Raw genomic sequence first — 54,129 nt, forward strand, 5'->3', positions numbered from 1 at the left:
GTGGTGGACACCATCCGCCCGACCGGCCGGGTCAACGAGGACGAGCACCCGGCCGGCAGCACCGTCCGGGTCGAAGCCCACGGCATGTTCGTCCTTGAGCGCCCCAGCGGCCAACTCAACCGGTAGCTGACCTCCGGGGGTGCCGGCCGGCAAGGGGCGAATCGGCGTCTGTCGGGAGGCATAACGAGACTGCGATCTCGTCTTCCGGCAGTCCCGGCGCTGTTTTTTCAACGCCGGGACCTCAAGCGACAGGATTTCGCGAAACCAGTAACTCGTACACACACCATAGACCTGCGTCGGTGGTGGGCATGTTCGCCGGATAGCACCGAGTCCGATCAAGGCGACAGGGCTCGACACCCCATCGAGGTCCTTCGATAGCGGCATAGTCAGGGATCCGTCGTGCGACCGCGACGATCCTGTGCTCTCCGACCGCGCTCATCCGACGAACCAGCGCGCTGCCCACGTTGCCGCTGGCTCCGGTGACGACGACTCGCAGAGGTGCTCCCAGTGCTCTGTTTGTCGGATGGGCCGGGCCGCCCTGCCAGATGCCGGCGGGGCGGCCCGAACGGCTATTCCCCGGAAGCGGTCTTTGCAGCGCCCTTCACTGCACCCTTGACGGTTCCTTTCAGGTCCTGCAAGGCGGAGTACGTGCCGTACAGCGCGGGATCGGGGGCGGGCGCCGTACCAGGTCCGCCCAGCGGCTGGGGGTCGTCCAAGTACTCCAGTGCGTCGTCGCCCTTCGACCAGCCGCCCTTCTTGCCATCGGTGCCGTCCGAGAGCCGCCAGATGGTGTTGTTGTGGTCCTGGTTCTCCTCATCGAACAGCGCATCGGGCACGATCGGGCCCGCCAGTCCATCGGCTTCCAGTTCCTCGATCGCTTTGAGCCACTGCTTCTGGTGGACCGTGTCCCGGGCGAGGTTGAACTGCAGCATCGCCTTCACGCCCGGGTCGTCGGTCATGTTGTACAGTCGCGCGGTTTGCAGTCGTCCCTGCGCCTCGGCCGCGGCATTGGCGCGGAAGTCGGCAAGTAAGTTGCCACTAGCAACGATATAGCGGCCGTTCCAGGGGTATCCCTGACTGTCGGCCAGCAGCGCGCCACCGCCGGCGACGATCGCCTGCTGTGGGTCCATGCCGCCGATCATGGCTGCCATCACCGGATCCTTGACCGACTCCGCAGTCGCGGTGGCCGGTGCGCCCTCGAGGAGACGAGCGACCATCGTGGCCAGCATCTCCACGTGACCGATCTCCTCGGTCGCGGTGTCCATGATCAGGTCCTTGTACTTGCCCTCGACCCGGCAGTTCCAGCCCTGGAACAGGTACTGCATGGTCACCGACATCTCGCCGTAGGCGCCGCCGATCAACTCCTGCAGCTTCCGTGCGTACACCGGGTCCGGCTTCTCCGGCTTGGCCTCGAACTGCAAACGCTTCGTGTGACGAAACATGGCAACTTCCTTTCGTGGAGAGGGCTCTTGGCGGGGTCGAACTGGGAAGCCCAAACTCATCAGCGGCTGCCTTCTGGCTCGCTGATCAGGGGCTCTGAGATCCGTACTCCGCGGGTGGGACGGGGACCTCGGCCGAGCGAAGTCGTTTCCAGGCGCCGTCCGTGACCTGGTGAGCGTGGCGTCGATCTCTTCGGCAGAGACAGACTTCGGCGTCCGTCGCGATGAGCCAGGCCACCATGGGAGGCGTCAATGCTTGGTGCGGATATCGGGGGTCACCTCCGGCGCAGTCTCTGATGAACTGGCTGCCGGGGGCTCGGGCAATGGTGGAGCGATGTCGCTGTGTGCGTTGACCGCTTCCCCCCGCCGGTACCCCGGTCGATCGCCGGGAAACGAGATTTCGGTGACGACACGCGACGTAGGTCGGCCGAGCACGTCGTACTGCTGAGGGTTACAGAGGGAGCTTTCCCGTGGGGTTGACTAGTTGTGCGATGTCGCGCAGGCGCTGGTTGCGGTGCTGCGAGTAGCGCTGCAGGGTACTGAACGCCTGAACGGCGTCCATCTTGTACCGCTCCATCAGGCGCCCGACGGCCTGGCCGACCTCTTTGCGTGAGTCGACGGCTTGATTCAAAGAAGCCTCGGCGCGAGCTGTGGCGACCGCGATCGAGGCATGGAGCGCGAGCAGTTCGGCGGCTGCGAGGTCATCCTCGCCGAAGAGGTGAGGCTTCGACGAGATCAGGTTCAGGACTCCGCTGACAGAATGCGCGGTGGACAACCGGATCGCGAGCGCACTGCGGATTCCGTTCGCGGCGGCGGTCGGTGCCCACTTCGGCCAGCGGCCGTCGGCAGTGGTGTCCCGCACGAGCACGGTGTCGCTGTCGCCCTCGACGGCGAAGATCAACGCGGTCTCCACTGTGGCAAGGACCCGGTCTGGTTGTGCAAATCCATCGCCATCTCGCCGAAACTGCCGGCTTGATTCGTCATCCGTCTCTGCCTCCCGGGTCTGCCAAATCGTCTCGGCGCGGGGGCTGGGCGCTCACAGAGCCATCAAGTTTATGCCACCTTGGTCCACGGTGCGCAACGTTGGAGCCATTTCGCGCGGATACGTACTCGTGAACGGTGTTTATAGCTGCCCAAGACCCCGGCGGCGCTCCAGCGAAGTACTCAGCAAGGGGTTCGCGATGTCTTCTACTGCTTCGCCCAGCCTCGTCAGGCCGACACGAGCTGCATCAGGTTGAAGTCCGCGGCAGCGGGCACTGTGATTGGGCGACGTCAGGACCGTGTCACGGTCCGCCGTACGAGGCGCGTGGTTACCGGCCAGGGCGGTTGTGAGGTAGTGGCATCGTTACGCGTACGGCAGATTCTTCTCGAGGTGCTGGCTATGGATCAGCCCGATCCTCCCGGTCTCGACGGCGACACCGTCTGGCGCAGGCTATGTGCGTCGGTGACGAAGTCGATACCGGTCAGCGGGGCAGGGGTGGCTTTGGTGACACCCATCGGCCATGGCGGCACGCTCGCGTCCACCGATGGGCCGGCCGAGATCATGGAAAATCTGCAGCAGACTCTCGGTGAGGGCCCGTGTTTGACCGCGTTCCACGACCGGCGGCCGGTTCTGGAGCACGACCTCTCCCGGGCTGCAGGGCGATGGCCGGGTTTCGCTCCCGCCGCGGCCGACTCCGGCATCGCGGCTGTCTTCGCGTTTCCGCTTCAGATCGGCGCTGTTCGGCTTGGAGTACTCGATCTCTATCGCGACACTCCCGGTCCGCTGGACAGCCTGCAGTTGGCCGAGGCGCTCGACTACGCCATCGCTGCGACCACGATGCTGCTGGACCTGCAGCGAGAGAATTCGGTGGGCGGGCTGCATGCCCAACTGTCCGATGCGGTCGACAGCCACCGGGAGATCCACCAAGCCACTGGCATCGTCTCTGTCCAGGCGTCGGTAAGCATGGACGAGGCGCTCCTGCTGATGCGGACCCGCGCGTACGCCGAAGAACTTCCGCTACTTGAACTTGCCCAGGAAGTAGTCGCCGGGAGGATGATCTTCCACTCCGAGGGCGGCCATCATGAATAGAACCTTCACCCCGTGCACGCGGCGTGTTATGACCTGGAAAGGCGGCAGCAAATGAACAGGGAGCTACGCCTCGCGGAGGTGTTCGTCGAACTAGCGGACACCCTCGTTGATGACTATGACGTCATTGACCTCCTTCATACCTTGTGTGAGCGCAGTATCGAACTGTTACACGCTGACGCGGCCGGCCTGATATTGGCCGATCAGCGTGGTGTGCTTCACGTGATGGCCTCCACCAGCCACGAGGCCAAACTTCTGGAGTTGTTCGTACTGCAAGCTGACGAGGGCCCCTGCCTGGACTGCTATACGACCGGCGAACAGATGGCGAACCTCGACCTGGACGAAGTTGAGGAGCGTTGGCCCAAATTCCGCGCCGCGACCATCGCTGCGGGCTACAGGTCCACCCATGCCATCCCGTTGCGACTGCGCGGTCAGGTGATCGGCGTACTGAACTTGTTTTGCGCCGAACGCGCCACTCTCAGCGAGACCGATGTCTCTCTGGGCCAGGCGCTGTGCGATATCGCTACCGTCGGTCTCCTGCAGGAGCGCATCGTACGCCAAGGCGAAGTTCTGGCCGAGCAACTCCAATCCGCCCTCAACAGCCGCGTCCTGCTCGAACAAGCCAAAGGCATAATCTCCGAACGCGCCGGAATCGCGGTCGACGACGCCTTCGTTCTGATGCGGACTCACGCTCGCCGTAACCGCTTGCAGCTCGGCGCAGTGGCCAGCGCCGTGATCGACGGCACGATCAATCCATCCGAGTTCACCACGAAACAGACCTGATCGCTTGTCTTGGACTTGAAGGCGGCACTCGACCTGAGCCAGAAGTCGCCGGCCGACATCCTGCACCTGGTGAAGGACTTCGTGGCGATGGGCAACTTGCCGTCGGGCGGGCACATCGTGGTCCGCGTCGATGATGCCGGTGCGTCCACTCACCAGCAGGTGCTGCTCTACAGGCCCTGAACTTCAATGGCCCGCCTGCGCCGTTTTCAGCCGCCGACCAGTACCAGGACGGCAACAAGATGCCGATCGCTTTTGTCTGCGGTCGATGAGCAGCAGTATCACGGTCATGTCGGTCAAGGAACCCCGATGTCCAGGTGGCTGGCACTCCGAACTGCCGACAGTCAGGTCGATCGCGCGCGACGGCGACGGCGACGGCGACGGGTGCTGACTATCTGAATGCGCGAGGATCGGTAGTGCGGTCAGCCGTGCAGCGCGCGGGCGAAGACCTGGCAAGCGACCTCGACGAACGAGCGGATGAGGGGACTGGCTTCGGTCTCGCGCCAGGCGAGTACCAGGTCGTTGGGCTTCCGATCCTCGGCCGGTACGACGATCAGTCCCGCCGGAAGCAGTTGGTCGACCGGGGCAAGGGCCGATTGGCCGTTCCAGAGAACCGCGTGCAGACACTCCTGGATCGTGCGCATCACTTGATCGACGTCGGCGGGCCTTGCGCCGAGCCCGGTCCAGTAGGCGACCCAGGCGACATCGGTGTCGGGCGGCAGGCAGATCCAGGAACGTTCGCTCAGTTGGTCGATCCGCACGGACGTGGCGTGGGCAAGCGGGTCGTCGTCGCGTACCACCAGACCAATCGATTGGCGGGCCAACCTGGGTTCGTAGTCCGCTGGTGTTGAAGGGCATCGGGTCAGTGCCACGTCGCACGCACCGGTGCGCAAGCCGGCGGTGGGGTCGCCTAGGTCGAATTCGTCATCCAGGGGGAGGCAAGGACGTCGGCTAGCACGACGGTGACGACGAGAATCGTGGCGACACGCTCACTCGGCCGTACGAGATCTGGGCCGTCCGCCGCGATGAGATCTCGGCGTACGCCGAGGTGCGTGAAGCCGCCAAGAAGTGTGCGCCCGCTCTTCGGCAAGGCGCCGCTGGAGATCGCGACCAAGGACTACGAATCGCGACTGGCCACCTGGAACGAATGGCAGCGAGCGTGCATGGTTTCCAAACTCCGGGGTACTGCGCGCTTGCCACTGACCGTGGTCCGGAAGTGGGCCACGCCGTGACGTCAGGTCGCGAGGTCGAGAAAATGAGTTCTCTTGTCGGTTCAGTGCCTCCGCAGTGCCACTGCGCCGATGATCGCGCGGCGCGCGAATCGGCGACGAAGGAGTTGTTCGAGTGTCGCGAGCGGAGTACGGACGAGGCCGAGCGCCAGCAGTTGCTGGAGGCAATCGTCGAGCTCAATCTCGAGATCGCCCGTGGGATCGCGCAGCGGTTCCGCAATCGTGGGCCGGACCCGGAGGATCTCGAGCAGGTTGCCTGTCTGGGGCTGGTCAAGGCCGAGATCGCCGTACGCGTGGGGGCGGAGGTGGAGGAGGTCGAGCAGGCGTTGGCGGCGTACGGGTGCTTCGCGGCGCTGTCGCTGGATCGCCCCGAGACGGATGCCGGGCTCTCGCTGGCTGAACTGGTGGTCGAGGAGCACGATCCGGCGCTCGAACGGTTGGAGGCAGTCGACTTGTTGCAGTCGGTGCTGGAGGATCTGTGCGACCGCGATCGACGCATTCTGCAGCTGCGATTCGTCGAGGGATGGTCGCAGACGGACATCGGTACGGACGTCGGGATCAGTCAGATGCAGGTCTCACGACTGCTGCGCAGGATCCTTGACGACCTGCGTCGCCGGCTTCGGCCATCGTCGGCGGTTGGCTAGAAGCCGCCTCAACTGGAGTTCTTGTTGTCCTCGAGGCGGTCGCGACGGTCCTGCTCGCGTTTGGAGTAGGCGGCGGCCCGGATCGCCTCGTCCGATTCAAGGCCGGAGCCGAGGCCGCCGCCGAGGGTCGCGGCGGACGCGACGAACCAGGCCAGGACGAACAGGTCTCCGTGGCCGATCGGGGTCTGCAGATAACCGCCCATCACATCGGGGTCGAGGACGAAGTACGCCCAGGCCAGGTTCACGACGTAGAGGGCGGCGTAGCAGATCAGAACGCCGATCGTCAGAGTCAGCAGGGTCGAGCCGTTGTAGAGGCGCGATCTCTCGCGCGCCTGCGGGGAGTCGTCGTCGGGGCGGTCCCACAGTTCGCCGTCGATCACGAGCCAGCCGACGACCAGTGCGATCGAGGCGATCGTCGCGACGACCAGGCGCCACCACGACAACGAGCCGGCCAGCAGCCAGACCGTCGAGTTGACCGTCGCCACGGCTCCGGTCGCCAGCGCGGCCACCAAGGCGGACTTCAGGCCCGGCACCAACAGCCACGGACGGTTGGCGAGCACCATGCCCAGGAGCAGGCGCCAGCGGCCGCGCAGGCGGGGGAGGGCCACGCGGTGCTCGTCCGGCGAGTCATGGTCTGACATATGGCTGACCAGGGAGCGCACTGCCCGACGGGTTCGGGCACGCATCCGGAGCCCGCCCAGGGCAGGCAGCGACAGTACTGCGGTCCGTTGCTCGGGATCGATCTCCACCAGCAAGTGCCGGCCCTCGTGATTGTGGAGCGGGAGTTCGGTCAGACCGATGACGAGATCCCAGTCCTTTTCGCGGGCCCGTTCCTGCAGCCGGCCCACTGCGGCGCTGACGTCCTCGGAGCCGGTGGTGAACGGTTCGCTCACGACGGTGATGTCCCAGCGGCCATTGCCGTCGTGTGGGGTCAGGTCGGTCAGGTGGCGCGCAATCTCGGTCGGCGCGGCTGGGTCAGCCACCAAGCCGATGCGGAGGGGTTCCATCCCGAGCTGGTACCCACTGGCCGGCGGGACACGCCGAGCCGTCCGGCTGGAAGACGCCGAAACTACCTGATCTGGGGATGCCACGGTGATGGACCGACTGCGACGCTCGGAACTCCAGCCTTCGACCAGCAGGAGACAGTCATGTTGACGCAACGAATCTTCAGCGACTGACCATGACCGTCAAACTCAAGGCCTGGGAGGTCCCGCTGCGCCTCAGTACCGGTGTCTTCATCCTCGACTCGGGCCTGGGCAAGCTGTCCAAGGACGCCGCCACCGCCGCGCAGACCCACGGGTTCGCGGCCGGTGCTTATCCAGTACTCGGCAACGTGGACCCGCGGGTGTTCGTGCGGGTGCTGGCGGCCGGCGAGGTCACGCTTGGTGCGGCGCTGCTGATTCCGGCCGTACCGACCGCCTTGGTGGGGTTGGGACTGGCCGGCTTCTCCGCCGGTCTTCTCGGGCTCTACCTGCGTACTCCGGGCCTGCGGCGGGAGGGGAGTCTGCGTCCGACCGAGCAGGGGGTCGGCATCGCGAAAGACGTCTGGCTGCTTGCCATCGGCGCGGCTTTCGTGGTCGAGGAACTGACCGAGCGGCACAGAGGCAATGGATGACCGTGAGCAGGGCGCGGCCGGAGCGGCAACCCTGGTGCTGATGCTGGCCGTCGCCGTGGTGGCGGTCATGGTCGGCTTCGCGGTGGACAACCGGGATGCCGATGACGACGTCTCGCCCGTCGCGCTCGGCCAAGGGCCTGCCCCGCTCGGCCCGGCGGCAGCCTCCACCCAACTGAGCCTGTCGGACTTCTGGGAGGACGAATTCCCCGCTGTCTACGGCAAACGGTTCGAGCAGTTGCGCGGCGGGTTCCAGGCGAAGACGCCGCAGAGTCCACCTTTCAGCTGTGCCGGCAAACGCCAGACCTACGAGGACCTGAAGGGGAACGCCTTCTACTGCGGCGGGCCCGGCGACGACTACATCGCCTACGACGCGGCGCAGCTGTTTCCCCAACTGAACAACGAGTTCGGCGGAATCGCTCCGGCCGTCGTACTGGCGCACGAAATGGGGCACGCGATCCAGTGGCGGGCAGGTGTGGACGTCGCTCCGGTCGTGACGGAGCTCCAGGCGGACTGCTTCGCAGGTTCCTGGGTCCGGTACGCCGAGATGACCGCGGACGATCCGGTCGACCTGAGCAGTGGCGCGCTCGACAGGTCGATCAGCGCGATCCTCGTACTTCGTGACCAGCCGGGCACACCGGCCACGAATCCTCAGGCTCACGGGCTCGGCTTCGACCGCGTGAACGCCTTCCAGACAGGTTACGAAGGCGGAGCCCGCGAGTGCGAGGCCTTGCCGGACGGCCGCGCGGTGACGACCGAACTCCCGTTCCGGACGTTGTCCGAAGCACAGTCAGGCGGGAACCTGCCCTTCAGCGAAGCAGTTCGGGTGCTGGCCGGATCTCTGGACGCCTACTGGACCGCGGTGATGCCCCGGGTCGCTCCCGGTAGAACCTTCGAGCAGCCGGGACGCAGGCCGGTCGACCGTCGGCCGGAGGCGAACTGCCTGGTCGAGATCAGCTCCGGCTACTGCGCCGACGACCACGCGGTGGTCTGGGTGGTACCCGAGCTTCTCCAAGCACATCGGCGGATCGGCGATCTTGCCACCGGTACTGCGCTCAGCGAGGCGTGGGGACTTGCCGCACAGTCCCAGGCCGGGTGGAAGACGGACGGCCGGGAGCCTGGTCTGCAACGGGACTGCTTCACCGGTGCGTGGGTCTCCGCCCTGGCCGGTCAGGGTCTGGAGCAGTCTCCGCTGTCGCCGGGCGACATCGACGAGGTACTGGCCGCCATTGTCGCCGGCAGCTCAGCCGGGCCGCACAGCGATCGTGGCGGAGCCTTCGAGCGGACGGCCGCGATGCGACGAGGTCTGTTCGAGGGAGCCGGCGGCTGCGGATGACTCCACGATCCAGGGATGCGGCAGGCAGACCTCGGCGTCAGCGTGGTGGCACCAACGAGAGAGGAGCATCATGACGACGCCACAGGAGCAGCCGGCCGCACTCGTCAGCGGGGTGTCCGTCGGCGCTTTCAGCAGTTACGCCGACGCGCAGCGGGCGGTGGATCATCTGTCGGACAACGGGTTTCCGGTGGAGCACCTGACCATCATCGGCTCGGACCTGAAGCAGGTCGAGCAGGTGGTCGGCAGGATGACCAAGTGGAGGGCTGCCTTGGCCGGGGCCGGCACCGGTGCCTGGTTCGGCGGCCTGGTCGGCCTGCTGCTGTCGCTGTTCGCCGCTTCCGGCACGGAGATCCTGGTCGTCATCGCCTGGGCTCTGTTGTACGGGGCAGTGTTCGGCGCCGTGTGGGGATTCGTCGCCCAGCTCCTCACCTTCGGGCAGCGTGACTTCGTCACCGTGGGGGCCACCGTGGCGAGCCGCTTCGACGTGTACTCCGCGCCCGAGTACGCGGAGCGGGCCACCGAGATGCTCAGCCGGATGTCGCCTCGCCATTCGGCCTGATCCCTCGTCGCCGCACACCGGCCGGTTACCACGTGTTCTGGGGATGTGGACCAGGTGGCGGTGGACCAGGTTGGGACTGCGCGACCTTCCGGACACAACAGGACCGACACAGAGCAGGAGGCAGCCATGGCCAAGGCCGTCGGCATCGACCTGGGTACGACCAACTCGGTAATCGCGACGATGGAGGGCGGGCGGCCGGTGGTCGTTCCGAACGCGGAGGGATCCCGGACCACGCCGTCCGTGGTGGCGTTCACCGACAACGGTGAACGGCTCGTCGGGCAGCTGGCCCGGCGGCAGTCGGTACTGAACCCGAAGGGCACCATCTCCTCGGCCAAGCGTTTCGTCGGCCGGAGGTTCGACGAGGTCGGGTCCGAGCTGTCCACCGTCTCGTACGACGTGGTGTCCGGGCCGGACGGCGCCGTCCGGTTCAAGATCCGGGAGAAGCTGCACGCGCCCGAGGAGATCTCGGCGCTGGTCCTGCGCAAGCTGGCCGAGGACGCCGGCCGGTTCCTCGGTGAGAAGGTCACCGAGGCGGTCATCACCGTACCGGCGTACTTCAACGACGCCCAGCGCCAGGCCACCAAGGACGCGGGCAGGATCGCCGGCCTGGAGGTGCTGCGGATCGTCAACGAGCCGACCGCGGCGGCCCTGGCCTACGGCATGGACAAGCTGGAGAACGAGACCATCCTGGTGTTCGACCTCGGCGGCGGCACCTTCGACGTCAGCATCCTCACCGTCGGCGACGGCGTGGTGGAGGTCCGCTCCACCGCGGGGGACACCCACCTGGGTGGCGACGACTTCGACCGCCGGATCGTCGACCACCTGGCCGACGAGTTCAGGCAGGAGACCGGCGTCGACCTGCGCCAGGACCCACAGGCGCTGCAGCGGCTGTTCGAGGCCGCGGAGAAGGCGAAGGTCGAGCTGTCCTCGGTCACCACGACGACGGTCAGCCTGCCGTTCATCACAGCCACCGCGAACGGGCCGCAGCATCTGAACACGACGCTGATGCGGTCCACCTTCGAGCAGCTGACGGCCGAGTTGGTCGAGCGCACCATGGGGCCGGTCCAGCAGGCGATCGCCGACGCCAAGGTGACCGCGAACGACATCGACGAGGTCATCCTGGTCGGCGGATCGACCCGGATCCCGGCCGTGCAGCAACTGGTCCGCCGGATGACGGGTGGCAAGGATCCGAACATGACCGTCAACCCCGACGAGGTGGTCGCGATCGGGGCAGCTGTCCAAGCCGGCATCATCAAGGGCGAGGTCAAGGACGTGCTGCTGCTCGACGTCACCCCGCTGTCGCTGGGGCTGGAGACGATGGGCGGCGTGATGACCAAGGTGATCGAGCGCAACACCACGATCCCGGCCCGCCGCACCGAGACCTTCAGCACGGCCGAGGACAACCAGACGGCGGTCGACGTGGTGGTCCTGCAGGGAGAGCGCGAGCTGGCCACGGACAACCGCCAGCTGGCCCGCTTCCGGCTCGAGAACATCCGGCCGGCACCGCGCGGCGAACCGCAGATCGAGGTCACCTTCGACATCGACGCCAACGGCATCCTGCACGTGTCGGCCCGGGACAAGGACACCGGCGCGGAGCAGGCGGTCACCATCAGCGAGACCTCCAACCTCGACCAGTCCGAGATCGAGCGGATGGTGCAGGACGCCGAGGCGCACCGCGGTGAGGACGCCCGCCATCGCGAGCTGGTGGACGCCCGCAACGCGCTCGACGCCGCGGCGTACCAGGTGGAGCGACTGCTGGCCGAGCGCGGCGACGGCGTACCGGAACACGACCGAGCGCGCGCGGAGGTACTGGTCGGAGACGCCCGGCAGGCTCTCGAGGACCAGGCCTCTGCGACCGAGCGGTTGCGTGAGCTCACCGGCGAGTTGCAGTCGCTGGCGCAGGCCCTCAGTGTCGGCGGTGGTCAGCCGTCCGGTCAGGCAGGTCAGGCCGCTCAGGCGGGCAGCTCGCCGGGCGGCGGCGAGGACGACGAAGACGTGATCGACGCCGAGTTCTCGACGAGCTGATCGCGATGGGTCAACAGAATAACGATGCCGAGGGCAACGATGCGAGCCACGACGGTGCGCCGGATCCGTTGACCGAGGCGCGGGCTCAGGTGGCCGAGCTGGACGACAGATGGCGCCGAGCCGCCGCCGAGCTGGACAACGTCCGCAAACGGGCGGCACGCGACGGCGCCCGGGAACGGACGGACGAACGGATCCGGGTGCTGAGCGGCTGGTTGCCGGTACTCGACAACCTCGAGCGCGCCCTCGAACACTCCGCCCCGGCGGCGGACGGGTTCGCCGAGGGGATCCGATCGATTCGCGACCAGGCACTCGCGCTGGTCGCCGATCTCGGCTATCCGCGGGTCGACGATCTCGGCGAGCAGTTCGATCCGAATCTGCACGAGGCGGTCGGTACGACGCAGAGTGCGGACCACAAGCCCGGCACGGTGGCGCACGTGGCCCGGCCGCGGTACGGCCACGAGGGTCGTGTACTCCGGCCCGCGGCCGTGATCGTGGCGGCGGAGCAGCGCTGATGGCATCGGGCTTCTACTCGGCGCTGGGGGTCTCGCGCGATGCGAGCCAGGACGAGATCCAGCGCGCGTACCGGAAACTGGCGCGGACGTACCACCCGGACGTGAACAAGGACCCCGGCGCCGAGGAGCGGTTCAAGGAGATCTCCGAGGCGTACGACGTGCTGTCCGACCCGAAGACGCGGCAGCGGTACGACACGTTCGGCGAGGATTTCCGCCGGGTGCCGGAGGACGTCGATCCGGCCACCTGGAACCGGGCCCGGGCGGGGGCCGGCGCGCGCCGCCGATCGCCGGGAGCCGGCCCGGAAGGCTTTCCTGACGGTGTCCAGTTCAGCACCGGGGCCGAGGGGATCGACCTCGACGACCTGCTCGGCGGGATCTTCGGCGGCGGTGGCCGGGGTCGGCGCGGATGGGGACCGATTCCGGGCTCGGACCACGAACTCGAGGTCGAGATCACCGTCGAGGAGGCCTACCGGGGCACGAGCCGTGCCCTCGGTCTGACCGGGCCGGACGGCGAACGCTCCGTCAATGTCAAGGTCCCCGCCGGGGTGGTGGACGGCCAGCGGATCCGCCTCGGCGGCCAAGGCGGACAGGGCAGTGCCGGCGCACCGCCCGGTGACCTCTACCTGATCGTCCGGATCGCCGATCATCCGCGGTACCGGCTGGACGGCCGGGACATCCAGGTCGATCTGCCGTTGGCGGTGTGGGAGGGCGCGCTCGGCGCGTCCGTCGTGATCGCGACCCCCGGCGGTGAGGCGACCGTGAAGGTGCCCAAGGGGACGTCGTCCGGCCGCCGGCTGCGGCTGAGGGGCCGCGGCCTGCCGAACCCACGCGGCAAGGCCGGCGACCTGTATGCCGAGGCGAAGTTGATGGTGCCCCGGCGACTCACACCCGAAGAAGTACGCCTGTTCGAGGAACTGGCGGGCACCTCGAAGTTCGACCCGAGGAGACGCAGATGAGTTACCAGCTGTCCAGGCCGGCCCGGCTCGGACTCGAGGACTTCGCTCGCCTGAGCGATGTCCACCCCGAGCTCCTGCAGCGCTTCGTCGCCCTGGGCCTCGTGGACGCCACGACCGACAGCAGTGGCGCTGTCTGGTTCCGGCCCGGTCAGCTCGCGCGGCTGGCGCGGATCCGGCGGCTCCGGGCGGGCCTGGCGCTGAACTACGCGTCGCTCGGACTCGTGCTCGACCTGCTCGATCGGATCGCCGTACTGGAGGCGGAGCGCAGGCGCTTCGCCGGAAGAGGAGCCCGGACATGGAGATGAACCGGTTGACGCAGAAGTCGCAGGAGGCTCTGCACGACGCTCAGACGAAGGCCCTGCGATTCGGGCACAGCCAGATCGACGGCGAGCACCTGTTGCTCGCGCTGCTGGATCAACCGGACGGTCTGGCGTCTCCGCTGCTGGTGCAGGCAGGCGCGGACCCGGACGGGCTCCGGGACCAGCTGGAGCGGGAGCTGTCCAGGCGCCCCAAGGTCAGCGGTCCAGGGGCCGAGCCGGGCCAGGTGATGATCACCCAGCGGTTGTCGCGGCTGCTGGACGCCGCGGAGCGAGAGAGCAAACGGCTGAAGGACGACTACGTCTCGATCGAGCACCTGGTGATCGCCCTGCTCGACGAGAGCCGGCAGAGCACCTCCGGCCGGTTGCTCGCCGACCAGGGACTGACCCGGGACAGGTTCCTGACCGCGCTCAGCTCGGTCCGCGGCAATCAGCGGGTCACCTCGGCCATGCCGGAGGCGTCCTACGAGGCGCTGGAGAAGTACGGCCGCGATCTGGTCAAGGACGCGGCGGAAGGCCGGCTGGAGCCGGTGATCGGGCGCGACCAGGAGATTCGCCGGGTGATCCAGATCCTGTCCCGCAAGACGAAGAACAATCCGGTACTGATCGGTGACCCCGGTGTCGGCAAGACCGCGATCGTGGAGGGGCTCGCGCAACGGATCGCGAACGGCGACGTGCCGGAGGGACTGCGGAACCGGACCGTGTTCGCGCTGGACCTGGCCGCGCTGATCGCCGGCGCGAAGTACCGGGGTGAGTTCGAGGAACGGTTCAAGGCGGTGCTGAACGAGGTGAAGGCCGCGGCAGGACAGATCCTGCTGTTCGTCGACGAGTTGCACACCGTGGTCGGCGCGGGCGCCACCGAGGGCGCGATGGACGCCGGCAACATGCTCAAGCCGATGCTGGCCCGGGGCGAGCTGCACATGATCGGTGCCACGACGCTGGACGAGTACCGCACCCACGTCGAGAAGGACGCCGCGCTGGAACGCCGCTTCCAGCCGGTGGTGGTGGACGAGCCGTCGGCCGAGGACGCCGTCTCGATCCTGCGCGGGCTGCGGGAACGGCTGGAGGTCTTCCACGGCGTGAAGATCGCGGACGCCGCGGTGGTCGCCGCTGTGACGCTCAGCCATCGCTACATCTCCGGCCGGTTCCTGCCGGACAAGGCGATCGACCTGGTCGACGAGGCGTGCGCGATGCTGCGCACGGAGATCGACTCGATGCCTGCCGAGCTGGACGAACTCACCAGGCGGGTGCGCCGGCTGGAGATCGAGGACGCCGCGCTCGCACATGAGGAGGATGCGGCGAGCCGGGCCAGGTTGGAGGAGTTGCGTCGGGAACTGGCAGATCTCCGGGCCGAGGCCGACGCGATGCAGGCACAGTGGGAAGCCGAGCGGAACGCGCTGCGCAAGGTCCAGACGTTGCGCCAGGAGATCGAGCAGGTCAAACAGGAGGCCGAGCAGGCCGAGCGCGAGTACGACCTGAACCGGGCGGCCGAGCTGCGGCACGGCCGGCTGCCGGAGCTGGAACGCCGGCTGGGGTCGGCAGAGGAACGGCTGGCCGGCAAGCAGGGTGGTCAGAGGCTGCTCCGCGAGGTGGTCACGGAGGAGGAGATCGCGGCGATCGTCTCGCGCTGGACCGGTGTCCCGGTCAGTCGCCTGCAGGAGGGTGAACGCGACAAGCTGCTGCGCCTGGACGAGGTCCTGCACGAACGGCTGGTCGGCCAGGACGAGGCGGTCCGGCTGGTCTCCGACGCGATCATCCGGGCGCGCTCCGGGATCAAGGACCCGCGCCGTCCGATCGGCTCGTTCATCTTCCTCGGCCCGACCGGCGTCGGGAAGACGGAGCTGGCCAAGACGCTCGCGGCCTCGCTCTTCGACGCCGAGGAGAACCTGATCCGGATCGACATGAGCGAGTACCAGGAACGCCATACGGTGAGCCGGCTCCTCGGCGCTCCGCCGGGCTACGTCGGTTACGAGGAAGGCGGCCAGCTGACGGAAGCGGTCCGCCGCAAGCCGTACTCGGTGCTGCTGTTCGACGAGATCGAGAAGGCGCACCCGGACGTCTTCAACACGTTGCTGCAGATCCTCGACGACGGCCGGCTGACCGACGCCCAGGGCCGCACGGTCGACTTCCGCAACAGCGTGATCATCATGACCTCGAACATCGGATCCGCCTACCTGCTGGACGGCGTCACCTCCGACGGCCAGATCAAGGAGGATGCGCGCGACGCCGTGATGAGCGAACTGCGGAGCGGTTTCCGGCCCGAGTTCCTCAACCGGGTGGACGAGATCGTGCTGTTCAAACCGCTCACCCAGGGCGAGATCGAGCGCATCGTCGACCTGATGTTCGACGACCTGCGAACCCGCCTCGCCGACGGCCGGATGACGCTCGACGTCGACCCCGCGGCGGCCCGGTTCATCGCGGAGCAGGGCTTCGACCCGGTGTACGGCGCGCGGCCGCTGCGACGGTTCATCGCTCGCGAGGTGGAGACCAGGATCGGCCGGCTGCTGCTCGGCGGCGCGGTTCCCGACGGCGCGACCCTGCGGGTGTCGGTCGGCCACGGTGAGATCGAGATCGCGTACCACGACCCGAGCGAGGTGGCGGCATGAGCGTGGTCACCTGCCCCAACTGTCAGCACCGCAACCGGGTGCCGGCCGCGGCCGACGGCGTACCCCGGTGCGGTAAGTGCAGGCAGCCGTTGCCCTGGATCGTCGACGCGGGGGACCAGGACTTCGCCGAGGTGGTCGAACAAGGCACGATGCCGGTTCTGGTCGATCTGTGGGCACCGTGGTGCGGCCCGTGCCGCCTGGTCAGCCCGGTGCTGGACGAGCTCGCCACCGAGCGGGCCGGAGAGGTCAAACTCGTGCGGGTGAACGCCGACGAGGCGCCGGCGATCTCCCAGCGGTTCAACGTCGCGTCGATCCCCACTCTGCTGGTCCTGCGCGACGGGCAGGTGGTCGCCGAGCGGATCGGCGCCGCTCCGGCGACCGCTCTGCGGCCCTGGCTCCGGGACGCGCTGACGAAGGAGGTCGCCGGATGACGAGCGCTGTGGATCCCCATCTGTCCCTGGTCAGGCCGGTCCGGCCACGGACGCCGCAAGGGTGCGAGGAGTGCCTCAGGCTGAACTCGCCCTGGGTGCACCTGCGCCTTTGCCTGAGCTGCGGTCATGTCGGTTGCTGCGACGCGTCGCCGTTGAAGCATGCCCGAGCCCACGCGGCGTACCAGCGGCACCCGATCGTGCGGTCGTTCGAACCGGGTGAGGACTGGCGCTGGTGCTACTTCGACGAGGCCTTCGTATGACGAAGCGAACTCCCGGAGCCGCGACCCCGGAGACCCCCGGCTGGGTGACCGAGGAGACACCCGACATCCACGGCGCCTATCCCCGGCTGGAGGAGTACCAGATCTCGGAACTGGCGGCTGTCGGCGAGCAGCGTGCGGTCGGCAAGGGGGAGACGCTGCAGCGTGCCGGTGAACCGTCGGACGAGTTCCTGGTGGTGCTCGAGGGCAGGGTGATGGTGATCCAGGACGTCGGCTCGGAGCAGCGGGTGATCGCGGTCCACGGTCCGCGCCGTTTCCTCGGCGATCTCGGCCTGCTCACCGGGCAGCCGTCGTTCCTCACCTGGGTGACCGAGGAGGCGGGGCGGGTGCTGGCCGTCCCGATCGAGGCGCTGCGCGAGATCGTTCCGCGGGACTCGTTGCTGGCCGATCTGATCCTGCGGGGTTTCCTGGTCCGCCGCTCCCTCCAGCTGACCATCGGTGCGGGCTTCACCATCGTCGGCTCGCGGTTCTCGGCCGACACCCGCCGGCTGCGGGACTTCGCTGCCCGCAACCGGTTGCCGCATCACTGGATCGATCTGGAGAACGACGATGACGCCGAGCGGCTGCTGCGGGATCTGGGCATCGACCGGGCCAGCACGCCAGTGGTGCTCTGGCGCGGCAGAGTACTGCGCAACCCGGGCAACGAGCAGCTGGCCGAGTTGGCCGGACTGCGCCCGGCGACACCGCCTCGGTCGGTCTGCGACCTGATCGTCGTCGGAGCCGGTCCGGCCGGCCTGGCGGCTGCTGTCTACGGCGCCTCCGAAGGCCTGGCAACGATGGTCGTGGACAGCGTCGCCACCGGTGGACAGGCCGGCACCTCGTCCAGGATCGAGAACTACCTGGGCTTCCCGGCCGGCATCAGTGGGAGCGAGCTCGCCGATCGTGCGGTGGTGCAGTGCAGACGGTTCGGCGCGGACCTCGTCGTACCGGCCGGCGCCGAAGGCCTCGGCATGGAGGAGGGCCATCATGTTGTCCGGCTGGACGGCGGAGAGCGGGTCACCGGCCGCGCGGTGGTGATCGCCTCCGGCGTGCACTACCGCCGCCTGGAGATACCCGGTCTCGATTCCCTGGAGCCGACGAGCGTGTACTACGCCGCGACGGAGGTCGAGGCGAGCATGTGCCACGGCGACCCGGTGGTCGTCGTCGGCGGCGGCAACTCGGCCGGCCAGGCCGCCGTCTTCTTGTCCCAGTCCGCCCGTCAGGTGACTCTGGTTGTCCGCAGCAACGATCTCGGCCGGGACATGTCCCGTTACCTGGCCGACCGGATCGAGGAGATCGACCAGATCCGGGTGCTGCTGCACAGTGAGCCGCGCGGGGTCCGTGGCCGCCGCCTACTGGAAGAGGTGGTGGTCGAGGACCTTGGGAGCGCGAAACGGCAGTCCGTACCGGCGAGGGCTCTGTTCGTCTTCATCGGAAGCGTTCCGCAGGTCCAATGGCTCGACGACCAGATCGAGCTCGACGAACACGGGTATCTGCGTACCGGTAGCCAACTGGGCCCAGGGCACCGATTGCTGGAGACCAGCCGGCCCGGCGTGTTCGCGGCCGGTGACATCCGGAGCGGCTCGGTCAAACGGGTCGCGGCGGCGGTCGGTGACGGCGCGCTGGTGGTGCGCCTCGTCCACGAGTACCTGGCCGGAAACTGACTGCACGAACCGGGGATGTGCCCGGCGGCGGGCCGCGGACAACCCGTGGCAGTTGCGTTCGGCAACGCCGGAGGAACCTCGCCACCGACTTCAGGCCACTGCCGATGCCGAGCGCTACCGTAGGCTGCAGCTCGCGCATCTCCGGACCGGAGCCGTCCGGTAGCCGGGCAATTCCGCTTCTCAGGATTTTGCCGCGCCCGGATGGGTACCCCATCGCCCGATTCGCTGGTGTTCTTGCTGGGGCGTGCCGCGCCCCGAGCAGCCTGCGAGTAGTCGACGGGTCTCGCAGGGGAGCAGGAATGAGTGCCATGGTGGGTTCGGCCGCCCCGGCTCCGCAGTTGCGGGGTCGAGAGCGGGAATGGACGGCGGTCCGAGGTGTCCTGGACGCCGCGGCGCGGGGCCGTGGGCGGCTCGTCGTCGTCGACGGCGCCGCCGGGTCGGGAAAGAGCATGCTGTTGACCGCCGCGGCGAATCTGGCCGCGAGTCGCGGGTTCGCTGTGGCGCGGGCCGACGTCACTCCGGCTGGGACGGAGGGCGAGCACGACCGCGGCCGGCCGCGGCTGGTGGCGGTGGACGACCAGCAAAGCTTGGACAGGACCGTGGATACGGCGTTGTCCGAGCGGATCCTCGATCGACGCGTCGTCTGGATCGTGGTCCGCCGGGCCGGTGCGGTCGCCGAGTGGCTGCCGCCGGCTGTCGTCCTCCTCGAGCTCGGGTCGCTGCCGGACAAGGCTGTTGCCGAGTTGGCGAGCGACATTCTGTACGGCCGGCCCGATGCCGAGCTGTTGTCGATGGCAGCGGGAGCCGGAGGCAACCCGTTGCTGCTGGTGTCGCTGTTCGAGGGGCTGCGGGACGAGAACCTGGCGACAGTGGCGCAGGGGCAGGTGCGGTTGGCGCGCAGGCAGGTGCCGCGACGCACGGCGGAGATCGTCGACGCGTGGGTGCAGGCACTCAGTCCCGCCGCGTGCAACCTGCTGGAGGTGGCTGCCTGCCTCGAGCCGGTCTTCACGCTCGACACGCTTGCCGCGATGTTCGGGCGATCGCCTGCGCGGCTGCTGGCGCCACTGGACGAACTGGTCGGGCGTGACCTCCTGCTGATCGGCTTGCAAGGTGTCCTGACCTTCCGGCATGAGTTGGTCCGCCAATCGGTGCTGCACCAGGTCCCGTGCGCGATCCGTGACGCCTTGCGGGCCGAGTCGCCGTCCCCGGCCGCCACAAGCAGGAGGCAGGGCTGCGGTCCGGACAGCGACGGCTGGGAGCAGTTGTCGCAATCCGAGCGGAGTATCGCCGAGTTGGTGGCGGCGGGGATGACGAACCGGGAGGCAGCGGAGCGGCTGCTGCTGTCGCCGCACACGATCTCGTTCCACCTGCGCAAGATCTATCGCAAGCTCGGCATCGTCTCCCGGATCGAGCTGACCCGGATCGCCCTCGCAGGCGACCGGACCGGCGGCGAGTCCGGCTCGGGCTACTCCGGCTAGCGGGAAGGACATGGGCGCCATGTGGAACGAGACCCTGGATCAAGTACCTGTCCGTCGTCTGGCGGCTGCCCGCCGACAGACTCGGCAACTTGTCGAGACTGCCTCGGTCCTGGGGCATTTCGACGTACGGTACGCCGCCGTGATGATGCGCCTGACCGTCGCCGAACTACTGCCTGCGGTCCACGAGGCACTGGCCATCGGCGCCTTGGTGGAGGACGGGCGACAACTGGCCTTGACCGACCACGGCCGCCACCCCGCGAGGCTGACTGGTCGGCCCACTTTCGGGTGGGACAGTCTGACACGGGCAGAGCTGAGGATCGCGCGGCTGGCTGCCGAGGGACTGACGAACCAGCAGATGGCCGACCGGTTGGCGTTGTCCCGTCATACGGTCGAATCGCATGTTCGGCATGTCTTCCGCAAGCTCGACATCCGCTCCCGGGTCGAGCTGACCCGCCTGGTCATGACCCATGAGCCCGCGGTGAAAGGCCTCGGGGGTTGACCTTTGGATCGTTGGAAGGCTAGACCAGAGATGTTGCGTGACGATCGGGGATCCTGCTCCGGCCCGAAGACTACCGCCGGACCGGCACCTTCTTGATTGTGAACAGGTCGGTGACCGAACTCGGTGGGCGGTGAGCTGGATGGTTGCGGCAGACAAGGGAACGTCCGGATCCAACAACATGATCACCGGTTCCGAACAGGTCGGAACCTTCCGCTATCTGGTGGCGGACGAGAGGTGGTGGTTCTCGCCGGAGGTCTTTGCCATGCACGGCCTGGCGCCGGACACCGTGCTGACCAGCGATCTCGTCCTGGCCTTCAAGCATCCGGACGACCGGCTGCCCTCGCTCGAGCTCATTACGAAGGTACTTTTCGTCGGAAAGCCGTTCTGTTTCCCGCACCGGATCATCGACACCGCGGGGCAGACCCACAACGTAGTGGTCCTCGGCCACGCCACCACTGACGCTGCGGGCCTCACCACCAGCATCGACGGGTACGCGGTCGATCTGACCGACAGTCAACGGCGGTATGCGGACGAGGCGGGAACCGAGGCCATTCGAGCCGCCACGGAGCATCGCGCCGCGATCGAGCAGGCCAAGGGAGCGATGATGGTGGTCTACGGCCTGAGCCCGGTCGCCGCGATCGAACTTCTCCGCTGGCACTCCACCCAGAGCAATGTCAAGTTGCAGGTTGTCGCCGAGCGACTGGTGGAGTTGCTGACCGGTAAGACACTGTCGTCGCCTGTGACGCGCCGAAGCGTGGACCAGATGCTGTACGACATAACCCACCGACTGGACTAGGAGCGGGCGCGTACGCCCCATTCTGTTGCCGGCAGCAACGTCTGGGGGAAGGCCTGATCGACAGCCGGTGCCGCGTCGGCCAGTGCGACGATGCACACCAACGGCAGCACCCACAATCTCGGCTCCAGAAATCTCGAGACCCGAAGACGTACTATCTTCCGGTCCTTGACGAGGTCCCGGTCGTGGTCCGGGGACCGGCCAGGTCGGACAGCAGGGTGTCGGTCTGCAGGTGGGTCAGAGAACTCACCTGCTGGCGTCTGGCGGCCTCGACGAAGCGCACGGCCAGGTCACGGACGGCGACTCTGCCGTTGCGTGAGTGCCATACCAGCAGGGCGAACGCTGCATCGTCGTCCAGGTCGTAGATCACCATCAGAATGCCCTTGGCCTGATCGATGGCCGCGCGCGTCAGCAGGGCTCGCCGAAGGTTGCGCAGATCGGCCAGCAGGAGGTCCGAGGCGGGAAGCGACGCGGCTGGTTCGGCCATGATTCGTTCGACCGCCTCGTCGAACGAACAGAAGATCCGGATCTTGAGCTGCTGGTCGGTCGAGACGGGGTCGACCAGTTTCCGCGCCTGCGGCGCGAGGCTGGAGACCGCGATCAGCGGAACCTCCGAGTCCGAGCCGCACAGCGACTCGAGCAGGACCTCCAGTCCTGGACGATCGCAGTTCGTCAATCCCGCCGCGTCGACGACCAGGCGTTCCGGCCGGTAGGACAGCACATCCCGAAAAGACGATCGAAGCCGGCGGCCGGAATGGGCCTCCAGCGAGCCGAGCAGCCTCACGACCAGGAGGCCTGGCCGGAAATCCAGATCGATCCTCGGCCCATGGCCGGTGATCACACTACGGTCGGGTCGAGACAGGTTCGCCTTCATGGGCATGCGGCCAGTCCTCACGAGCATTGGTGAGACCAGGCCGCCTTCTGAACCTGTGGTCCACCCTAGGCATCCGGCTGCGATGTGTCGAGAGTTGCACGTCAAGCGGTGAGCGCGGCGTGCATGATCCGCAGAATGTCCCGCAGCAGCCGGGAGACCTGCATCTGGCTGACGCCGATCTCCACGCCGATCTCGGCCTGGGTGCGGTGATCCACGAACCTGCGGCGAAGGATGAGCCGGTCCCTGGCGGGAAGCTCTGCCACCACCGGCCGTAGTACCTCGATGTGCTCGAGCAGCTCGTAGCTGTTGGTCTGCTCGGCCAGCGCGGTGGCCAGCGACAGCGTGGGGGCGGTGCCGATCGGCGCGTCGAGCGACATCGGATGGAAGCATCCGTGGGCGCATTGAGCGTCGACGATCTCCGCTGCAGACACACCGATGGCGTCGGCGAGATCGCCGGTCGTCGGCCAGCGACGAAGGGCCGTCGCGAGCTCTCCCTCCGCGACGCTGATCGCAGCCTGAAGTTCCTGGATCCGGCGCGGTGGTTTGACCATCCAGGCCCGGTCGCGGAAGTAGCGGCGGATCTCGCCGCGGATCGTGGGAATCGCGTACGACCGGAAGTCGGTGTCCGGTCCGGGCCGGTAGTTGTTCGCGGCCGTCACCAGCCCCACACTGGCGATCTGGACGAGGTCGTCGCCGTCGACCCCGCGGTGGGTGTAGCGCGAGGCGAGGGTCCGTGCCATCGGTACGCCCAGAACGATGGCGTCATCGACGTGCCGGGCCCTTCGCGAGTCGGTCGGCTCCGTCGCGGCCAACCGCAGCAGGCGCTCGATCTCCGCGCTTTGCCGGTCGCGGTGCCGTTGTACGGAGATCGCCTTCGGGATCAGCGGGATTGAGCCATCAGTGGCCATGAAACGTCCTGGTTGCCGCTGCCGGCCAGCGTGGCGGCGAGTTGGGCCACGGCCGAACCACTTCACCGTACCCGTCTTTGCGACCGGACACCCGTTTCGTCCGGAAGAATGTTGCGCTCACCCGTAATCCGGCCGGCTCACCGGTTACTGGGCAGAGGCGGCCGACTACCACGCCGGACCCGTCGCTCTCGAGCCTTTCTATCGTTGCCTGAAGCAATGATCTTGCCCAGAGCTTTCGTACGGGCCGGGGAACCGCGCAGGCCGGGGGAGCGGACACGGTTTCGCCGGTACTCGGCTGGGTACCCACCTGCGTCCTCAGTGGGTGGTGGGCTGCGCCGTCGCTGATTCCGTTGTGCCGGAAGGAGTTCTCATGCCGGACTATCCGCCGGTCGCCGAGATCATGGAGATCGCTGCCTCCAGCGCCTCCTTGCACGATCGGGCCAGCACCCTTCTGGAGGGCCTCGACCGCTGGGCGCCGTGCGACGCCGCCTGGCTGGCTCTGACCGATCCGCGGTCGAACCTGTACGCACCGATCGGCAGCTCCGGGCTCGATCGATCCGTGACGGCGTACCTCGACCGTCCGGAGGTCGCGCACGAGATCGAACTGATCGGGCTCAACCGCGAAGGTCCGCCGATCAGTACGGCGGACCTGCCGATCGCCATCGACCAGTTGTCGACGTGGTCGGAGTGCCTCACCCCGGCCGGCTTCCGCGAAGGTCTGGGTGTGGCCCTGTTCGAGCCCGGTGGCCGTCATGTGGGAGTCCTCGGCCTGCTGTACGCCGATGGTCGAGCACCGGCGCCTGCGCTGTGCGACCGCCTCGGGGAGCTGTCTCCGCTGATCGCCCGGGCTCTGTCGCCGATGCGTTCGCTCCTGGACGCCGCGCGCATCGTGCGGGGTGCCGTTGCCGGGGTGGTCCTGCTCCAGGACGGCACGATCTGCCCGCTGCCGGGCTTGGACGGCCACGCGCTGCTGGTCGCCGAGTCGCCGTCCGTGGAGATCGCCCGGCGGTCCCTTCTGGCCGGCCAGGTCTACCGGTCGTTCCTGTGGCCGACGGGAAACGGTTCGGGAGGTGTCGAGCACGCGCGTCTGACCGTGCTGGCCGCGACCGAACTCCCGGCTCTGGTGCTAGGTGCGGTCCTGGTGACACCGCGTCCCGACTCTCGAGGCCTGACGTCGCGCGAGCTCCAGGTGCTCGGACTGGTGGTCGAGGGCCGTTCGAACCAGCAGATCGCCAGCAGGCTGGCCGTGGCCCTCGGTACCGTCGCCACGCACGTCGAACGCCTTCTGGACAAGCTGGAGGCACCGACGAGAACGGTGGCCGCGGTGCGGGCGGAGCGGGAGGGGTGCTACGTCCCTCCCGCCTCCTTACCTCCTCATCCACCCGGACGGAAAACGGCACGAACGCAGCCGTCCTCCTTGTCCTTGAACATCCGGTAGCCCTTCGGCCCGTCATCGAGCGACATCACGTGCGTGGCGAGGTGTTCGGTCTTCACCTCGTCCCGGCTCATCAGCTCGAGAATCTCGGGGATGTACCGGTGTCCGTGTTGCTGGGCGCCGCGCAGCGTCAGCCCTTTGTTCATCACCGCACCGAGCGGGAACTTGTCCACCAGACCGGCGAAGACGCCGAGGGTGAACACCGTCCCGCCCTTTCGGCAGGCATAGATGGCCTCACGCACCGCTGCGGGCCGGTCGGTCTGCAGCCGCAGTTGCTGCTTGACCTGGTCGTACAGATACTGCGGGCCCGGGGTGTGCGCCTCCATACCCACTGCCTCGATGCAGACGTCCGGTCCCCGGCCACCGGTGATTTCGCGGAGCTCGGCCGGGACATCGACCTGCTCGTAGTCGAGCGTCTCCGCCCCGATGTGCGTACGGACCTGCTCGAGCCGGTTGTCGTACCGGTCGATGACAACGACCCGCTCGGCGTCCATCAGCATCGCCGAGCGAGCAGCCATCTGGCCGACTCCGCCCGCACCCCACACCGCGACGACATCACCCGGTCGTACGTCGGCCAGGTGCGCTCCGGTCCAGCCGGTCGGCGCCGCGTCCGAGGCGAACAGGGCGCGCTCGTCGGACACGTTGCCGGGGATGGCGAAGGCACCCTGATCGGCGTACGGCACCCGGATGTAGCGTGCGTGGCTGCCGGCCCAGCCGCCCAGCGCGTGCGAGTAGCCGTAGCAGCCGCCGATCGACTGGCCCCAGAGCGCCTCGGTGATTCCGGGGTTCGGATTGCCGTTGTCGCACAGCGACCACAGCCCCTGCCGGCAGTACCAGCACTGCCCGCAGCTGGTGAACGAGACGACCACCACGCGGTCGCCGACCTGGTGCTTGGTGACACCACGGCCGATCTCGACGACGGTCCCCATGAACTCGTGCCCGAGTACGTCGCCCGCTCGCATGGCGGGGATGTAACCACCGACCAGGTGCAGGTCCGAGCCGCAGGTCGCGCTCAGCCCGACCTCGAGGATCAGGTCGTGGTTGTTGAGGATCCTGGGCTCCGGGACATCCTCGACGCCGATCTCGTTGACTCCGCGCCAGGTCACCGCCTTCATCGCACGCCTGCCCTGGGCGCTGCCCTGGTCCACGACTCCAGGAGCAGGCCTCCAGGGGTGGCCGTTCGCCGGCCGTGCGGAGCCGGATCGACCATCAGTACTTCGCCGACCTCGATCAGCTGTTTGGCCCGGCGCAGGGCGGACCGCAGGTCAGCCTCCGGGTCACTGCCACGCAACCGGTGCAGCGCGCTGCCCGACGATGTCTCCCGGTCGCGTAGCCGAGCCGCCAGCTCGGTGCCCTTGTCGCCGGGCGCACTGCGGATCCGGACCTCGATCCGGTCTCCGAACTTGGCCAGCGGAGCAGGGAGGTCCTCGATGTCCAGGTCGGCAGGGTCCCGGAACACCGTGACCGCGAGCCAACCGGATGCCGGTCCGTTCGCTCCGGCCGGCCCGTCGGCGGAGGGGCCGACGGCTGACCGCAGCTGCCGTACCAGCGTTCCACCGGCGCGCGCTGCCAGCGACGCCGCGGTGCCGATCGGCCGGTTCATGCCCGGCCTCCTGCTCCTGCCGACTGCGCAGCGTTGGCGAACTCCTGCACGATGCGTTCGCAGAACGCCGGCAGGTCGTCCGGCGACCGGCTCGTGGTGATGTTGCCGTCGGTGACGACCTGCTCGTCCACCACCTCCGCCCCGGCGTTGCGCAGGTCGGTGCGGATGCTCGGCCAGGAGGTCAGCCGGCGTCCGCGTGCGACGTCGGCCTCGACGAAGCTCCATGGGCCGTGGCAGATCGAGGCGACCGGCTTGCCCGATTCGACGAAGTCTCGGACGAACTTCACCGCGGCGGGTTCCATCCGCAACTTGTCGGGGTTGACGGTGCCGCCCGGCAGCAGCAGCGCCTCGTAGTCGTCAACCGACACCTTGCCGACCAGTTGGTCGACCACGAAGGTGCCGGCGTCCTCCAGGTCGTGGTCGCGTGCCTGGATCTCGCCGCTGGTGATGGAGACGATGTCGGTGACGGCGCCGGCGTCGTCCAAGGCCTGGCGTGGCCGTTCGAGTTCGATCCGTTCCACCCCGTCGGCCGCGAGGATGGCGATCCGGCGGCCCTTGAGCACTGTGGTGGTCATCTCAGGCACTCGTTCCGGCCATCGTCGGATGCAGCACGACCTTGGTCCAGCCGTCGTCGCGCCGGTCGAAGTGTTCGTAGGCCTCCGGGGCCTGGTCCAGCGGCAACAGTTCGTCGCCGGCGCCGGGGTCCTCGGGTACGAAGACGCCGACGTTCCCGATCCTGCCGGTGAAGCGCACGGAGGCGACCAGCCGGTTCATCGTCAGGTTGGGCTGCTCGTGGCCGCTCGGGTCGTGTGCCTGGTAGCCGACGCACTCGCAACCGTTGTCGGCGCCCAGTCCCATCGTCTCGTCGAGCACGGCCTGGACCGGGTCGACCAACGAGTCGTCGATCGCGATCGCGCCGATGGACTCGGCCAGCCGCAACCGGTCCGGATGCCTGTCGACGATCATCACCTTGCTCGCCCCGCGAATGGTTGCTGCCAGTGCGGCCATCAAGCCGACCGGACCCGCGCCGTAGATGACGGTCTGGTCGCCGGGCTGGACGCCGGCCATTTCGGTGGCGTGGTAGCCGGTCGGGAAGATGTCGGCGAGCATCACGTAGTCGGTCTGGCGCTCTTCGGCGTCATCACCCAGCCGCAGACAGTTGAAGTCGCCCCAGGGCACGCGCAGCAGCTCGGCCTGGCCGCCGCCGTACGGGCCCATGTCGGCGAAGCCGTACGCGGCGCCGGCCAGGTCGGGCTCGGGCTGGGCGGTCAGGCAGTAGTTCGTGAGCTGACGCTCGCAGTTCTTGCAGTGCCCGCAAGCGATGTTGAACGGCAGCACGACCCAGTCGTCCACCCGGATCTTGTCGACGCCGTGGCCGACCTCGACCACCTGTCCCAGGTTCTCGTGCCCGAACGACCGACCGGGCTCGAAGTCCGTCCGTCCCTCGTACATGTGCAGGTCCGAACCACAGATGTTCGCCGATGTGATCCGGACCAGGACGTCGGTCGGCCGCTCGATCCGCGCGTCCGCCACCTCCATCACACTGACCTTTCCCGGTCCTACGTACACCACTGCCTTCGTGCTGTCTCCCTTGTCGCGGATGCGTCGTACCGTCCTGACCTCGCGTCTCCATTACAGGCAGCGTGGCCCCGCGGACCGGTATCCGCAGAACTGCCGATACCGGAGGCGTCGCAGCAGCTGAGACAGCAGATCAAAGCGGTTCACCTCGCGGCGTACGCCGGCTTGCGGAAGCGGTCCTACTCTTGCCTATGGCATCGACCTCACGCAGCGCGAGCGGGGCGAAGGCCGGTGATACTGGTCGGGACGAGGCAGCCCGGCGCCCGGTCGATCGCCACGGTGATCAGAGACAGCGCAACTGCGGCAAGAACGCACAGCAGCGGAACGATCCTGGAGGGTGTAGTCAGTTACGTACTGATGCGGCTACTCGTTGGTGGGTCGGCGGGCGTCGGTCGGCCGCAGTCGATAGCCTTCTCCCGGCAGCCGCGTGGCTGGTGCTCGAGGGGGCCTGATGGATGACGAACTGATGGTGCAGATCGACGTCCGCGATCAGGGGACCGAGGTCGTGATCGCGGTGGCCGGGGAGCTCGACTTCGGGTCGACGCGGGGACTGCTGGCCGCCGCTGAAGGCTTCGCGACGGCTGGGCGGACGATCGTTGTCGATCTGGCAGAGGTCAGTTTCTGCGACTCGAGCGGGCTCGGCGCGCTGGTGCGGCTGTTCCGGAAGGCAGAGGCTGCCGGGGGTGAGCTGAAGCTGGCGCGTCCACAGCCGCATCTGCTGACGGTGCTGTCGATCTCCAAGCTGGATCGGATGTTCGAGATCTCTTCGGAGCTGCCGGCCGCCAAGTCTGTCCCTCCCGCGCCGTGACCTGAGATCGATCCAGACTCAGCGGAGGTGGACGGTGGTCAGAGTGGCGAGGCCGGAGATGGTGATGACCGGTTGGAGCAGCGACGTGATGACCAGCTCGACCTGATCGGCGTTCGCGAACAGCGGGACGAGTCCGGCGCTGTCCAGGTACTGCACCGCGGTGAGGTCCACTATCACCGCACCGGTGGCAGCGGCGTCGGTGATGGCGGTGGAGAAGCCGTCCGCGTTCGTCGCGTCGATCTCGCCGGCGGCGGTGAGCACGGTGGTTCCGTCCGCTCGGCGAGTCGCCTGGAGCTCGAGCCCGGTTCTGGTCATGACGTGATCCTCGTCTGGAGGTTGACAGTGGTTCCCGCGGTGCCGGTGGTGACCGTGACCCGGTTGACCAGCCCGCGCATCAAGGCGAGGCCCCGGCCGCGTTGGATATCTTCGACAGGTCTGGGTTGCCGCCATCGACCGCCGTCCGCGACCTTCAGCTGGATGTCGTCGGCCGTGACGCTGCCTGATACCTGGATGCGTTGCGCCGGATCGAGACCGCAGCCGTGTTCCATCGCATTGGCGCAGGCCTCACCGGCCGCGACGAGCACATTCTGTACGGCGGGTGGTTGCAGACCGGAGCGCTGCAGCCAGCTGCGCAAGGTGGCCCGCAGTGGTGCCAACTGTGCGAACTCGGCCGGTACTGCGAGGTCCAGCGGTCCCGGATGCCGGTACACGAGCAGCGCCACATCGTCCTCGTACCCGGTGCTCGGTGCGAGATCGGTCATCAGGCCGGTGGCGAGCTCCTCCATCGGGTCGCCGCTGCGGCGGAGCAGGGCCTCGGCTGCCTTCTTCATCCCGGCGTCCAAGGACTCGCGGCGCCGTTCGACCAGGCCGTCGGTGTAGAGCAGCAACGTGGCTCGCGCCGGTACAACGTACTCGGCCTCCGGGCGTTGGATCTCCGGCCTGACCGCGAGCGGGATGGACCCGCCGCCGTCGAGCGGCTGGACGCTGCCGTCGGGCAGTCCGAGTAGCGCCGGTGGATGCCCGGCGCTGGAGTAGACCAGGCGACCGGACTGTGGGTCGAGGACACCACAGAAGACCGTCGAGCAGTCCGCCCCGGGAATCGTCGCGGCGAACCGGTCCAACGCGGTCAGCGTCTGGGCCGGCCCGGTGTCCTGAAGCAGGAGGGCACGGCACGCACTGCGGAGCTGACCCATCACGGCCGCGGCCTCCAGACCTCGGCCGACGCAGTCACCGACGACGATGCCGATCCTGCCGTCCATCAGCTCGACGGTGTCGTACCAGTCACCGCCCACCTTCAGCGGGCTGGCCGCGGGCTGGTACCGGACCGCGAAGCCGGCCGGTAGCTGGGAGGGACCGAGAATGGCCCGCTGCAAGGCGATCGCTGCTTCACGTTGCTGCTGGATCTGGTGAACTCGATGCAGGCCCTGACCGATTCGACCAGCCAGCAGGGCCAGCAGCGTCTGATCCTCATCGGTCAGCGGACGCGTGCGGCCAGGGTCGATCGCCAGAACCACAGTGCCTTCGGGGTGGTCGAGGCTGATGCCGAGTCCGGCACCGGCGGTGACCACCGGTGTGAGGAGCGGCCGCTCCTGGAGTGCGGTCAACTCCTGGCGAAGGTCTACGGGCAGATCGTCCCAGTCCGCCTTGAGTCCGGTAGCGGTGACGCTCGGCGACCCGGAGTTGTCGAAGACGGCGGCAATGACCAGCGACGCCTGCCAAAGATGCTCGAGTTCCTGCAGGATCCCGGCCAGTGCGTCCGGCACGGTGTCCGACTCCGACAGCCGCAGGCTGAGGCGTGCGAGGGCGTTCTCGCGCTGTACTACGTAGTGCTCGGCGGTGACATCGCGGAACGTCCCCACCACCATCCGGCGGTCGGTTTCGGGATCGTTCACCGCATTGAACGCCGCGGCCACCCACAGTCGGCGCCCGTCGCGGTGCCGCACCGGAATGGTGTAGCTGCCGCGCGACTGTTCCATCAGTGTGTCGAAGGCCTGGGCCACCTGCTGGTGACCATCCGGGTCGTCGGTCTCGCTCGGCCACCAGGGATGCACCGGGGGATAGGGCAATCCCTCCGCGCCGAACCCCAGTACGTGCTCGAACGCGCTGTTGATCTCCACCACGGCGCCATCGGCGTCGCAGACGAAGAACGCTTCCTGCAGGGAGTCCACCAGCGCTGTCCGCCACCGGGCGTGGTGGTTGCGGAGCCTGGCCAGCCGTACGTTGGTCTGGACGCGGGCCAGCAGTTCCGCGGCGGAGAAGGGCTTGACCAGGTAGTCGTCGGCGCCGGCCTCGAGCCCCAGGATGGAGGCTTCCTGCCCGGCACGCGCCGACAGCAGAAGGACCGGCGTACCGGCGGTGCGTGGTTCGTCGCGGAGTGCCGCGACCAGCTGCAGACCGTCCAGGCGCGGCATCATCACGTCACTGATGACGAGTTCGGGCAGGGTGCTGAGAGCCGCCTCCAGGGCGTACTGGCCGTCGTTGGCCAGCGTCACCTGATGGCCCGCGTCGGTGAGCAGGCGAGCGAGGTACTCACGCATGTCGGCGTTGTCATCGGCGACCAGGATCCGCGCCGTCTCGTTCGCCGGGGCCGCCTGGTCCTTGAGCTGCGCGATCTCGTCCGCGCCGGCCGAGTTCGGCAGCCAGCGCAGCGCTTCCTGGACGAACGGCTCGGGGTTCGTCCGCAGACTGGCATCGGCTCCGGGTTCGTTGCCGTGCGGCACCACGTCAGGCCCGTACGGGATCCGGATGGTGAAGGTGGTGCCCTGGTGCTCCACCGAGCTGGAGGAGATGGTGCCGCCGTGCAGTTCGACCAGTTCCTTGACCAGCGCCAGACCGATGCCACTTCCTTCGTGCGAGCGCGATCGGGCGTTCTCGATCCGGTGGAAACGTTCGAACAGCCGCGGCATCTCGTCGGCCGGTACGCCGACGCCGGTGTCCGCGACGGTCACCACGGCCGTGTCGGTCTCCGCGGCGACGGAGATCCGGATCGTGCCGGTGAAGGTGAACTTCAGGGCGTTGCTCAGCAGGTTGAGGACGACCTTCTCCCACAGACCCCGGTCGAGGCGGACCGAACGCGGTCCGGTCGGGCAGTCGACCTCGAACTCGAGCTCAGCCCGCTCGATGGCTGAGCGGAAGACGCTCGCGAGCTCTGCCGTCACCGCCGACAGGTCCACCGGCTCGAACTGGGCCTGCATCCGGCCGGCTTCGATCCGGGAGAAGTCGAGCAGGCTGTTGACCAGCTTGCCCAGCCGGAGGCTGTTGCGGTGGATGACCTCCAGTTCCTGCTGCAGCCGTGGGTCGTCGGATCGTTGGCGCAGGTCGTTCAACGGCGCCATGATCAGCGTCAGCGGCGTGCGGAACTCGTGGCTGATGTTGGAGAAGAAGGCCGTTTTCGCGCGGTCCAGCTCGGCCAGCTCGTCGGCTCTGCGCTGCTGGGCCTGGTAACTACGGGCGCTTTCGATACCGGCCGCGACGTGACCGGCGACCAGGGTGAGGAAGCCTCGGTATCCGTCGTCCAGCGGCCGATAGCGATTGAGACCGGCGACGAGGAACCCGTACGGACGGTCGCCTTGCCGCAGCAGTGGGGCCAGGAACGCGTGGGTTGGCGGCTCCGGCCAGTCCCCGACCGGTAGCTCGGAAGTCTCCAGCTCGGCGAGCGGTACGACGATGGACTCGCCCCGCGCCGGTACTGCCGCGGGCCAGAGCGCGGCCAGGTCGGCGATCAGCCCGCCGGGAGCCAGCCCGGTGGTCGAGGCGATCTGGGGATCGCCCTGGTCGTCGTACAGGTAGGTGAGAGTGAAGGGGAGATCGCGGAGGTTGCGGCCGAGCTGCTGACCGGCGAACGCGAGGGTCTCCTCCTCGTTCCGGACCACGCTCGGGTCGGAGCCCAGATCGCGCAGCGTCGCCATCCGGCGTTCACCGATGACCCGATCCGTCTCCTCGCTGACGACGCACAGCATGCCGACCACCGCGCCGTCGTCGGCTCGCAGCGGGCTGTAGGAGAACGTGTGGTAGGTCTCCTCGGGATAGTCGGCACGCTCGAGGAACAACAGCAGTCCCTCGTCCCAGGTCGCCTGGCCGGTGGCCAGTACGGTGTCGATCCGCGGCCCGATGTCGTCCCAGATCTCCGACCAGACCTGGCTCGCGGGCCGCCCGAGCGCCCAGGGGTATTTGCCGCCCAGGGTGTCGTGGCGGTAGGCGGCGTTGCAGAAGAAGGTCAGCTCGGGACCCCATGCCATCCACATCGCGAACCGCGAGGCGAGCAGCATGCTCACCGCCGTCCGGAGGCTCTGCGGCCAGCTCTCGGGTTCGCCGAGGGGAGTCGCCGACCACTCGACCCGGGCGAGGTCCGGTCCGATCTCGTGATCGGTCGCGAACAGATCCTGTCCCGGCCGCCGAGGCGACGCGTGGCCGGAGGTGTCGGTACCTGTCATCAGCGCCCTTCGGTGTGAATTCTGCTGCCGCTGACTTGATCACGAGCCGACTTTGGAGTCAACGACCGTCCGGGCGACTCGGCCGATCGACGAGGGACCTTGCTTAGAGATGATCGCAGAGGGTACTGATGCCAGCACAGTGCGTAACAAAGTTGCGCAAGGCAAGAGCTTGGGAGAGGCGGAATCATGAGACCTGTGACCCGGATGGTGGCTGTGGTCGGACTGGCGGCGTCAGCGCTGGTGGGCGGCTCGGCAGTGGCCGCCGCGCAGCCCGCGATCAGCGCGGGATCGGCAGCGGACGGCGAGATTGCCTGCGGTTACGACTACGACAGCTGTGTCACGCAGTGGTATCAGTACCGGCAGTCCTACAGCCACGTGGTCAGCGACATCTACTACCGCAGCGACGGCTACTACTTCTACTGGTGGAGCTGAGCAGCACCACATCGAGCCGGGCAGTGCCCCGAGGCCCGGGGCGGAACGCACGCATGGATTCAGGGCTTCGGGGTACTACGCGGTTGCTACTGACCGTGGTCCAGAAGTGGGCCAGGCTGTGACGTCAGGTCGCGAGGTCGAGAATAGTGAGTTCTCTTGTCAGTTCAGTGCCGACGCAGTGCCACTCCACCGACGATCGCGCTGCGCGCGAGTCGGCAACCAGGGAGTTGTTCGAGCGTCGCGAACGGAGTACGGACGAGGCCGAGCGCCAGCAGTTGCTGGAGGCAATCGTCGAGATCAATATCGAGATCGCCCGCGGGATCGCTCAGCGGTTCCGCAACCGAGGCCCGGACCCGGACGATCTCGAGCAGGTCGCGTGTCTGGGCTTGGTCAAAGCCGTGCGGGGCTACCAGCTGTCGGCCAACACGCCTTTCATCGGATACGCGATTCCAACGATTCGGGGGGAGGTGAAGCGGTATTTCCGTGACTGTGCCTGGACAGTGCGGATTCCGCGTCGGCTGCAGGAACTGCAGGGTGCGATCAGTGCGAAGAAGCCGCTGATGGCGCAGGAGTTCGGTCGTGAGCCGACCAAAGCCGAGCTCGCCGCGGGAGTGGGCGCGGAGGTCGAGGAGGTGGATCAGGCGCTGGCGGCTTATGGCTGTTATGCCGCGCTGTCGCTCGATCGCCCCGAGTCCGATGCGGGCCGTTCGCTGGTCGATCTGGTGGCCGAGGACCACGATCCCGTGCTGGACCAACTGGAAGCAGTCGACATTCTGCAGCCGGTGCTTGAGGATCTGTGCGACCGTGATCGGCGGATCTTGCACCTGCGATTCGTGGAGGGATGGTCGCAGACCGACATCGGGGCGGACATCGGCGTCAGCCAGATGCAGGTGTCGCGGCTGCTGCGCCAGATCTTGGACGATTTGCGTCGCAAGCTCCGCCCGTCGGCGGCGGCCGCCTGAACGGTGTGCGTGGACAACGCGAACAGCACACCGAACAAAAGTCAGGCGAGGAATGCAGTAGGCCAGATGCGCGCCCAGAGGCGGGGTTTCCCGCGACTGACGACGCGACCAGAGGCTGGTTACTAGGTGCGTTCTGGCCTGGCCTGGACGACACGCAAGAGTTCGTCAGAAGCTCTCGCGTCGAGGGAAAGCCGGACAAGTGCTGCGGCGAGTTCGGCCATCTCGGGTGGCGACCTGGCGATGGCGGACAACCGGTTGGGAGAGGTGGGGAGACCGACTCGGAGGGCGCCTTGCTTGACTCGATCGTCGACGTACGGCGAGATGCCTGGCCAGACCGCCTGGACCTCACGGAGGAAGATCTGCGCGCCGACGGGCCCGATCCCCTTGAACTCGGTCAGCAGGATAGTGAGTTTCAGAGCATCGTCTCCTGCCTCCGCGTGGAGGAGCCGGAGGTCGCCGCGCCAGCGAGTCAGGGCGAGGCCAGCAGCCTCTCCAAGCGTGGTCGCGGTGCGTTCGTCGTACCGGCGATAGCCTCCGCGTCCGAGCGCGGTGACCCGACTTCGCCAACTGGCGTCGTTCATCGCGTTGGGCGTGCGGTAGCCGGCTTCGAAGAGTTCTTTTGCTGCTGACACCGCTATGCCTGCTGAGATTCGAGCGCTCAACAGCAGCGTCAAGGTGAGTAGCTGAAACAACGGCGCCGGCTCGTCGGTGAGGCGGATGCCGGCCTCCTGCGCGAACGTTCTGCAGTGACGATCGAGGATCTCTCGTAATAGTGTCTCGCGGCGCGGGTCAGCAGAACTCATCCGGTGCCTCAACGAGCCCGCATGCAGGGGCCAGCAGCCTGTTACGCACCGTGGGACCTGCGGAGTTGACGGGTGTTGACCAGTTCAACCGCGACGTCGCGGAGTTTGATGTTGTGCTGCTGGGAGTAGCGCTTGAGCAGTTCGAACGCACGCTTCTCGTCGAGGTCGAAGCGTTCCATCAGAATTCCCATCGCCTGGCCGACGAGTTTGCGGGCGTCGATGGACGCCTTCATCGACTCGTCGTTCCTCGCGTTGGCAACGGCGACCGAGGCATGCCGGGCAAGGATGTGGGCGATCGCTTCGTCGTCGACGGTGAAGGCGTCGGGTGCGGTGTTGAACAGTGAGAGGACACCGATCAGCTGGGCGCTGGCCCACATCGGGACGTGTAGTGACGACCTGATCCGGTACTTCGTCAGCCGGGCACCCCAGGCAGGCCATCGGGTTTCGGTCCTGGAGTCCGGGACGCGTACCGTCACGCCTTCGGACACGGCGGTGAGGATCGGTCCCTCGCCGATTCCGGACTGGAACTCGTAGATCTTGGTCACCAGCGGGTCGGTGACTGCCGCGATCTCACGTTCGCCGCGCAGGGTGAGCATCACTCCGGCGTACGAGCACGCTTCGGCCTGGAGCGCGAACCTGACGACGGTCTCGACCGTCTCGTCGATTCCCGAGGCGTCGTAGAGCTCACCGGCGAGTCGGGCGAATACGTCCGCCCCGAACCCCGCCTGCGGGTCCGTGCCGGGCCGATCTGCTTCCGAGGCTCCAGATTGGCTCATGACGGCAGGCTGCCGACCTGACTGCTTCATGGCCACATGATGCCTCATCACCCCGGAGAAATGGTTGTGCTGTGCTCAGTCAGCAGAGAGCAGCCAGTGGGGCAACCAGGAGCTACAGGGTCGGGTCGTGGCCCGAGTTCATCAGTGAGTAGCGCCAGTCGGTTTCGGTCACGTCGCCGGAGGGGCGTTGCTCGAGGTGGCGGTGGACGTAGCCGACGAACTTGTTCATGTGGTCGTAGTCGCTGTCGCTGAGATCTGACTTGGTCGTACTGAGCAGGACGATGATCCGGCGCCCGCTGCGGTGACCGACCGATTCGGTGCTGCCGTCTGCCTTCTGGCCGACGGACCTGGACTCGTCGGTGTCAAGCCATTCGTCGAGTTGCTTCGGCGTCAGGTTGACCACCTCGTTGAACTCGCGGTACGTCGTCTCTTGGTCATCGTTCATGACGCTCTCCTTGCCACGTGCCGGTTCGGTCGTTCGCTGTCGCCGCCGGGCAGCGGACTCGGGCTCGCCATCACCAGCATCACCCAGTGAATTGCCAGCACAGCGCCTCCAATAGATCTCGGTCGACTTCGTTGCGTACGGCCCGGTGACCCGTGCCGGACTTTCTCAAGCGTGTACAAGGTCGGCGGTTCTCTCGCGGATCGCGGGGTACCGGGGGCTGGACCACCCACGACTTTGCCTTGCTGGGCCAGGAGGCGTTGGAGGAACAGGGATATGGGCAACACCATCGAGTCCGTCGACGTCGAGGCTCCGATCACCGCTGTGTACAACCAGTGGACGCAGTTCGAGTCATTCCCGCAGTTCATGGACGGTGTCGACGAGGTCAAGCAGCTCGACGACACACACACGCACTGGGTGACGAGTATGGCCGGCGTCAAGCGGGAGTTCGACGCGACGATCACCGAGCAGCACCCGGAGGAGCGCGTCGCATGGGCGTCGGACTCCGAGCCGCGGCACGCGGGAGTGATCACCTTCCACCGGATCGATGACACCACCACGCGGGTGACGGCGCAGATGGACCTCGATCCTGAGGGTTTCGCCGAGCAGGTGGCTGACAAGACCGGGCTGGTCGGCATTCGGGTGAAGCGGGATTTGTTGAGCTTCAAGGAGTTCATCGAGAAGCGCGGTAGCGAGACTGGCGGCTGGCGCGGCGATGTCGAGCGCCCCGACCAAGCACGATGACCGTTGTCCTGCTGATCGGCGCGGGAGTGGGATCGGAGCCGCGACGGCACTCCGGCTCGACCGCGCCGGAGTACGAGTCTTCGCCGCGCGGCCCCGTATGCGGTACCCGGTCGGTGTAGCGGCGGTGGTGATTCGTACGAGAGCGGGCGATTACGACGAAGCTTCTGCGAAGAAGGCGCCAGCAGGTCCTGGAGAACCTGGAACCGTCGGTGGCTCTCCTGATCGCTGACCGCCCGGGCTGAAGGACGGGCTCAGGAAAGCTCGTGGTGGGGATGGCCCGGCGTGGTTCTGGCTTCCTTCATCTCGGATTCCCGTAAGTGGTGTACGCCGCCGGTGAAGTTCTCGCGGGCCTCGCGTTCGAGGCGTTCGAACAGGGCGTAGTAGTTCTTGTCGTAGTCGTCCACGATCTGGAAGGTCCAGCGGCGGTCGATGACGTTGCGGCCGAGCAGTTCGGTCTTGATGGTGTCTGCGAACTCGTGGTGGCCGGCCTGCCGGAACAAGTCCAGGACCTCGTCCAGTTCGTTGTCGGCACGGCCGGTGAGTTCGTGGAAGCCGTACAGGTATCCGCGGGCACGGATGACGGTCTCCATGGCGTGGGTAAGGCGGCCGACGGCTTGGACAGTTTGGTCAGTGACGCCCTCTGGCCGTTTCCGCGGGGCGTTCTGGTCGTTTGTCTCCATGCGGGTCAGGTACCCCGGGACTATCCACAGTCCTGCCGTTCGAGAAGTCGATTGCGCAGGTGACGAATTCAAACGGCCAACTCAGGGCTTGCGGCCCGCGGCCAGGAGCGCCAGGCGCTGGAGAGCCTCGGCATTGTGGAGATGCAGGGCGGGGTCGATGACCTGGTCCGTGATGAGGCGGCGGGCCTCTGGCACCGTCAGCCAGAAAGCCGGGGCGGGACGATTCGCGACCCACGGGCTGCCGGTCTGCGAAGTACACGAGGAGCGGCGCGGCGAAGAAGTCCTGACGATCCCGCCGACCCGAACCACCCCCGGTTCGGGTGAGCTGGACGCTACTACCGGGCATGGTCGACCGACGACGTACGACGGACTCTGCACACCACTGAGTCGAAGGCGCTCGCGGTGCCGGTCGAAAGCTGCGACGGCAAGGTCGCCCAGCCGATGGGGCAGCCGCTGCGGACCCAGACGACCCGCGACGCCTACGCGCTGGGTTCGCCGTACTTCGGGCGGCTGAGTACGCCAAGCCCACGACCGAACCGATGGGGACGCTGGCGACGGCCGATCGGTACGCGCTCGTGCACCGCAACAACTCCGGGGAGCGGAGATGCACCGGTGGGGCTATGACAGCCGTAGGTCGCTCCGCAGGTCCGTCCGGAGTGCGTTCGCTGGCGCTAGACCGCGAGTCGCCTGCCTGCCAGGGGTTCCGACCGGCTGATTCCACCTATTCGATCTGTCAGTCGGCTGGGTTGGACTTCCCGCTCGTGAATAACACGAGCGCACTTCGTTGAGTGCGTATGACGGGAGCTGATGCGGGCGCTGCGGCGGATGGGCGCGGCGAGGAGTTCGAGACCGGGATGCGGGTGCTGCTGCCTGATGGCGTGCCGGTGGTTTATCCACAGGCTGCTCGGGTGCTCTGCCGAATCGTCGTGCGTCTGGCGAAGATGGAGCAGTCGGCTACGGATGCCGATGGGACGGAGGAGACGTCATCTTGAGCGGCGATGCGGTTGGTGCTTGGGCGACCCTGGACGAGTTGCTAGGGATGGAGGCGCTGGTGGCCGATGGTGCTGCGGGCAATGGTGTCGGTCGGCTGGCGTTCTACGGGCGGTGCTCTACGGAGGACAATCAGGATCCGGCGACCTCGAAGGCTTGGCAGGTGGGGGAGGCTGCTCGGTTTGTTGAGCCGCTGGGTGGGGAGATCGTGGAAGAGTTCTTTGACATTGGGCAGTCTCGGTCGTTGCCGTGGGAGCGGCGCTACGAGGCGAACCGGGTGCTGCAGGCGCTCAAGGATCCTGAGCGTGGGTGGGACGGGCTTGTTGTGGGTGAGGCGACTCGGTGTTGGTTCAGTAATCAGTTCAGCCTTACGTGGCCGAAGTTTGATCGGTACGGCGTGTCCCTGTGGATACCTAGTCTGGGTGGGCGATTCGATCCGGAAAACACGGTGCACGACATGGCCATGACGATCACTGGTGGGTTGTCGAAGTCTGAGCGGCAGCATGTGCAGCGGCGGGTGCGGGCGGCGATGGCTGCGCAGGTGCTGATCGATGGGCGGTACCAGGGTGGGCGTCCGCCGTATGGATACGTGGTGGCGGATGGTGGCGTGCACCCGCATCCGCGGAAGGCGCAGGAAGGTCAGCGGCTGCGCGTTCTCGTGACCGACGACCTGGCGGCTGCGGTGGTGAGGCGGATCTTCGAGATGTATCTGGAGGGATGGGGGAGGAAGGCGATCGCTGAGCAGCTCAACCGTGATGGGGTGCCGTGTCCGTCTGCGCATTCACCGAAGCAGAACCGGCATCGCAAGATGGACGGCTGGCAGCACTCGACTGTCGCGGCGATTCTCGAGAATCCTCGATATACGGGGTATGCGATCTATGGCCGGTGGCAGAAGGTCGAGGAGTTGCTTGATCCGGAGGATGTTGCTGCGGGCTACATTGTGAGGTTTCGGCGGTCGCCGCAAGCCAAGATCGTGCGATCGCGGGAGCCGGCACACCCGGCGATCTTGTCCGTGGAGACGTTCACCGCGGCGCAGCTCGAGAAAAGAAGGCGGCGCAAGGGTGGTCGCTCCGATTGGTCGTCGATCGATCGGCGGCGGGTATCGAAGAAGCGGGTGTACGAACTGCGCGGCCGGATCATGTGCGGGATCTGTGAGCGGAAGATGGAGGGGGCGGCGCGGCATCGGGAGACGATCTACTACCGGTGCAATGCGCGGACTCTGGTGCCCGAGTCGGCGACGGCGCTGGCGCATCCGGCGCAGGTCTACCTCCGTGAGGATCTTGTCTCAACTGCAATAAACCGATGGATCGGGCAGCTGTTCGATCCGCTGCATCGACGGGGCACGATCGATGCACTTCTTGAAGCCGATGACAGCGTTGCGAGGCACGCAGAACACCTTGCACAGTTGAGAGATCGGGTCTCGGCGGCTGACGTCGTGATGAGCCGTTTGCAGCGGGCTTTGGATGCGGGATGGGATCCGGTGGAGTTGCGGGAGCAGTACAACGCTGCCGTGGCGGAGAAGCGATCTGCGGAGGCTGCCTTCGGTCAGTTGCCTTGTGAAGAGATGCTGAATCGTGACGAACTGGAGGGCTACATCGACCAGCTTGGAAGCATGTCGAGAGCACTGGATCGGGCTGAGCCGGAGGAGAGGAGTCAGCTTTACGCTGCGCTTCGACTCTCGCTGGTCTATCACCACGCCGACCAGATTGTTGACGTGGAGGTCGACCCGTTGGCCGACCGTGTGGTTAAGTCGCGTGTCCGAGGGGGGACTTGAACCCCCACGTCCCGTAAAGGACACTAGCACCTCAAGCTAGCGCGTCTGCCATTCCGCCACCCGGACGAGTGGTCTGCCGCTCGATGTTGCCTTGTGCGGCGCCGACTGGAGAACCTTAGCAAACCCCACGGGTGAATTTCACATCGGGTGCTGGCAGGGTGGGGGCATGACTTTTTCTAGCCCCGGTGAACCGTCGTCGTACCGCCCTGATGCCGAGGTGGTGGAGCTGTGCAGTGAGCTGATTCGGTTCGACACCACGAACTACGGGAACGGCAAGAGCAACGGGGAGCGGGACGCTGCGGAGTACGTGGCGGCGAAGCTGGACGAGGTCGGGATCGAGTCGACGATCTACGAGTCGGAGCCTGGGCGGGCGTCGTTGGTGGCGCACTGGGAGGGTGAGGATCCTGATGCGGATCCGTTGCTGGTGCACGGGCATCTGGATGTGGTGCCGGCTGATCCGAAGGACTGGAAGGTCGATCCGTTCGGTGGGGAGATCTTCGACGGGTGCGTGTGGGGGCGTGGCGCGGTCGATATGAAGGACTTCGACGCGATGGTGCTGTCGGTAGTCCGGGCGCGCCAGCGGGCCGGGGTGAAGCCGCGGCGGCCGGTGCGGTTGGTGTTCACGGCTGATGAGGAAGCCGGGGGTGTGTACGGCGCGCAGTGGCTGATCAAGAACCATCCGGAGCTGATCCAGGACTGCACCGAGGGGATCGGTGAGGTCGGGGGGTTCTCGCTGACGATGAAGGACGATCTGCGGCTGTACCTGATCGAGACGGCCGAGAAGGGCATCAACTGGATGCGCCTGAAGGCACGCGGTACGGCGGGGCACGGGTCGATGATCAGTGACGACAACGCGGTCACCAATCTGGTCGAGGCGGTGACCCGGATCGGCAACCATGACTGGCCGTTGCGGTTGACGCCGACGGTGCAGGAGTTCCTGGCGACGTTGGAGGACGTGCTCGGGACGAAGCTGGATCCGGAGGACATGACCGAGACGCTGGCCAAGCTGGGGAGCTTCAGCCGGATGTTCGGTGCGACGATCCGGAACACGGCGAACCCGACGATGCTGAACGCCGGCTACAAGGTGAACGTGATTCCGGGGGACGCCGAGGCGCACATCGATGGGCGGTTCCTGCCGGGGTACGAGGAGGAGTTCTTCGCGACCATCGACGAGCTGCTCGGGGACAAGGTGACCCGCGAGACGGTGATCGAGGACATCGCGGTGGAGACCAGCTACGATGGTCGCCTGGTCGAGACGATGAAGAAGGTGCTGCTGGCCGAGGATCCGCAGAGCCGTACCGCGCCGCTGCTGATGTCGGGTGGCACGGATGCCAAGTCGTGGTCGCGGCTCGGCGTGCGCTGCTTCGGGTTCGTGCCGTTGCAGCTGCCGCCGGATCTGGACTTCATGGGGATGTTCCATGGCATCGACGAGCGGGTTCCGACCGCGTCGCTGGAGTTCGGTTCGCGGGTCCTCGACCGGTTCTTCACGGAGGCCTAGAGCTTGAAGCCGCCCGAGACCTCGAGGTTCTGGGCGGTGACCCAGCCGGAGTCGGGGGAGAGCAGGACGGCGATCATCTTGCCGATGTCGTCCGGCTCTCCCAGGCGGCCGAGGGCGGTGCGGGCGGCCAGCGGCTCGATCAGTTCGGGGTACTTCGCGAAGGCGTCGCCGCCGAGTCTGGTTCGGGTCGGGCCGGGAGCGACCGAGTTGACCCGGATGCCTCGGGGTGCGAGTTCCTTGGCCAGATAGCGGGTCAGGACGAGTACTCCGCCCTTCATCGTCGCGTACGCCGAGAAGCCGGCCTCGACGCCGATGTCGAGGGCGGAGTTGCTCGACGTGTTGACGATCGCGCCGCCGTCCGCGAGCAGCGGGAGCAGGGTCTGGGTGAGGAAGTACGGGCCCTTCAGCAGGACGCGCATCAGCTCGTCGAAGAACTCCTCGGTGGTCTCCTCGAAGGCCGCGCCGCCGCCGAAGCCGGCGTTGTTCACCAGGTAGTCGAGGGACTCGGTCTGCCAGGTGGTGTGGAGCGCGTCGACGACCGACTGCCGGAACTCTCCGAAGGTGCTGCTGTCGCCGAGTGAGAGGGGTAGAGCTACCGCCGTACCGCCGAGTTCTTCGATCTGCACGATCGTCTCGTTGGCGCCGTCCTTGTTCTTGTCGTAGGTGATGATCACGCCGGTACCGCGGCGGGCGATCTCGATCGCGGCGCTGCGGCCGATCCCTGAACTGGCTCCGGTAATCAGTGCTGTTGTCATGTGTCCAGTCAAGCGATCCGGGTCGCGCGACGGTAGACCAGTCGTCTCAGATCATTGCCTGATCCTCTCAGGTCGTACTGGTTTGAGGTGCAGCGCTTCCCGCAGGTGAGGGAGCAGGCGCAGCAGCCGGCGGGGTGGTTCGGTGCCGGTGACCATGCTGAGGGTGAGGCGGTAGCGGAACGGGGCAGGAACGAGCCGTTCGCCGGGGCCGAGCTCGTGAGAGAGCGCGCTCCGGGGGATCAGCGCGAGCTGGGAACGGCGGCGGGCCATCGCCACGGTGGTCGCTAGGGTGATGCCGCGGCGGGCCTTGGCGCCGTGCGCGATCAGGCGGGTGCGGATCTCGTCGGCGCCTCGGTCGTAGGTGGCGAAGGGGAGATCGCGCTCTCTGAGGGGGTATTTGCCGGTACCGGGTGGGTCGACGCCGGCCGGGACGAACAGAACGAGCTCGTCGCGGCCGACCGGGCGGGCGACGGTGCCGCGGGGCAGCACCATCTGGTCGGCGATGGCGATGAAGGCGGCGTCCATGGTGCCCTCGGCAACGAGTCCGACGAGGTGCTGGCCGTGGTCGACGTCCTGCTCGATGTCGAAGTCGGGAAGCTCGGCGTCGAGGAGCGGGAAGAGGATCGGCGCGAGGCTGGCGAAGGTGCCGATGACGAGGCGCTCGGCGGAGGTGGCGACGGCCGCGCGGGTGGCGTCGTAGACCTCTTCGAGGTGGCCGAGGATGTGTTCGGCCCGGCGGGCCAACTCTTGGCCGGCTGGGGTGGCTCGGGCGCCGCGGGTGTCGCGGATGAACAGCTGGGTGCCGCAACTGCGTTCGATCCGGGCCAGGCGTTGGGATGCGGACGGCTGGGAGATGCGGAGTTCGCGAGCGGCGGTGCCGACCGATCCGGTTCGGGTGATGGCCAGGACGAGCCGGAGGTCCTCGACCGCGGGTAATGAGGGCATAGGCACAGCCTATGACTGATGACTAGTTGCTGCTGGCTACCAGTGATCAAGCGTCAGGACGACGATCGGTGGGGTGAAAGCTCGTCGTGATGCGCTGTTCTTGTTGGCGGGCAGTGGTTCCGCGGACCTGGCGTTCAGGTTCGCGCAGGTGGCGTTGCCGTTGGTGGTGTTGCGGGAGACCGGGTCTGTCGCGGCGACCGGGTTGGCTGGTGGGTGCGCGGGGGTGCCGATTCTGCTGTCGCCGTGGTGGGCGGGGCGGGCCAGGCAGTGGGTTGATTCAGGGAGTCGATTGGCATTGCTGGCGGTTGTCCAGGCGGTGGCGTTGGCGATGGTTCCTGGAGCGGCCGCGCTGGGGGTGCTGCATGCGGGGGTGTTGATCGGAAGCGGGTTGCTATTGGGGTGTGGGGATGCGCTGTCGAGTCCGGGGCGGAGCGCTTTGCTCGCGGATACGGGGGATCGGTGGGGGACTGATCGGGCGGTGGTGTTGCTGACCTGGCAGGACGGGATTCGCCGGGTGGGGATGGTGGTGGGGGCGCCCGCGGGGGCTTTGGCGGTGGCGGGTGGGTGGACCGAGGAGTTGCTGTGGGTTGAAGCGGGCGCGGTACTGGTGGCTGGGTTACTGGCGGTGGGGATTGTGGGGGAGCGCTCTCCGGCGGCGGATGCGGTGCCGTCGATTCGGGGGAGTCTGGTGGGGCGGCCGGATGTTCTGTACGGGTGGATTGCTCGGGGGACCGGGTCGTTGACCTGGTTCGCGTTTCCGTTGGGGTTGTCGGTCGTGGGGGCTGAGCGTGGGGAGCCGGGGGTCTACCTGGCGGCGGGGATGTCGGGGTACGGGGTGGGGTCGGTGGTGGGGACGGTGGTTTCGCTGGGCGTCGTACGGCGGGTGACGGCTGCGCCGCTGGCGGGGGTGGCGTGGACGGTGATGGGGCTGTGCTGGGTGGGGATGGGGGTCTGGACGACGCCGGTTGGTGTGGCGTTGTTCGCTGCGGTGGCGGGGGCGACGTTGGTGCTGGGGATTGCGGCGGTGTCGGCGTTGATTGCCCGGGAGTCGGTGGGGGCGGAGCGGCGCGCGTTGTTGTCGGGGCAGTCGGTGGTGGTGAACGCGGGTGGGGCGGCGGGGATGTTGGTTGGTGGGCCGGTGATCGCGGTGGTGGGGGCGGAGGGGACATTGGTTGGCTCGGGGATGGTGACGGCGGTTGTCGCGGTGGGGGTGTTGGTGGTGCGGGGAAGGCAGGGTGGGAGAAATCGGGCTGCGTCGGAGAGGGCGTACTGCGAGACTGCCGGGCATGGCTGAGGAGATCGTCATCACAACGTTGGCCGAGCGGCCTGAGCTGTTGGGGTTGCTGGAGGGGGAGGTCCTGGATGCGCGGCAACGTGAAGGCGATGGGACTGTCGACGCTCTACGCGCCGGTGCGGCCGAACGGGAAGCGGGATCCGCGGCAGCCGATGACGGAGTACATCCGGGAGGTGCGCGACGACGGGTTGCCGTTCGATCGCACCGGTGAAGTGGTCGTGCCGCAGGCGCTCGTGCCCGTGCACTGTGACGTGGAACACGACCACGCGGTGTACGTCGAGCCCAACGTCTGGGTCAGGCACGACCTCTAGAGCGTGCGCATCACCTTGATGATGCGGCGGCGGAGCCAGACCCGGCGGGTGCCGTCGGGGTAGCGTCTCAGCCGGGCCAGTTCCCAGCCGCCGTACTCCGCGTGCTCGGTGAGCAGGCGTCGTACCGCCCCACGCGTCTCCGTTCTGGACACCTCGAACTGCTGCAACTCGTATTCGGCCATCGACACCTCCGAATCCCTTGAACAACAACTACCTCACGAAACATCCTCCAGCGCCGCCACGATGGCCGGCGGCAGGGTGAGTTCCTCCACACCCAGGACTGATTTCAGCTGCATCGCCGTCCGGGCCCCGACGATCGCCGCGGTCACCCCGGGCCGGTCCCTGACCCAGGTGAGTGCCACCTCGAGCGGAGTCCAGCCCAGCCCGTCTGCGGCCCGGGCGACCGCTTCCACGATGCCCGAACCTCGGCCGTCGAGATAGGGGTCGACGAATCTGGACAAATGCTGAGACGCCGCGCGCGAGTCCGCGGGGATGCCCGTGCGGTACTTCCCGGTCAGCACGCCGCGCCCCAGTGGCGACCAAGCCAGTACTCCGATGCCGAGTCCGCCGGCCGCCCGGATCGCATCCGCCTCGGCGTCGCGGGCGAGCAGCGAGTACTCCACCTGGTTCGACACCGGTACTGCGCGACCCGGCCAGGCCTGCTGCCAGGTGACCGCGCGAGCGGACTTCCAGCCTGCGTAGTTCGAGACTCCGACGTACCGGACCTTGCCGGAGCTGACCGCGTGGTCGAGCGCCGAGAGCGTCTCCTCCAGCGGTACGTCGTCCGACCAGGTGTGCAGCTGCCACAGATCGATGTAGTCGACGTTGAGCCGCCGGAGCGAGCCCTCCAGGTCGCGCAGCAGGGCGCCGCGCGAGGTGTCGGTGATCCGCTCGCCGCGTCGCACGCTGAAGCCGGCCTTCGTGGCGATCACCAGGTCGTCACGATCCACCACGTCGCCGAGCAGCGAGCCGATCAGCCGCTCGGAGTCACCGTCGCCGTACGCCGCCGCGGTGTCGACCAGGGTGCCTCCCGCGGCGACGAACGCGGCGAGCTGCTCCCGCGCCTCGTGCTCGTCGGTGTCGCGGCCCCAGGACATCGTCCCCAGGCCGAGTCTGCTCACCGTGAGGCCACTGTGACCGAGATAGCGTTGCTGCATGGACCGAGCCTATTGCGGGTCGGTCGGAACGGCTCGTTAGGCTCGCCTGTCATGCGACTCGGACTCAACATCGGCTTCGTCTTCGGTGGCGACGACCACCTCGATCATCTGAGGCTGGTGAAGGAGGCCGAAGCACTCGGCTTCTCGGTCACCTGGGCCGCGGAGGCGTACGGCTCGGACGCCGCCACGCTGCTCACCTGGATCGCGGCCCAGACCTCGACCATCGACGTCGGGGCGGCGGTGTTCCAGATCCCGGCCCGGACGCCGGCGATGACGGCGATGACCGCGGCCACCCTGGACCGGCTGTCGAACGGCCGGTTCCGGCTCGGGCTCGGCGTGTCCGGCCCGCAGGTGTCCGAGGGGTGGCACGGAGTCCGCTTCGACAAGCCGCTGGCCCGCACCCGCGAGTACGTTGCCATCGTGAACTCGGCGATGCGCCGCGAGACCGTCGCGTTCGAGGGGCAGCACTTCACGCTGCCGCTGCCGGACGGTCCGGGCAAGCCGCTCAAGCTGTCCATCCGCCCGGTCCGCGACCACGTGCCGATCTACCTGGCCGCGGTCGGGCCCAAGAACCTCGAGCTGGCCGGCGAGATCGCCGACGGCTGGCTCGGCATCCTCAACGACCCCTCGTATCTGGGAGAGCAGTTGAACCACATCAAGGCGGGCCGCGCGGCCCGTCAGCCCGATCTCGGTCTGGAGGGCTTCGACGTGGTCGCGTCGGTCCCGGTCGTGGTCGGGGACGACCTCGAGGCGGCCGCGGACCCGATCCGCGGCTACACCGCCCTGTACATCGGCGGGATGGGCAGCCGGGAGAAGAACTTTTACAACGCGCTCGCGGTCCGGATGGGCTACGAGAAGGAGGCCAAGCAGATCCAGGACCTGTACCTGGCCAAGCAGCCGCGGGACGCGATGGCCGCCGTGCCGCAGAGCCTGATCGACTCCATCTCGCTGCTCGGCGGCAAGGAGCGGATCGCCGACAAGCTCACGCAGTACGCCGAGGCCGGGACGACGACGGTCGCGCTGACCCCGTTCGAGCCGACCGTGGAGGCCCGGATCGCGACCCTGCGCACGGTCGCCGAGGCGCTCGAGCTCGCCGGGATCGGTGACTGAGCCCCGATGACGATTTGGGACGCCATCATCCTCGGCATCGTCGAGGGTCTGACCGAATTCCTGCCGGTCTCCAGCACCGGCCACCTCACCATCACCGCCAAACTGCTCGGCCAGAAGATCGACGACCCGGCGGTCACCGCGTTCACCGCGGTGATCCAGTTCGGCGCGATCGCGGCCGTGGTGCTGTACATGTGGAAGGACATCAGCCGGTACGCCGTGGCCTGGTTCCGCGGCCTGCGGCACCCCGAGCACCGCGGTGAGTTCGACCACCGGATGGGCTGGTTCGTGATCGTCGGCTCGCTGCCGATCTGCTTCGTCGGCTTCGCGGCCCGCGACATCATCTCCGGGCCGCTGCGCAGCATGTGGTGGGTGGCCGGCTCGCTGATCGTCTGGTCGTTCTTCATGGTCGCGGCCGAGAAGCTGGGCAGCAAGGCCCGGCCGCTGACCAAGATCACCCTGCTCGACGCGATCGTGATGGGCCTGATCCAGTGCCTGGCGCTGATCCCCGGGGTGTCCCGCTCCGGCGCGACCATCACGGCCGGTCTGTTCCGCGGGCTCGACCGGGTCGCCTCCACCCGGATGGCGTTCCTGCTCGGCATCCCGGCGCTGGTCGGGGCGGCGGTGTTCGAGCTGAAGGACGCGCTCAGCGGTCACATCGGGATCGTGCCGTTGCTGGTCGGCACGGTGGTCAGCTTCGTGGTCGGGTACGCGTCGGTGGCCTGGCTGATCCGGTTCGTGGCCAAGCACTCGACGTCGATCTTCGCGTTCTACCGGGTGCTGCTGGGGGTGGTCATCCTGATTCTGCTGGCCACCAGCACGATCACGGCGACCTGAGCGCACGCAGTACTGGGCTCTCGTGGTGAGAGCCCAGTACTGCGGCCGCTAGCGGCAGACGCCAGCGCGGATCTCTGGATGCACAGCGCCCTTCGCCATCGCGTCGGGGATGGTCCAGATGTCCCGCGACCAGGCGCCGGACTTGTTCATCTCCAGCAGGATCTTCCACGACTTGCTGGACCGCATCGCGGTGACAGCGGCCTGCGCACCAGCGGTGTCGCCGGCGGCCTTCGCCTTCTCCCACTCCTTGATCCAGGCACAGCTGACCGCGCTCGTGACGTCAGCACCCAGGTTGTAGCGGGAGGAGAGCCCGCTCCGCTGCAGGGGCTTGGGGTCGAAGCCGGCTGGAACCTTGATGTCGGCCAGCATCTCGTTGACCACCGTCGCGGTGTCGGTCGCCTGCACCGCCGAGGCGGGTAGGGCAGCGAGCCACGTGTTGACGTCGACCGGTTTCAGGGCGGCCAGCAGACCGCGGTACGCCTGCTCCGAACCGCCGGACATGGTGATGTCGAGGAAGTTCACGCCCTTGACCGGCAGGACGGTGGAGTAGGTCGAGTAGTCGACCTTGCCGCCCTTGGTGACGAACAGCTTGCCGCGTTGCCCGAGCAGCTCGATCGGCTGCTCGGTGGTGTTACCGCGGTCGGTGAGGAACCCGTCGTGTTCCGCGGCCGGGCGCCAGTGCACGGTCAGCGACTGCTTGCCGTCGCCGATGTGGATCTCGCCGGACTCCGTGGTGAAGGCGCCGATCGCGATGACCTTCCAGCCGGGCTTGTCGAGCAGCAGCCGCGGATTCGCCTGGGCGACCGCGACTGCCTCGGCCGCGTACGCCGAGGGCGGTGCGGCCGGGTTGCCGTCCGGGAAGAGGGCGCCGCCCACGCCTACACCGGCGGCGATCACGGCGGCCGCCGCGGCGATCAGGATGCGGCGGCGCCGAGGCGCGCGTGGGGTCTCGGTTGTCGGGGTTTCGATGTCGGGGGCAGGTGCGGTGGTGGTCATGATCTCCTCGAGGAGGTCGGAGCCGGCGGTCGGCAACTGGCCGATCCGGTCGGCGCCGTACGGGTTGCTCCGCGCGATCAGGCGGTCGAGCTCTTGGTCGTTCATCGGTCCTCCTGAGCTGGTCGCGGTTGCTTGTCGTCCCGTACATGTCCGTCATCCTCGAAGGCGTCACCGAGGGCTTTTCGCAGCCTGCCCGCGCTCGGTGCAGGCGGGTCCGGACGGCTCCCGCCGAGACGCCGAGGACGATCGCGACCTCTTGCGGGTCGAGGTCCTCCCAGCTGGTCAGCAGGATCAGCTCGCGGTCGGGCTCGCTGAGCTGGTCCAGCGCCTGCCGGATCGCGCCGGCCGAGTCCGAGGCGGCGGCGATGTCGGGGACGACCGAGACGAGTTGCCGGCGGAGGCGTTCGCCGAGGCGTTCGCGGCGCAGCAGGCCGCGGCGGTGGTTGGCGAGGACGCGCCGCGCGACGCCGTACAGCCAGAGTCTGGCGGTGTCGTCGGTGGGCACCTCGCCGATCCGTCGCCAGGCGACCAGCATGGTCTCGGAGACGATGTCGGCGGCGTCGTCACCTGAGCCGGTACGGCGTAACGCGTACCCGAGCAGTTCGCGGAAGTTGCCGTCGAAGATCTCGCGGAACCGCAGCTCGTCGGGCGGCACGGCCCGCAGCGCCGCGGGATGCGGTGGACTCGGCGTTGTCGTCATACCTGCCCCATGTCCACCATCGTGCGGGTCGTTACAGGTCAGGAGCGGTGAAACTCAGAGCCAGCCCGCCTTGCGGAAGCCGGTGTACATCGAGCCGCAGGTGACGAACATCAGGGCCAGGACGGCGAAGTAGCCGTAGTACCAGCGCAGTTCGGGCATGTTCTCGAAGTTCATGCCGTAGATGCCGGCGATCATCGTCGGGGCGGCGGCGATCGCGACCCAGGCGGAGATCCGGCGCATGTCGTCGTTCTGCTGGACCGAGACCCGGGCCAGGTGGGCGTTCAGGGCCGAGCTGAGCAGGGTGTCGAGGGCCTCGGTCTGGTCGGAGACGCGGATCACGTGGTCGGCGACGTCGCGGAAGAACGGCGCGGCCTCGTGGCTGATCCCTGGTACTGCTCCGTGCGCGAACGCCTCGATCGGCTCGCGGAGCGGGGTGATCGCCCGGCGCATCTCCAGCACCTCGCGTTTCAGGGTGTAGATCCGGGCGGCGTCCGAGGTGCGTTCGGGGGAGAAGACCGAGGTCTCCACCTCGTCGACGTCGATCTCGACCGAACCGGCGACCGCCTCGTAGCCGTCGACGACCGAGTCGCAGATCGCCCAGAGCACCGCTGCGGGGCCGTGGCCGAGGACTGAGGCGCGGTCCTCGAGCTCCTGGCGGGCGGTGGTCAGCGGGGCGCCTTCGCCGTGCCGGACGGTGACGACGTACCGCTTGCCGACGAAGATGCTCACCTGGCCGGTCTCGACGGCGTCCTCCGCGTCGACGTACCACAGGGTGCGGAGGACCATCACGAACGAGTCGTCGTACCGCTCGACCTTGGGCCGCTGATGCGGCGAGAGGGCGTCCTCGACGGCCAGCGGGTGCAGGCCGAACAGCCCCTGGACGCGGGTCAGCTCGGCCTCGGTCGGCTCGTACAGCCCGATCCAGCCGAACGCCTGGCCGTCGTCGTCGATCGCCTCGGCCACCGACTCGGGATCTTTGGGCAGGTTGTGCCGTTCGCCCTCGGAATAGACCCCGCAATCCACGATCACGGTCACATCATGGCACCGGTGACTTGCCCGACCGGATAACGTGCGGTTTATGCCCACGGTGATTCTGGTCCGGCACGGACGTAGCAGTGCGAACACATCCGGCGTACTGGCCGGGCGGACCCCAGGGGTGAAGCTCGACGACACCGGCGTCCAGCAGGCGACGGCGGTGGGTGAGCGACTGGCCGCCCTGCCGCTGGCCGCGATCGTCACCTCGCCGCTGGACCGCTGCAAACAGACCGCGGCGGCGATCGCCAAGCACCACTCGGCGTTGCGTCCGGCAACGGACCGGCGGCTGACCGAGTGCGGGTACGGCGACTGGACCGGGCAGAAGATCGCCACCCTGGCCAAGGATCCGCTCTGGGCGGTCGTCCAGGCGCATCCGTCCGGCGTCACCTTCCCGAACGGCGAGTCGATGCGCGGCATGCAGCAGCGCGCGGTGGACGCGATCCGGGCGCACGACGCGGCGATCGCGGCCTCGCACGGCGAGAACGCGGTCTGGGTGGCCGTGTCGCACGGTGACGTGATCAAGGCGATCGTGTCGGACGCGCTCGGTCAGCACCTGGACAGCTTCCAGCGGATCGTGGTCGACACCGCCTCCACGACGATCATCACCTACACCCGGACCCGGCCGTTCCTGGTCCGGCTGAACGACTCCGGCAGCGATCTCAGCTCGCTGATCCCGAAGCCGCCGGAGAAGGCCAAGGGACGCGCCAGGAAGTCCGGGGTGCAGTCCTCCGACGCGGTCGTCGGTGGACGGTAATAGGGTCGAGGTATGGCGCGCGTAGTGCATTCGTATGACGATCCGGACCGGTTCGTCGCCGGCACCGTCGGTGAACCAGGTGCCCGGACCTTTTTCCTGCAGGCCAGGGCGGGTAACCGGCTGACCTCGGTGGCCTGTGAGAAGGAACAGGTGATGGCGCTCGCGGAGCGGCTTGACGTGATGCTGGACGAGGTGGCCCGACGGTTCGACCGGGAGCCGGTCGAGCAGACCACGCTGGACGACACCGATCCGCTGGAGCAGCCGATCGAGGAGGAGTTCCGGGCCGGCACCATGACGCTGGCCTGGGAGGCCGACACCGACAAGGTGGTGATCGAGGTCTTCGCGGTGGTGGCCACCGAGCAGGCCGAGCTGGAGGAGTCCGACCCGGTCGCGGCGGCGCTGGAGTCCGAGGACGCCGAGGTGTTCATCGTCCGGATCAGCGAGGAGCAGGCCCGCTCGTTCGCCCGCCGGGCGGTCGCGCTGGTCGCGTCCGGCCGGCCGAGCTGCCCGTTCTGCGGACGGCCGATCGATCCGGAGGGGCACATCTGCCCGCGCGCCAACGGCTACCGCAGGCACGTCCGCGAATGATCGACCCGGACCTGCTCGCCCGCGGTGAGCTGGATCTGCTCGGCCGCCTGATGGCCGCGTCCAACGGGACCTTCCAGGGGACGGTCACGCTCGACGGCGAGTCGGCGACGGTCGTCTACAAGCCGGTCGAGGGCGAGCGGCCGCTGTGGGACTTCCCGGACGGCACGCTGGCCCAGCGCGAGTACGGCGCGTACGTCGTCTCGGAGGCGCTCGGGTGGGGCGTCGTACCGCCGACGTTGCTGCGCGAGGGGCCGCTGGGCGTCGGCATGGTGCAGCTGTGGATCGACGAGGCCGAGTTGTCGCCGGGCGAGACCGAGCTGGTCGACATCGTTCCGCAGGGACGGGTGCCGAAGGGGTGGCTCAGCGTGCTGGATGCGCTGGACGGCCGGCACAACCCGGTGACGTTGGTGCACGCGGACAGCCTGGCCTTGCAGCGGATGGCGGTGTTCGATGCCGTCGTCAACAATGCTGACCGCAAGGGTGGGCATGTGCTGAACCCGGGCGACGGGCGGGTGTTCGGCGTCGATCACGGTGTGACGTTCAATGCTGACGACAAGCTGCGCACGGTGCTCTGGGGCTGGGCCGGTACTCCGGTGCCGGCGGAGCTGCTGGAGGACGTTCGCAAGCTCGCTGACGGGTTGGCCGGTCAGCTCGGGGCGGAGTTGAACGAGTTGATCACTGCCGTGGAGCTGACAGCGACGCGGGAGCGGTGCTCGACGATGTTGAAGACCGGGAGTTTTCCGCTGCCGAGTGAGGACTGGCCGGCGATTCCCTGGCCTGCTTTCTAGACGGTCGCGGCCTGGCTGGGGCTGATGCCGCGCTCGCGTTTGAAGGCGGCGCTGAAGCTGAACGCGTCGGCGTACCCGATCCGGCGGGCGACCGCGCCGACCGAGGCGCCGGGCTCGGCGAGCAGGTCGGCGGCCAGGGTCATCCGCAGGTCGGTCAGATAGCCGAGTGGGCTCTCGCCGGTGAGATCGGTGAAGCGTCGGGCGAGCGTGGTTCGGGAGACGGCGGCGACCTCGGCCAGTGATGCGAGCGTCCACGGGTCGGCGGGGGAGCGGTGCATGGCCTGGAGGACCGGGCCGATGACGCTGTCGCTGAGAGCCGTGTACCAGCGGGGCGAGTTGAGGTCGAACCAGTCGCGCAGGGTGCAGACCATCAGCCAGTCGAGTAGGCGGTCCAGGCTGACTTGGCGGCCGTGCTTGCCAGTGGCGAGGCTCGCCTCGATGTAGTCGAGCAGTGGGCTGCAGTCCAGTTCGTCGGCGACGACCATCACTGGTGGGAGGGCGTTGAGCAGCCTGCGCGGCATCTCCTGCCGCACGTAGTATGCGCCGGCGAGCAGGACGGTGCCTCCAGCAACAGCCGCCCCCGCTTCTTCGCCGATGGAACCGGACCTGCCGATGGATTCGCCGGCGATCGTGCCATCGCAGCTCACGTCGACCGGATCGGCCGTCGAGGCGAGGTCGGTGGTGAAGACGAACGGCGCGGGACCGCGAACGACGGCGGTCTCGCCGGGCCCGAGGTGCACGGTCTCGCCGTCGACGACCAGCCAGCCTTCGCCTCGCAGCGGCGCGCACAAGGTGAGGGCGCAACCGTCGGTGAAGCGGATCGCCGAGCCCGCGGCCAGGGCCGGCGTACCGAGGACGGCGCCGTTCGCGCGGACGGCGTACAGGAGCTCGTCGAGGGGATCCATGGGCCCAAGCTA

General features: G+C 67.7%; 58 protein-coding genes, 1 tRNA gene and 1 pseudogene. 35 read left to right on the forward strand and 25 right to left on the reverse strand.

Annotated elements, in window-relative coordinates; translation table 11 throughout:
* Positions 1-569: 569 nt before the first annotated feature.
* Positions 570-1,442: a manganese catalase family protein gene (locus AB0P21_RS00005; RefSeq protein ID WP_363692555.1), complete on the reverse strand. Its 873-nt coding sequence runs from the start codon at positions 1,440-1,442 to the stop codon at positions 570-572.
* Positions 1,443-1,890: 448 nt separating this feature from the next.
* On the reverse strand, positions 1,891-2,352 hold the full coding sequence (locus AB0P21_RS00010; RefSeq protein WP_363692556.1) for an ANTAR domain-containing protein: 462 nt from the start codon (positions 2,350-2,352) through the stop codon (positions 1,891-1,893).
* A 393-nt stretch (positions 2,353-2,745) separates the two neighbouring features.
* On the opposite strand from AB0P21_RS00010, the gene AB0P21_RS00015 reads away from it, so the two are divergent.
* From AB0P21_RS00015 to AB0P21_RS00030, 4 genes are all read left to right on the forward strand, one after another.
* Positions 2,746-3,510, forward strand: a complete 765-nt coding sequence (locus AB0P21_RS00015; RefSeq protein ID WP_363692557.1) for a GAF and ANTAR domain-containing protein — start codon at positions 2,746-2,748, stop codon at positions 3,508-3,510.
* A 51-nt stretch (positions 3,511-3,561) separates the two neighbouring features.
* Complete coding sequence (locus AB0P21_RS00020) at positions 3,562-4,290, forward strand: GAF and ANTAR domain-containing protein (protein ID WP_363692558.1); 729 nt, start codon at positions 3,562-3,564, stop codon at positions 4,288-4,290.
* Positions 4,291-4,299: 9 nt separating this feature from the next.
* Positions 4,300-4,470, forward strand: coding sequence for a hypothetical protein (locus tag AB0P21_RS00025; protein WP_363692559.1), 171 nt, complete (start codon positions 4,300-4,302; stop codon positions 4,468-4,470).
* A gap of 85 nt (positions 4,471-4,555) precedes the next feature.
* Positions 4,556-4,678: a hypothetical protein gene (locus AB0P21_RS00030; RefSeq protein WP_363692560.1), complete on the forward strand. Its 123-nt coding sequence runs from the start codon at positions 4,556-4,558 to the stop codon at positions 4,676-4,678.
* Positions 4,679-4,709: 31 nt separating this feature from the next.
* On the opposite strand, the gene AB0P21_RS00035 is transcribed toward AB0P21_RS00030, so the two are convergent.
* Positions 4,710-5,219 carry a LysR substrate-binding domain-containing protein gene (locus AB0P21_RS00035; protein WP_363694392.1) on the reverse strand — a complete coding sequence of 170 codons (510 nt, stop codon included), beginning with the start codon at positions 5,217-5,219 and terminating at the stop codon, positions 4,710-4,712.
* A 120-nt stretch (positions 5,220-5,339) separates the two neighbouring features.
* On the opposite strand from AB0P21_RS00035, the gene AB0P21_RS00040 reads away from it, so the two are divergent.
* Together AB0P21_RS00040 and AB0P21_RS00045 are read left to right on the forward strand one after the other, a co-directional pair.
* On the forward strand, positions 5,340-5,519 hold the full coding sequence (locus AB0P21_RS00040; RefSeq protein ID WP_363692561.1) for a hypothetical protein: 180 nt from the start codon (positions 5,340-5,342) through the stop codon (positions 5,517-5,519).
* Between the two features lie 23 nt (positions 5,520-5,542).
* Positions 5,543-6,160 carry a sigma-70 family RNA polymerase sigma factor gene (locus AB0P21_RS00045; RefSeq protein ID WP_363692562.1) on the forward strand — a complete coding sequence of 206 codons (618 nt, stop codon included), beginning with the start codon at positions 5,543-5,545 and terminating at the stop codon, positions 6,158-6,160.
* 8 nt (positions 6,161-6,168) lie between these two features.
* Here AB0P21_RS00045 and AB0P21_RS00050 read toward each other — a convergent pair whose 3' ends face one another.
* Positions 6,169-7,167, reverse strand: coding sequence for a hypothetical protein (locus AB0P21_RS00050; RefSeq protein ID WP_363692563.1), 999 nt, complete (start codon positions 7,165-7,167; stop codon positions 6,169-6,171).
* Positions 7,168-7,340: 173 nt separating this feature from the next.
* On the opposite strand from AB0P21_RS00050, the gene AB0P21_RS00055 reads away from it, so the two are divergent.
* The 14 genes from AB0P21_RS00055 to AB0P21_RS00120 all read left to right on the forward strand — a co-directional run bounded on the left by AB0P21_RS00055 (position 7,341) and on the right by AB0P21_RS00120 (position 21,208).
* The gene (locus AB0P21_RS00055) at positions 7,341-7,775 is read left to right on the forward strand and encodes a hypothetical protein (RefSeq protein WP_363692564.1); all 435 of its coding nucleotides are present in this window, start codon (positions 7,341-7,343) and stop codon (positions 7,773-7,775) included.
* Complete coding sequence (locus tag AB0P21_RS00060) at positions 7,768-9,108, forward strand: neutral zinc metallopeptidase (RefSeq protein ID WP_363692565.1); 1,341 nt, start codon at positions 7,768-7,770, stop codon at positions 9,106-9,108. The genes AB0P21_RS00055 and AB0P21_RS00060 overlap by 8 nt, the downstream gene beginning before the upstream one ends.
* 70 nt (positions 9,109-9,178) lie before the next feature.
* Positions 9,179-9,667 carry a general stress protein gene (locus AB0P21_RS00065; protein WP_363692566.1) on the forward strand — a complete coding sequence of 163 codons (489 nt, stop codon included), beginning with the start codon at positions 9,179-9,181 and terminating at the stop codon, positions 9,665-9,667.
* A gap of 126 nt (positions 9,668-9,793) precedes the next feature.
* Positions 9,794-11,692, forward strand: a complete 1,899-nt coding sequence (gene dnaK, locus AB0P21_RS00070) for a molecular chaperone DnaK (protein WP_363692567.1) — start codon at positions 9,794-9,796, stop codon at positions 11,690-11,692.
* Positions 11,693-11,697: 5 nt separating this feature from the next.
* Entirely contained in the window at positions 11,698-12,204 is a 507-nt protein-coding gene (locus AB0P21_RS00075; protein WP_363692568.1) for a nucleotide exchange factor GrpE, read from the forward strand.
* On the forward strand, positions 12,204-13,160 hold the full coding sequence (locus tag AB0P21_RS00080) for a DnaJ C-terminal domain-containing protein (protein ID WP_363692569.1): 957 nt from the start codon (positions 12,204-12,206) through the stop codon (positions 13,158-13,160). The genes AB0P21_RS00075 and AB0P21_RS00080 overlap by 1 nt, the downstream gene beginning before the upstream one ends.
* Positions 13,157-13,465, forward strand: a complete 309-nt coding sequence (locus AB0P21_RS00085) for a chaperone modulator CbpM (protein WP_363692570.1) — start codon at positions 13,157-13,159, stop codon at positions 13,463-13,465. The genes AB0P21_RS00080 and AB0P21_RS00085 overlap by 4 nt, the downstream gene beginning before the upstream one ends.
* Positions 13,456-16,083: an ATP-dependent chaperone ClpB gene (gene clpB / locus AB0P21_RS00090; RefSeq protein WP_363692571.1), complete on the forward strand. Its 2,628-nt coding sequence runs from the start codon at positions 13,456-13,458 to the stop codon at positions 16,081-16,083. Before AB0P21_RS00085 ends, clpB begins: the two co-directional genes overlap by 10 nt.
* Positions 16,080-16,514 carry a thioredoxin gene (gene trxA, locus AB0P21_RS00095; RefSeq protein ID WP_363692572.1) on the forward strand — a complete coding sequence of 145 codons (435 nt, stop codon included), beginning with the start codon at positions 16,080-16,082 and terminating at the stop codon, positions 16,512-16,514. Before clpB ends, trxA begins: the two co-directional genes overlap by 4 nt.
* On the forward strand, positions 16,511-16,774 hold the full coding sequence (locus tag AB0P21_RS00100; RefSeq protein ID WP_363692573.1) for a UBP-type zinc finger domain-containing protein: 264 nt from the start codon (positions 16,511-16,513) through the stop codon (positions 16,772-16,774). Before trxA ends, AB0P21_RS00100 begins: the two co-directional genes overlap by 4 nt.
* Positions 16,771-18,435 carry an FAD-dependent oxidoreductase gene (locus AB0P21_RS00105; protein ID WP_363692574.1) on the forward strand — a complete coding sequence of 555 codons (1,665 nt, stop codon included), beginning with the start codon at positions 16,771-16,773 and terminating at the stop codon, positions 18,433-18,435. Before AB0P21_RS00100 ends, AB0P21_RS00105 begins: the two co-directional genes overlap by 4 nt.
* 299 nt (positions 18,436-18,734) lie before the next feature.
* Positions 18,735-19,913: a BREX system ATP-binding domain-containing protein gene (locus tag AB0P21_RS00110; protein WP_363692575.1), complete on the forward strand. Its 1,179-nt coding sequence runs from the start codon at positions 18,735-18,737 to the stop codon at positions 19,911-19,913.
* A gap of 19 nt (positions 19,914-19,932) precedes the next feature.
* On the forward strand, positions 19,933-20,412 hold the full coding sequence (locus tag AB0P21_RS00115) for a helix-turn-helix transcriptional regulator (RefSeq protein WP_363692576.1): 480 nt from the start codon (positions 19,933-19,935) through the stop codon (positions 20,410-20,412).
* 139 nt (positions 20,413-20,551) lie between these two features.
* Complete coding sequence (locus tag AB0P21_RS00120; RefSeq protein ID WP_363692577.1) at positions 20,552-21,208, forward strand: ANTAR domain-containing protein; 657 nt, start codon at positions 20,552-20,554, stop codon at positions 21,206-21,208.
* A 151-nt stretch (positions 21,209-21,359) separates the two neighbouring features.
* On the opposite strand, the gene AB0P21_RS00125 is transcribed toward AB0P21_RS00120, so the two are convergent.
* Positions 21,360-22,085: an ANTAR domain-containing protein gene (locus tag AB0P21_RS00125; protein ID WP_363692578.1), complete on the reverse strand. Its 726-nt coding sequence runs from the start codon at positions 22,083-22,085 to the stop codon at positions 21,360-21,362.
* Positions 22,086-22,180: 95 nt separating this feature from the next.
* Entirely contained in the window at positions 22,181-22,987 is an 807-nt protein-coding gene (locus AB0P21_RS00130) for a sigma-70 family RNA polymerase sigma factor (RefSeq protein WP_363692580.1), read from the reverse strand.
* A 370-nt stretch (positions 22,988-23,357) separates the two neighbouring features.
* Between AB0P21_RS00130 and AB0P21_RS00135 the strand changes: the two genes are divergently transcribed.
* On the forward strand, positions 23,358-24,425 hold the full coding sequence (locus AB0P21_RS00135) for a LuxR C-terminal-related transcriptional regulator (RefSeq protein ID WP_363692581.1): 1,068 nt from the start codon (positions 23,358-23,360) through the stop codon (positions 24,423-24,425).
* On the opposite strand, the gene AB0P21_RS00140 is transcribed toward AB0P21_RS00135, so the two are convergent.
* Genes AB0P21_RS00140 through AB0P21_RS00155 form a run of 4 tightly spaced genes read right to left on the reverse strand, consistent with a single transcriptional unit; the run spans position 24,362 to position 27,564 of the window.
* The gene (locus AB0P21_RS00140) at positions 24,362-25,537 is read right to left on the reverse strand and encodes a zinc-dependent alcohol dehydrogenase (RefSeq protein ID WP_363692582.1); all 1,176 of its coding nucleotides are present in this window, start codon (positions 25,535-25,537) and stop codon (positions 24,362-24,364) included. The two genes, AB0P21_RS00135 and AB0P21_RS00140, sit on opposite strands and share 64 nt — an antisense overlap.
* The gene (locus tag AB0P21_RS00145) at positions 25,534-26,025 is read right to left on the reverse strand and encodes a hypothetical protein (protein ID WP_363692583.1); all 492 of its coding nucleotides are present in this window, start codon (positions 26,023-26,025) and stop codon (positions 25,534-25,536) included. Before AB0P21_RS00145 ends, AB0P21_RS00140 begins: the two co-directional genes overlap by 4 nt.
* Positions 26,022-26,600 carry a type 1 glutamine amidotransferase domain-containing protein gene (locus AB0P21_RS00150; protein ID WP_363692584.1) on the reverse strand — a complete coding sequence of 193 codons (579 nt, stop codon included), beginning with the start codon at positions 26,598-26,600 and terminating at the stop codon, positions 26,022-26,024. The genes AB0P21_RS00145 and AB0P21_RS00150 overlap by 4 nt, the downstream gene beginning before the upstream one ends.
* A 1-nt stretch (position 26,601) precedes the next feature.
* Complete coding sequence (locus tag AB0P21_RS00155) at positions 26,602-27,564, reverse strand: glutathione-independent formaldehyde dehydrogenase (protein WP_363692585.1); 963 nt, start codon at positions 27,562-27,564, stop codon at positions 26,602-26,604.
* Positions 27,565-28,054: 490 nt separating this feature from the next.
* Here AB0P21_RS00155 and AB0P21_RS00160 point away from each other — a divergent pair, with 490 nt between their 5' ends.
* Entirely contained in the window at positions 28,055-28,411 is a 357-nt protein-coding gene (locus AB0P21_RS00160) for an STAS domain-containing protein (protein ID WP_363692587.1), read from the forward strand.
* Between the two features lie 18 nt (positions 28,412-28,429).
* Here AB0P21_RS00160 and AB0P21_RS00165 read toward each other — a convergent pair whose 3' ends face one another.
* Complete coding sequence (locus tag AB0P21_RS00165; protein ID WP_363692588.1) at positions 28,430-28,726, reverse strand: STAS domain-containing protein; 297 nt, start codon at positions 28,724-28,726, stop codon at positions 28,430-28,432.
* On the reverse strand, positions 28,723-32,844 hold the full coding sequence (locus tag AB0P21_RS00170; RefSeq protein ID WP_363692589.1) for a SpoIIE family protein phosphatase: 4,122 nt from the start codon (positions 32,842-32,844) through the stop codon (positions 28,723-28,725). Before AB0P21_RS00170 ends, AB0P21_RS00165 begins: the two co-directional genes overlap by 4 nt.
* Positions 32,845-33,030: 186 nt before the next feature.
* Here AB0P21_RS00170 and AB0P21_RS00175 point away from each other — a divergent pair, with 186 nt between their 5' ends.
* Together AB0P21_RS00175 and AB0P21_RS00180 are read left to right on the forward strand one after the other, a co-directional pair.
* Entirely contained in the window at positions 33,031-33,276 is a 246-nt protein-coding gene (locus tag AB0P21_RS00175) for a hypothetical protein (RefSeq protein ID WP_363692590.1), read from the forward strand.
* A gap of 227 nt (positions 33,277-33,503) precedes the next feature.
* Positions 33,504-34,238 carry a sigma-70 family RNA polymerase sigma factor gene (locus tag AB0P21_RS00180; RefSeq protein ID WP_363692591.1) on the forward strand — a complete coding sequence of 245 codons (735 nt, stop codon included), beginning with the start codon at positions 33,504-33,506 and terminating at the stop codon, positions 34,236-34,238.
* Positions 34,239-34,360: 122 nt separating this feature from the next.
* On the opposite strand, the gene AB0P21_RS00185 is transcribed toward AB0P21_RS00180, so the two are convergent.
* From AB0P21_RS00185 to AB0P21_RS00195, 3 genes are all read right to left on the reverse strand, one after another.
* The gene (locus tag AB0P21_RS00185) at positions 34,361-35,041 is read right to left on the reverse strand and encodes an endonuclease (RefSeq protein ID WP_363692592.1); all 681 of its coding nucleotides are present in this window, start codon (positions 35,039-35,041) and stop codon (positions 34,361-34,363) included.
* A gap of 41 nt (positions 35,042-35,082) precedes the next feature.
* The gene (locus tag AB0P21_RS00190; protein WP_363692594.1) at positions 35,083-35,817 is read right to left on the reverse strand and encodes a GAF and ANTAR domain-containing protein; all 735 of its coding nucleotides are present in this window, start codon (positions 35,815-35,817) and stop codon (positions 35,083-35,085) included.
* Positions 35,818-35,929: 112 nt separating this feature from the next.
* The gene (locus tag AB0P21_RS00195) at positions 35,930-36,262 is read right to left on the reverse strand and encodes a DUF3140 domain-containing protein (RefSeq protein ID WP_363692595.1); all 333 of its coding nucleotides are present in this window, start codon (positions 36,260-36,262) and stop codon (positions 35,930-35,932) included.
* Between the two features lie 273 nt (positions 36,263-36,535).
* On the opposite strand from AB0P21_RS00195, the gene AB0P21_RS00200 reads away from it, so the two are divergent.
* Positions 36,536-37,003, forward strand: a complete 468-nt coding sequence (locus AB0P21_RS00200) for an SRPBCC family protein (RefSeq protein ID WP_363692596.1) — start codon at positions 36,536-36,538, stop codon at positions 37,001-37,003.
* A 251-nt stretch (positions 37,004-37,254) separates the two neighbouring features.
* Here AB0P21_RS00200 and AB0P21_RS00205 read toward each other — a convergent pair whose 3' ends face one another.
* A complete protein-coding gene (locus tag AB0P21_RS00205; protein ID WP_363692597.1) occupies positions 37,255-37,593 on the reverse strand; it encodes a hypothetical protein in 339 nt (112 codons plus the stop codon).
* Positions 37,594-38,477: 884 nt separating this feature from the next.
* On the opposite strand from AB0P21_RS00205, the gene AB0P21_RS00210 reads away from it, so the two are divergent.
* Both AB0P21_RS00210 and AB0P21_RS00215 read left to right on the forward strand, forming a co-directional pair.
* On the forward strand, positions 38,478-38,675 hold the full coding sequence (locus tag AB0P21_RS00210) for a hypothetical protein (protein WP_363692598.1): 198 nt from the start codon (positions 38,478-38,480) through the stop codon (positions 38,673-38,675).
* Complete coding sequence (locus AB0P21_RS00215) at positions 38,672-40,447, forward strand: recombinase family protein (protein WP_363692599.1); 1,776 nt, start codon at positions 38,672-38,674, stop codon at positions 40,445-40,447. Before AB0P21_RS00210 ends, AB0P21_RS00215 begins: the two co-directional genes overlap by 4 nt.
* Here AB0P21_RS00215 and AB0P21_RS00220 read toward each other — a convergent pair.
* Positions 40,429-40,513, reverse strand: a tRNA-Leu gene (locus AB0P21_RS00220). The two genes, AB0P21_RS00215 and AB0P21_RS00220, sit on opposite strands and share 19 nt — an antisense overlap.
* Positions 40,514-40,613: 100 nt before the next feature.
* Between AB0P21_RS00220 and AB0P21_RS00225 the strand changes: the two genes are divergently transcribed.
* Entirely contained in the window at positions 40,614-41,945 is a 1,332-nt protein-coding gene (locus AB0P21_RS00225) for a M20/M25/M40 family metallo-hydrolase (RefSeq protein ID WP_363692601.1), read from the forward strand.
* Here AB0P21_RS00225 and AB0P21_RS00230 read toward each other — a convergent pair.
* Positions 41,942-42,700: an SDR family oxidoreductase gene (locus tag AB0P21_RS00230; protein WP_363692602.1), complete on the reverse strand. Its 759-nt coding sequence runs from the start codon at positions 42,698-42,700 to the stop codon at positions 41,942-41,944. The genes AB0P21_RS00225 and AB0P21_RS00230 overlap by 4 nt on opposite strands.
* Positions 42,701-42,751: 51 nt before the next feature.
* On the reverse strand, positions 42,752-43,645 hold the full coding sequence (locus tag AB0P21_RS00235; RefSeq protein WP_363692603.1) for a LysR family transcriptional regulator: 894 nt from the start codon (positions 43,643-43,645) through the stop codon (positions 42,752-42,754).
* 73 nt (positions 43,646-43,718) lie between these two features.
* On the opposite strand from AB0P21_RS00235, the gene AB0P21_RS00240 reads away from it, so the two are divergent.
* Positions 43,719-44,939 (forward strand): MFS transporter, encoded by a 1,221-nt coding sequence (locus AB0P21_RS00240; protein ID WP_363692604.1) that lies wholly within the window; start codon positions 43,719-43,721, stop codon positions 44,937-44,939.
* A gap of 68 nt (positions 44,940-45,007) precedes the next feature.
* Positions 45,008-45,250, forward strand: a complete 243-nt coding sequence (locus tag AB0P21_RS00245; RefSeq protein ID WP_363692605.1) for a hypothetical protein — start codon at positions 45,008-45,010, stop codon at positions 45,248-45,250.
* On the opposite strand, the gene AB0P21_RS00250 is transcribed toward AB0P21_RS00245, so the two are convergent.
* Together AB0P21_RS00250 and AB0P21_RS00255 are read right to left on the reverse strand one after the other, a co-directional pair.
* Positions 45,247-45,432, reverse strand: a complete 186-nt coding sequence (locus tag AB0P21_RS00250) for a DUF5703 family protein (RefSeq protein ID WP_185445878.1) — start codon at positions 45,430-45,432, stop codon at positions 45,247-45,249. The two genes, AB0P21_RS00245 and AB0P21_RS00250, sit on opposite strands and share 4 nt — an antisense overlap.
* Positions 45,433-45,465: 33 nt before the next feature.
* The gene (locus AB0P21_RS00255; RefSeq protein WP_270138833.1) at positions 45,466-46,407 is read right to left on the reverse strand and encodes an aldo/keto reductase; all 942 of its coding nucleotides are present in this window, start codon (positions 46,405-46,407) and stop codon (positions 45,466-45,468) included.
* Positions 46,408-46,458: 51 nt separating this feature from the next.
* Between AB0P21_RS00255 and AB0P21_RS00260 the strand changes: the two genes are divergently transcribed.
* Positions 46,459-47,517 carry an LLM class F420-dependent oxidoreductase gene (locus tag AB0P21_RS00260; protein WP_363692606.1) on the forward strand — a complete coding sequence of 353 codons (1,059 nt, stop codon included), beginning with the start codon at positions 46,459-46,461 and terminating at the stop codon, positions 47,515-47,517.
* A 6-nt stretch (positions 47,518-47,523) separates the two neighbouring features.
* Positions 47,524-48,351: an undecaprenyl-diphosphate phosphatase gene (locus tag AB0P21_RS00265; RefSeq protein ID WP_363692607.1), complete on the forward strand. Its 828-nt coding sequence runs from the start codon at positions 47,524-47,526 to the stop codon at positions 48,349-48,351.
* 48 nt (positions 48,352-48,399) lie between these two features.
* Here AB0P21_RS00265 and AB0P21_RS00270 read toward each other — a convergent pair whose 3' ends face one another.
* From AB0P21_RS00270 to corA, 3 genes and pseudogenes are all read right to left on the reverse strand, one after another.
* Complete coding sequence (locus tag AB0P21_RS00270; RefSeq protein WP_363692609.1) at positions 48,400-49,452, reverse strand: hypothetical protein; 1,053 nt, start codon at positions 49,450-49,452, stop codon at positions 48,400-48,402.
* Positions 49,453-49,588: 136 nt separating this feature from the next.
* Positions 49,589-50,047 (reverse strand): annotated as a pseudogene (locus AB0P21_RS00275) (RNA polymerase sigma factor); the annotation flags it as partial.
* Positions 50,048-50,101: 54 nt separating this feature from the next.
* Complete coding sequence (corA, locus tag AB0P21_RS00280) at positions 50,102-51,076, reverse strand: magnesium/cobalt transporter CorA (protein WP_363692610.1); 975 nt, start codon at positions 51,074-51,076, stop codon at positions 50,102-50,104.
* A gap of 49 nt (positions 51,077-51,125) precedes the next feature.
* On the opposite strand from corA, the gene AB0P21_RS00285 reads away from it, so the two are divergent.
* The 3 genes from AB0P21_RS00285 to AB0P21_RS00295 are packed head-to-tail and all read left to right on the forward strand — an operon-like array spanning position 51,126 to position 53,212.
* Entirely contained in the window at positions 51,126-51,836 is a 711-nt protein-coding gene (locus tag AB0P21_RS00285; RefSeq protein ID WP_363692611.1) for an MSMEG_4193 family putative phosphomutase, read from the forward strand.
* Positions 51,837-51,848: 12 nt separating this feature from the next.
* Positions 51,849-52,424: a DUF3090 domain-containing protein gene (locus tag AB0P21_RS00290; protein ID WP_363692612.1), complete on the forward strand. Its 576-nt coding sequence runs from the start codon at positions 51,849-51,851 to the stop codon at positions 52,422-52,424.
* Positions 52,421-53,212 carry an SCO1664 family protein gene (locus AB0P21_RS00295; protein ID WP_363692613.1) on the forward strand — a complete coding sequence of 264 codons (792 nt, stop codon included), beginning with the start codon at positions 52,421-52,423 and terminating at the stop codon, positions 53,210-53,212. Before AB0P21_RS00290 ends, AB0P21_RS00295 begins: the two co-directional genes overlap by 4 nt.
* On the opposite strand, the gene AB0P21_RS00300 is transcribed toward AB0P21_RS00295, so the two are convergent.
* On the reverse strand, positions 53,209-54,117 hold the full coding sequence (locus AB0P21_RS00300; protein WP_363692614.1) for an AraC family transcriptional regulator: 909 nt from the start codon (positions 54,115-54,117) through the stop codon (positions 53,209-53,211). The genes AB0P21_RS00295 and AB0P21_RS00300 overlap by 4 nt on opposite strands.
* Positions 54,118-54,129 lie beyond the last annotated feature (12 nt).

Source organism: Kribbella sp. NPDC056861 (assembly GCF_040687575.1).
Lineage (GTDB): Bacteria > Actinomycetota > Actinomycetes > Propionibacteriales > Kribbellaceae > Kribbella.

Bases quoted from the DNA above. Each gene is read 5' to 3' on its own strand.
- AB0P21_RS00005 (WP_363692555.1), bottom strand. From the start codon at position 1,442: ATGTTTCGTCACACGAAGCGTTTGCAGTTCGAGGCCAAGCCGGAGAAG.
- AB0P21_RS00020 (WP_363692558.1), top strand. From the start codon at position 3,562: ATGAACAGGGAGCTACGCCTCGCGGAGGTGTTCGTCGAACTAGCGGAC.
- AB0P21_RS00030 (WP_363692560.1), top strand. From the start codon at position 4,556: ATGAGCAGCAGTATCACGGTCATGTCGGTCAAGGAACCCCGATGTCCA.
- AB0P21_RS00045 (WP_363692562.1), top strand. From the start codon at position 5,543: ATGAGTTCTCTTGTCGGTTCAGTGCCTCCGCAGTGCCACTGCGCCGAT.
- AB0P21_RS00050 (WP_363692563.1), bottom strand. From the start codon at position 7,167: ATGGAACCCCTCCGCATCGGCTTGGTGGCTGACCCAGCCGCGCCGACC.
- AB0P21_RS00055 (WP_363692564.1), top strand. From the start codon at position 7,341: ATGACCGTCAAACTCAAGGCCTGGGAGGTCCCGCTGCGCCTCAGTACC.
- AB0P21_RS00060 (WP_363692565.1), top strand. From the start codon at position 7,768: ATGGATGACCGTGAGCAGGGCGCGGCCGGAGCGGCAACCCTGGTGCTG.
- AB0P21_RS00065 (WP_363692566.1), top strand. From the start codon at position 9,179: ATGACGACGCCACAGGAGCAGCCGGCCGCACTCGTCAGCGGGGTGTCC.
- dnaK (WP_363692567.1), top strand. From the start codon at position 9,794: ATGGCCAAGGCCGTCGGCATCGACCTGGGTACGACCAACTCGGTAATC.
- AB0P21_RS00075 (WP_363692568.1), top strand. From the start codon at position 11,698: ATGGGTCAACAGAATAACGATGCCGAGGGCAACGATGCGAGCCACGAC.
- AB0P21_RS00080 (WP_363692569.1), top strand. From the start codon at position 12,204: ATGGCATCGGGCTTCTACTCGGCGCTGGGGGTCTCGCGCGATGCGAGC.
- AB0P21_RS00085 (WP_363692570.1), top strand. From the start codon at position 13,157: ATGAGTTACCAGCTGTCCAGGCCGGCCCGGCTCGGACTCGAGGACTTC.
- clpB (WP_363692571.1), top strand. From the start codon at position 13,456: ATGGAGATGAACCGGTTGACGCAGAAGTCGCAGGAGGCTCTGCACGAC.
- trxA (WP_363692572.1), top strand. From the start codon at position 16,080: ATGAGCGTGGTCACCTGCCCCAACTGTCAGCACCGCAACCGGGTGCCG.
- AB0P21_RS00100 (WP_363692573.1), top strand. From the start codon at position 16,511: ATGACGAGCGCTGTGGATCCCCATCTGTCCCTGGTCAGGCCGGTCCGG.
- AB0P21_RS00105 (WP_363692574.1), top strand. From the start codon at position 16,771: ATGACGAAGCGAACTCCCGGAGCCGCGACCCCGGAGACCCCCGGCTGG.
- AB0P21_RS00110 (WP_363692575.1), top strand. From the start codon at position 18,735: ATGAGTGCCATGGTGGGTTCGGCCGCCCCGGCTCCGCAGTTGCGGGGT.
- AB0P21_RS00115 (WP_363692576.1), top strand. From the start codon at position 19,933: ATGTGGAACGAGACCCTGGATCAAGTACCTGTCCGTCGTCTGGCGGCT.
- AB0P21_RS00120 (WP_363692577.1), top strand. From the start codon at position 20,552: ATGGTTGCGGCAGACAAGGGAACGTCCGGATCCAACAACATGATCACC.
- AB0P21_RS00125 (WP_363692578.1), bottom strand. From the start codon at position 22,085: ATGCCCATGAAGGCGAACCTGTCTCGACCCGACCGTAGTGTGATCACC.
- AB0P21_RS00130 (WP_363692580.1), bottom strand. From the start codon at position 22,987: ATGGCCACTGATGGCTCAATCCCGCTGATCCCGAAGGCGATCTCCGTA.
- AB0P21_RS00135 (WP_363692581.1), top strand. From the start codon at position 23,358: ATGCCGGACTATCCGCCGGTCGCCGAGATCATGGAGATCGCTGCCTCC.
- AB0P21_RS00140 (WP_363692582.1), bottom strand. From the start codon at position 25,537: ATGAAGGCGGTGACCTGGCGCGGAGTCAACGAGATCGGCGTCGAGGAT.
- AB0P21_RS00145 (WP_363692583.1), bottom strand. From the start codon at position 26,025: ATGAACCGGCCGATCGGCACCGCGGCGTCGCTGGCAGCGCGCGCCGGT.
- AB0P21_RS00150 (WP_363692584.1), bottom strand. From the start codon at position 26,600: ATGACCACCACAGTGCTCAAGGGCCGCCGGATCGCCATCCTCGCGGCC.
- AB0P21_RS00155 (WP_363692585.1), bottom strand. From the start codon at position 27,564: ATGGAGGTGGCGGACGCGCGGATCGAGCGGCCGACCGACGTCCTGGTC.
- AB0P21_RS00160 (WP_363692587.1), top strand. From the start codon at position 28,055: ATGGATGACGAACTGATGGTGCAGATCGACGTCCGCGATCAGGGGACC.
- AB0P21_RS00165 (WP_363692588.1), bottom strand. From the start codon at position 28,726: ATGACCAGAACCGGGCTCGAGCTCCAGGCGACTCGCCGAGCGGACGGA.
- AB0P21_RS00170 (WP_363692589.1), bottom strand. From the start codon at position 32,844: ATGACAGGTACCGACACCTCCGGCCACGCGTCGCCTCGGCGGCCGGGA.
- AB0P21_RS00175 (WP_363692590.1), top strand. From the start codon at position 33,031: ATGAGACCTGTGACCCGGATGGTGGCTGTGGTCGGACTGGCGGCGTCA.
- AB0P21_RS00185 (WP_363692592.1), bottom strand. From the start codon at position 35,041: ATGAGTTCTGCTGACCCGCGCCGCGAGACACTATTACGAGAGATCCTC.
- AB0P21_RS00190 (WP_363692594.1), bottom strand. From the start codon at position 35,817: ATGAGCCAATCTGGAGCCTCGGAAGCAGATCGGCCCGGCACGGACCCG.
- AB0P21_RS00195 (WP_363692595.1), bottom strand. From the start codon at position 36,262: ATGAACGATGACCAAGAGACGACGTACCGCGAGTTCAACGAGGTGGTC.
- AB0P21_RS00200 (WP_363692596.1), top strand. From the start codon at position 36,536: ATGGGCAACACCATCGAGTCCGTCGACGTCGAGGCTCCGATCACCGCT.
- AB0P21_RS00205 (WP_363692597.1), bottom strand. From the start codon at position 37,593: ATGGAGACCGTCATCCGTGCCCGCGGATACCTGTACGGCTTCCACGAA.
- AB0P21_RS00210 (WP_363692598.1), top strand. From the start codon at position 38,478: ATGACGGGAGCTGATGCGGGCGCTGCGGCGGATGGGCGCGGCGAGGAG.
- AB0P21_RS00225 (WP_363692601.1), top strand. From the start codon at position 40,614: ATGACTTTTTCTAGCCCCGGTGAACCGTCGTCGTACCGCCCTGATGCC.
- AB0P21_RS00230 (WP_363692602.1), bottom strand. From the start codon at position 42,700: ATGACAACAGCACTGATTACCGGAGCCAGTTCAGGGATCGGCCGCAGC.
- AB0P21_RS00235 (WP_363692603.1), bottom strand. From the start codon at position 43,645: ATGCCCTCATTACCCGCGGTCGAGGACCTCCGGCTCGTCCTGGCCATC.
- AB0P21_RS00245 (WP_363692605.1), top strand. From the start codon at position 45,008: ATGCGCGGCAACGTGAAGGCGATGGGACTGTCGACGCTCTACGCGCCG.
- AB0P21_RS00250 (WP_185445878.1), bottom strand. From the start codon at position 45,432: ATGGCCGAATACGAGTTGCAGCAGTTCGAGGTGTCCAGAACGGAGACG.
- AB0P21_RS00255 (WP_270138833.1), bottom strand. From the start codon at position 46,407: ATGCAGCAACGCTATCTCGGTCACAGTGGCCTCACGGTGAGCAGACTC.
- AB0P21_RS00260 (WP_363692606.1), top strand. From the start codon at position 46,459: ATGCGACTCGGACTCAACATCGGCTTCGTCTTCGGTGGCGACGACCAC.
- AB0P21_RS00265 (WP_363692607.1), top strand. From the start codon at position 47,524: ATGACGATTTGGGACGCCATCATCCTCGGCATCGTCGAGGGTCTGACC.
- AB0P21_RS00270 (WP_363692609.1), bottom strand. From the start codon at position 49,452: ATGAACGACCAAGAGCTCGACCGCCTGATCGCGCGGAGCAACCCGTAC.
- AB0P21_RS00285 (WP_363692611.1), top strand. From the start codon at position 51,126: ATGCCCACGGTGATTCTGGTCCGGCACGGACGTAGCAGTGCGAACACA.
- AB0P21_RS00290 (WP_363692612.1), top strand. From the start codon at position 51,849: ATGGCGCGCGTAGTGCATTCGTATGACGATCCGGACCGGTTCGTCGCC.
- AB0P21_RS00295 (WP_363692613.1), top strand. From the start codon at position 52,421: ATGATCGACCCGGACCTGCTCGCCCGCGGTGAGCTGGATCTGCTCGGC.
- AB0P21_RS00300 (WP_363692614.1), bottom strand. From the start codon at position 54,117: ATGGATCCCCTCGACGAGCTCCTGTACGCCGTCCGCGCGAACGGCGCC.